The organism is Streptomyces sp. PA03-6a (genome assembly GCF_033792765.1).
GTDB lineage: Bacteria > Actinomycetota > Actinomycetes > Streptomycetales > Streptomycetaceae > Actinacidiphila.
The window spans coordinates 1-55,547 of sequence record NZ_JARAVK010000026.1 but is presented as its reverse complement, the minus strand read 5'-3'; the positions used below and the strand labels follow the sequence as shown (position 1 = coordinate 55,547).

General features: G+C 72.8%; 55 protein-coding genes and 1 pseudogene. 41 read left to right on the top strand and 15 right to left on the bottom strand.

Annotation, left to right across the window (positions count from 1 at the left end):
* The first annotated feature begins 108 nt into the window (after window positions 1-108).
* Window positions 109-924: an AIM24 family protein gene (locus tag PV350_RS09420; protein ID WP_499514744.1), complete on the top strand. Its 816-nt coding sequence runs from the start codon at window positions 109-111 to the stop codon at window positions 922-924.
* Window positions 925-1,030: 106 nt separating this feature from the next.
* Here PV350_RS09420 and PV350_RS09415 read toward each other — a convergent pair whose 3' ends face one another.
* Window positions 1,031-1,633, bottom strand: a complete 603-nt coding sequence (locus PV350_RS09415) for a TetR/AcrR family transcriptional regulator (RefSeq protein ID WP_499514745.1) — start codon at window positions 1,631-1,633, stop codon at window positions 1,031-1,033.
* A gap of 120 nt (window positions 1,634-1,753) precedes the next feature.
* Here PV350_RS09415 and PV350_RS09410 point away from each other — a divergent pair, with 120 nt between their 5' ends.
* The 5 genes from PV350_RS09410 to PV350_RS09390 all read left to right on the top strand — a co-directional run bounded on the left by PV350_RS09410 (window position 1,754) and on the right by PV350_RS09390 (window position 6,564).
* Window positions 1,754-2,239, top strand: a complete 486-nt coding sequence (locus PV350_RS09410) for a peroxiredoxin (protein ID WP_499514746.1) — start codon at window positions 1,754-1,756, stop codon at window positions 2,237-2,239.
* A gap of 246 nt (window positions 2,240-2,485) precedes the next feature.
* Window positions 2,486-3,514 carry an L-threonine 3-dehydrogenase gene (gene tdh / locus PV350_RS09405; protein ID WP_499514747.1) on the top strand — a complete coding sequence of 343 codons (1,029 nt, stop codon included), beginning with the start codon at window positions 2,486-2,488 and terminating at the stop codon, window positions 3,512-3,514.
* Between the two features lie 62 nt (window positions 3,515-3,576).
* Window positions 3,577-4,770: a PLP-dependent aspartate aminotransferase family protein gene (locus PV350_RS09400; RefSeq protein ID WP_499514748.1), complete on the top strand. Its 1,194-nt coding sequence runs from the start codon at window positions 3,577-3,579 to the stop codon at window positions 4,768-4,770.
* Window positions 4,771-4,774: 4 nt separating this feature from the next.
* Complete coding sequence (locus tag PV350_RS09395) at window positions 4,775-5,713, top strand: LysR family transcriptional regulator (RefSeq protein ID WP_499514749.1); 939 nt, start codon at window positions 4,775-4,777, stop codon at window positions 5,711-5,713.
* A gap of 425 nt (window positions 5,714-6,138) precedes the next feature.
* Window positions 6,139-6,564 (top strand): guanyl-specific ribonuclease, encoded by a 426-nt coding sequence (locus PV350_RS09390; protein WP_499514750.1) that lies wholly within the window; start codon window positions 6,139-6,141, stop codon window positions 6,562-6,564.
* A gap of 78 nt (window positions 6,565-6,642) precedes the next feature.
* On the opposite strand, the gene PV350_RS09385 is transcribed toward PV350_RS09390, so the two are convergent.
* Window positions 6,643-7,464 (bottom strand): HAD family hydrolase, encoded by an 822-nt coding sequence (locus PV350_RS09385; protein WP_500333359.1) that lies wholly within the window; start codon window positions 7,462-7,464, stop codon window positions 6,643-6,645.
* 452 nt (window positions 7,465-7,916) lie between these two features.
* Between PV350_RS09385 and PV350_RS09380 the strand changes: the two genes are divergently transcribed.
* The 14 genes from PV350_RS09380 to PV350_RS09315 all read left to right on the top strand — a co-directional run bounded on the left by PV350_RS09380 (window position 7,917) and on the right by PV350_RS09315 (window position 22,802).
* Window positions 7,917-9,209: an ABC transporter substrate-binding protein gene (locus tag PV350_RS09380; RefSeq protein WP_500333358.1), complete on the top strand. Its 1,293-nt coding sequence runs from the start codon at window positions 7,917-7,919 to the stop codon at window positions 9,207-9,209.
* A gap of 2 nt (window positions 9,210-9,211) precedes the next feature.
* Window positions 9,212-10,108 carry a carbohydrate ABC transporter permease gene (locus PV350_RS09375; protein ID WP_499516976.1) on the top strand — a complete coding sequence of 299 codons (897 nt, stop codon included), beginning with the start codon at window positions 9,212-9,214 and terminating at the stop codon, window positions 10,106-10,108.
* Complete coding sequence (locus tag PV350_RS09370; RefSeq protein WP_499514753.1) at window positions 10,108-11,031, top strand: carbohydrate ABC transporter permease; 924 nt, start codon at window positions 10,108-10,110, stop codon at window positions 11,029-11,031. Before PV350_RS09375 ends, PV350_RS09370 begins: the two co-directional genes overlap by 1 nt.
* Window positions 11,028-13,139: an alpha-galactosidase gene (locus PV350_RS09365; protein WP_500333357.1), complete on the top strand. Its 2,112-nt coding sequence runs from the start codon at window positions 11,028-11,030 to the stop codon at window positions 13,137-13,139. The genes PV350_RS09370 and PV350_RS09365 overlap by 4 nt, the downstream gene beginning before the upstream one ends.
* Before the next feature lie 52 nt (window positions 13,140-13,191).
* Window positions 13,192-13,950: an SDR family NAD(P)-dependent oxidoreductase gene (locus PV350_RS09360; RefSeq protein WP_499516977.1), complete on the top strand. Its 759-nt coding sequence runs from the start codon at window positions 13,192-13,194 to the stop codon at window positions 13,948-13,950.
* Between the two features lie 69 nt (window positions 13,951-14,019).
* Window positions 14,020-14,781 (top strand): FadR/GntR family transcriptional regulator, encoded by a 762-nt coding sequence (locus tag PV350_RS09355; RefSeq protein WP_499514755.1) that lies wholly within the window; start codon window positions 14,020-14,022, stop codon window positions 14,779-14,781.
* A complete protein-coding gene (gene dgoD / locus PV350_RS09350) occupies window positions 14,778-15,923 on the top strand; it encodes a galactonate dehydratase (protein WP_500333356.1) in 1,146 nt (381 codons plus the stop codon). The genes PV350_RS09355 and dgoD overlap by 4 nt, the downstream gene beginning before the upstream one ends.
* Window positions 15,917-16,714 carry a hypothetical protein gene (locus tag PV350_RS09345; RefSeq protein WP_500333355.1) on the top strand — a complete coding sequence of 266 codons (798 nt, stop codon included), beginning with the start codon at window positions 15,917-15,919 and terminating at the stop codon, window positions 16,712-16,714. Before dgoD ends, PV350_RS09345 begins: the two co-directional genes overlap by 7 nt.
* Before the next feature lie 26 nt (window positions 16,715-16,740).
* Entirely contained in the window at window positions 16,741-17,376 is a 636-nt protein-coding gene (locus PV350_RS09340; RefSeq protein WP_500333354.1) for a bifunctional 4-hydroxy-2-oxoglutarate aldolase/2-dehydro-3-deoxy-phosphogluconate aldolase, read from the top strand.
* Window positions 17,373-18,263, top strand: a complete 891-nt coding sequence (locus PV350_RS09335; protein WP_500333353.1) for an SMP-30/gluconolactonase/LRE family protein — start codon at window positions 17,373-17,375, stop codon at window positions 18,261-18,263. Before PV350_RS09340 ends, PV350_RS09335 begins: the two co-directional genes overlap by 4 nt.
* A gap of 9 nt (window positions 18,264-18,272) precedes the next feature.
* Window positions 18,273-19,250, top strand: a complete 978-nt coding sequence (locus PV350_RS09330; RefSeq protein WP_499514760.1) for a sugar kinase — start codon at window positions 18,273-18,275, stop codon at window positions 19,248-19,250.
* Window positions 19,251-19,331: 81 nt separating this feature from the next.
* Complete coding sequence (locus PV350_RS09325; RefSeq protein WP_499514761.1) at window positions 19,332-20,543, top strand: cytochrome P450 family protein; 1,212 nt, start codon at window positions 19,332-19,334, stop codon at window positions 20,541-20,543.
* A 57-nt stretch (window positions 20,544-20,600) separates the two neighbouring features.
* Complete coding sequence (aroA, locus tag PV350_RS09320) at window positions 20,601-21,836, top strand: 3-phosphoshikimate 1-carboxyvinyltransferase (RefSeq protein WP_499514762.1); 1,236 nt, start codon at window positions 20,601-20,603, stop codon at window positions 21,834-21,836.
* A 228-nt stretch (window positions 21,837-22,064) separates the two neighbouring features.
* Entirely contained in the window at window positions 22,065-22,802 is a 738-nt protein-coding gene (locus PV350_RS09315) for an SAM-dependent methyltransferase (RefSeq protein WP_500333352.1), read from the top strand.
* 10 nt (window positions 22,803-22,812) lie between these two features.
* Here the strand turns inward: PV350_RS09315 and PV350_RS09310 are convergent, their stop codons facing one another.
* The 7 genes from PV350_RS09310 to PV350_RS09280 form a co-directional block, all read right to left on the bottom strand.
* Window positions 22,813-23,481: a hypothetical protein gene (locus tag PV350_RS09310; protein WP_499514764.1), complete on the bottom strand. Its 669-nt coding sequence runs from the start codon at window positions 23,479-23,481 to the stop codon at window positions 22,813-22,815.
* A gap of 117 nt (window positions 23,482-23,598) precedes the next feature.
* Window positions 23,599-24,636 carry a Gfo/Idh/MocA family protein gene (locus tag PV350_RS09305; RefSeq protein WP_500333351.1) on the bottom strand — a complete coding sequence of 346 codons (1,038 nt, stop codon included), beginning with the start codon at window positions 24,634-24,636 and terminating at the stop codon, window positions 23,599-23,601.
* A 105-nt stretch (window positions 24,637-24,741) separates the two neighbouring features.
* Entirely contained in the window at window positions 24,742-25,761 is a 1,020-nt protein-coding gene (locus tag PV350_RS09300; RefSeq protein WP_500333350.1) for a Gfo/Idh/MocA family protein, read from the bottom strand.
* Window positions 25,762-25,792: 31 nt separating this feature from the next.
* The gene (locus PV350_RS09295) at window positions 25,793-26,704 is read right to left on the bottom strand and encodes a sugar phosphate isomerase/epimerase family protein (protein WP_499514767.1); all 912 of its coding nucleotides are present in this window, start codon (window positions 26,702-26,704) and stop codon (window positions 25,793-25,795) included.
* A 192-nt stretch (window positions 26,705-26,896) separates the two neighbouring features.
* A complete protein-coding gene (locus tag PV350_RS09290; protein WP_499514768.1) occupies window positions 26,897-27,778 on the bottom strand; it encodes an ATP-binding cassette domain-containing protein in 882 nt (293 codons plus the stop codon).
* A 5-nt stretch (window positions 27,779-27,783) separates the two neighbouring features.
* Window positions 27,784-28,866 carry an ABC transporter permease gene (locus PV350_RS09285; protein ID WP_499514769.1) on the bottom strand — a complete coding sequence of 361 codons (1,083 nt, stop codon included), beginning with the start codon at window positions 28,864-28,866 and terminating at the stop codon, window positions 27,784-27,786.
* Window positions 28,863-29,876: a sugar ABC transporter substrate-binding protein gene (locus PV350_RS09280; protein ID WP_499514770.1), complete on the bottom strand. Its 1,014-nt coding sequence runs from the start codon at window positions 29,874-29,876 to the stop codon at window positions 28,863-28,865. The genes PV350_RS09285 and PV350_RS09280 overlap by 4 nt, the downstream gene beginning before the upstream one ends.
* Before the next feature lie 274 nt (window positions 29,877-30,150).
* Between PV350_RS09280 and iolC the strand changes: the two genes are divergently transcribed.
* From iolC to PV350_RS09215, 13 genes are all read left to right on the top strand, one after another.
* Window positions 30,151-31,098 (top strand): 5-dehydro-2-deoxygluconokinase, encoded by a 948-nt coding sequence (gene iolC, locus PV350_RS09275; RefSeq protein ID WP_500333349.1) that lies wholly within the window; start codon window positions 30,151-30,153, stop codon window positions 31,096-31,098.
* 32 nt (window positions 31,099-31,130) lie between these two features.
* A complete protein-coding gene (locus PV350_RS09270; RefSeq protein WP_499514772.1) occupies window positions 31,131-32,009 on the top strand; it encodes a Cgl0159 family (beta/alpha)8-fold protein in 879 nt (292 codons plus the stop codon).
* 38 nt (window positions 32,010-32,047) lie between these two features.
* Window positions 32,048-32,953, top strand: a complete 906-nt coding sequence (gene iolB, locus PV350_RS09265; protein WP_500333348.1) for a 5-deoxy-glucuronate isomerase — start codon at window positions 32,048-32,050, stop codon at window positions 32,951-32,953.
* A complete protein-coding gene (gene iolD, locus PV350_RS09260) occupies window positions 32,953-34,824 on the top strand; it encodes a 3D-(3,5/4)-trihydroxycyclohexane-1,2-dione acylhydrolase (decyclizing) (protein WP_500333347.1) in 1,872 nt (623 codons plus the stop codon). Before iolB ends, iolD begins: the two co-directional genes overlap by 1 nt.
* Before the next feature lie 101 nt (window positions 34,825-34,925).
* Entirely contained in the window at window positions 34,926-35,726 is an 801-nt protein-coding gene (locus PV350_RS09255) for a GntR family transcriptional regulator (protein WP_499514775.1), read from the top strand.
* Between the two features lie 86 nt (window positions 35,727-35,812).
* Window positions 35,813-36,823 carry a sugar ABC transporter substrate-binding protein gene (locus PV350_RS09250; RefSeq protein ID WP_499514776.1) on the top strand — a complete coding sequence of 337 codons (1,011 nt, stop codon included), beginning with the start codon at window positions 35,813-35,815 and terminating at the stop codon, window positions 36,821-36,823.
* Window positions 36,820-37,842 (top strand): ABC transporter permease, encoded by a 1,023-nt coding sequence (locus PV350_RS09245; RefSeq protein WP_500333346.1) that lies wholly within the window; start codon window positions 36,820-36,822, stop codon window positions 37,840-37,842. The genes PV350_RS09250 and PV350_RS09245 overlap by 4 nt, the downstream gene beginning before the upstream one ends.
* Entirely contained in the window at window positions 37,839-38,618 is a 780-nt protein-coding gene (locus tag PV350_RS09240; RefSeq protein WP_500333345.1) for an ATP-binding cassette domain-containing protein, read from the top strand. Before PV350_RS09245 ends, PV350_RS09240 begins: the two co-directional genes overlap by 4 nt.
* A gap of 199 nt (window positions 38,619-38,817) precedes the next feature.
* Window positions 38,818-39,936: an ROK family glucokinase gene (locus PV350_RS09235; protein WP_499514778.1), complete on the top strand. Its 1,119-nt coding sequence runs from the start codon at window positions 38,818-38,820 to the stop codon at window positions 39,934-39,936.
* Between the two features lie 5 nt (window positions 39,937-39,941).
* Window positions 39,942-40,463 (top strand): hypothetical protein, encoded by a 522-nt coding sequence (locus tag PV350_RS09230; RefSeq protein ID WP_499514779.1) that lies wholly within the window; start codon window positions 39,942-39,944, stop codon window positions 40,461-40,463.
* 84 nt (window positions 40,464-40,547) lie between these two features.
* On the top strand, window positions 40,548-41,831 hold the full coding sequence (gene pcaDC / locus PV350_RS09225; RefSeq protein ID WP_500333344.1) for a bifunctional 3-oxoadipate enol-lactonase/4-carboxymuconolactone decarboxylase PcaDC: 1,284 nt from the start codon (window positions 40,548-40,550) through the stop codon (window positions 41,829-41,831).
* Window positions 41,832-41,958: 127 nt separating this feature from the next.
* Window positions 41,959-42,606, top strand: a complete 648-nt coding sequence (locus PV350_RS09220; RefSeq protein ID WP_500333343.1) for an MBL fold metallo-hydrolase — start codon at window positions 41,959-41,961, stop codon at window positions 42,604-42,606.
* A 71-nt stretch (window positions 42,607-42,677) separates the two neighbouring features.
* Window positions 42,678-43,457, top strand: coding sequence for an exodeoxyribonuclease III (locus PV350_RS09215; RefSeq protein WP_500333342.1), 780 nt, complete (start codon window positions 42,678-42,680; stop codon window positions 43,455-43,457).
* Here PV350_RS09215 and PV350_RS09210 read toward each other — a convergent pair.
* A complete protein-coding gene (locus PV350_RS09210) occupies window positions 43,382-44,239 on the bottom strand; it encodes a hypothetical protein (protein WP_500333341.1) in 858 nt (285 codons plus the stop codon). The two genes, PV350_RS09215 and PV350_RS09210, sit on opposite strands and share 76 nt — an antisense overlap.
* 109 nt (window positions 44,240-44,348) lie before the next feature.
* Between PV350_RS09210 and PV350_RS09205 the strand changes: the two genes are divergently transcribed.
* Together PV350_RS09205 and PV350_RS09200 are read left to right on the top strand one after the other, a co-directional pair.
* On the top strand, window positions 44,349-44,687 hold the full coding sequence (locus tag PV350_RS09205) for a cupin domain-containing protein (RefSeq protein ID WP_499514784.1): 339 nt from the start codon (window positions 44,349-44,351) through the stop codon (window positions 44,685-44,687).
* 5 nt (window positions 44,688-44,692) lie between these two features.
* Window positions 44,693-45,133 (top strand): DUF6278 family protein, encoded by a 441-nt coding sequence (locus tag PV350_RS09200; protein WP_499514785.1) that lies wholly within the window; start codon window positions 44,693-44,695, stop codon window positions 45,131-45,133.
* A 16-nt stretch (window positions 45,134-45,149) separates the two neighbouring features.
* Here PV350_RS09200 and PV350_RS09195 read toward each other — a convergent pair whose 3' ends face one another.
* Window positions 45,150-46,007, bottom strand: coding sequence for a helix-turn-helix domain-containing protein (locus PV350_RS09195; protein WP_499514786.1), 858 nt, complete (start codon window positions 46,005-46,007; stop codon window positions 45,150-45,152).
* Window positions 46,008-46,152: 145 nt separating this feature from the next.
* Here PV350_RS09195 and PV350_RS09190 point away from each other — a divergent pair, with 145 nt between their 5' ends.
* Together PV350_RS09190 and PV350_RS09185 are read left to right on the top strand one after the other, a co-directional pair.
* A complete protein-coding gene (locus PV350_RS09190) occupies window positions 46,153-46,674 on the top strand; it encodes an ATP-binding protein (RefSeq protein WP_499514787.1) in 522 nt (173 codons plus the stop codon).
* A gap of 29 nt (window positions 46,675-46,703) precedes the next feature.
* Window positions 46,704-46,988: a TfoX/Sxy family DNA transformation protein gene (locus PV350_RS09185; RefSeq protein ID WP_326571765.1), complete on the top strand. Its 285-nt coding sequence runs from the start codon at window positions 46,704-46,706 to the stop codon at window positions 46,986-46,988.
* Window positions 46,989-47,060: 72 nt separating this feature from the next.
* Here the strand turns inward: PV350_RS09185 and PV350_RS09180 are convergent, their stop codons facing one another.
* Window positions 47,061-47,807 carry a GntR family transcriptional regulator gene (locus PV350_RS09180; protein WP_499514788.1) on the bottom strand — a complete coding sequence of 249 codons (747 nt, stop codon included), beginning with the start codon at window positions 47,805-47,807 and terminating at the stop codon, window positions 47,061-47,063.
* Window positions 47,808-47,881: 74 nt separating this feature from the next.
* On the bottom strand, window positions 47,882-49,510 hold the full coding sequence (locus PV350_RS09175) for a CocE/NonD family hydrolase (protein ID WP_499514789.1): 1,629 nt from the start codon (window positions 49,508-49,510) through the stop codon (window positions 47,882-47,884).
* 209 nt (window positions 49,511-49,719) lie between these two features.
* Here PV350_RS09175 and PV350_RS09170 point away from each other — a divergent pair, with 209 nt between their 5' ends.
* A complete protein-coding gene (locus tag PV350_RS09170; protein ID WP_500333340.1) occupies window positions 49,720-50,616 on the top strand; it encodes an SGNH/GDSL hydrolase family protein in 897 nt (298 codons plus the stop codon).
* Window positions 50,617-50,667: 51 nt separating this feature from the next.
* Here PV350_RS09170 and PV350_RS09165 read toward each other — a convergent pair whose 3' ends face one another.
* The gene (locus PV350_RS09165; protein ID WP_499514791.1) at window positions 50,668-51,423 is read right to left on the bottom strand and encodes a hypothetical protein; all 756 of its coding nucleotides are present in this window, start codon (window positions 51,421-51,423) and stop codon (window positions 50,668-50,670) included.
* A gap of 88 nt (window positions 51,424-51,511) precedes the next feature.
* Between PV350_RS09165 and ggt the strand changes: the two genes are divergently transcribed.
* Window positions 51,512-53,326 carry a gamma-glutamyltransferase gene (gene ggt, locus PV350_RS09160; RefSeq protein ID WP_499514792.1) on the top strand — a complete coding sequence of 605 codons (1,815 nt, stop codon included), beginning with the start codon at window positions 51,512-51,514 and terminating at the stop codon, window positions 53,324-53,326.
* Here the strand turns inward: ggt and PV350_RS09155 are convergent.
* A complete protein-coding gene (locus PV350_RS09155) occupies window positions 53,308-54,057 on the bottom strand; it encodes a metallophosphoesterase (protein WP_500333339.1) in 750 nt (249 codons plus the stop codon). The genes ggt and PV350_RS09155 overlap by 19 nt on opposite strands.
* Window positions 54,058-54,148: 91 nt before the next feature.
* On the opposite strand from PV350_RS09155, the gene PV350_RS09150 reads away from it, so the two are divergent.
* Window positions 54,149-54,742, top strand: coding sequence for a CGNR zinc finger domain-containing protein (locus PV350_RS09150; RefSeq protein ID WP_500333338.1), 594 nt, complete (start codon window positions 54,149-54,151; stop codon window positions 54,740-54,742).
* A 191-nt stretch (window positions 54,743-54,933) separates the two neighbouring features.
* Window positions 54,934-55,547, top strand: a pseudogene (locus PV350_RS09145) (hypothetical protein); the annotation flags it as partial.

The following is a 55,547-nucleotide window of genomic DNA, read 5'->3' as shown; positions in this document are numbered from 1 at the left end:
CCCCCGCCGCACGCCCGGAGGAGCAAGCGGAACCGAATCGTCCGGGTCGTTCGTTGTCGGGTACATCCGTCTGAACGAGGACGTCCCGAGACCACCCGGAGCACCGCAGTGACCCTGAAGCAGCAGATCGTCGGCAACGCCATGCAGATGGCCGTGTGCACCCTCCAGCCCGGCCAGACCGTCTACTGCGAGGCGGGGAAGTTCCTGTTCAAGACCGCGAACGTGAGCATGGACACCCGCCTGGCGGGTCCCGGCGCCCAGCGCGAGGCCCAGGGCGGCGCGGCGGGCGGCGGCATGGGCGGCATGCTCCGCCAGGCGATGGGCACGGCCATGCAGGTCGGCCAGCGGATGCTCGCGGGCGAGAGCATCGCCTTCCAGTACTTCTCCGCGAGCGGCGGCGAGGGCACCGTCGGCTTCGCGGGCGTCCTGCCCGGGGAGATGCGCGCCCTGGAACTGGACGGGTCGCGCGCCTGGTACGCGGAGAAGGACGCCTTCGTGGCCGCCGAATCGACCGTCGACTTCGGCATCGCCTTCCAGGGCGGCCGCACCGGCACCAGCGGCGGCGAGGGCTTCGTCCTGGAGAAGTTCACCGGCCGCGGCACGGTGATCATCGCGGGCGCGGGCAACTTCATCGACCTCAACCCCGCCGACTTCGGCGGCCGCATCGAGGTCGACACCGGCTGCATCGTCGCCTTCGAGGACGGGGTCCGTTACGGCGTGCAGCGCATCGGCGGGCTCAACCGGCAGGGGATCATGAACGCCGTCTTCGGCGGCGAGGGGCTGTCGCTGGCGACCCTGGAGGGCAACGGGCGCGTCATCCTGCAGTCCATGACCATCGAGGGCCTGGCCAACGCGCTGAAGAAGGCCCAGGGCGGCGACAAGCAGGGTCCCACCGGCGGCCTCTTCTCCACCCACGCCGGCTGACGCCGTCCCGCGGGCTCACGTACGAGCCGTGCGCGCGGCAGCGGCGGGGCGCAGGCCGGGACGCAGGTCGAGCATCGGTTGCCGTGAGGGCGTGGCAGACCCGCCCTCACACCACCCCGGCAGCCTCCAGCACGCGCCGCACCGCCCGGTCCAGCGAGGCCCGCACCGCGTCCGGGTCGCCGAGCGCGGCGGTCATCACGGCGCCGTCGCGCAGCATCATCAGCGTCGCCGCGTCCTCGGCGGGCTCGGGGGCGCCCGCCTCCGCGAGCAGCCGGGCGACCAGCCCCCGCAGCCAGACCCGGTGGGCCACGATCGCGCGCGAGACGGGGTCGGCCGGGTCCGGGTACTCTGCGGCCGCGTTGAGGAACGGGCAGCCGCGGAAGCCCGGTGAGCAGAGCTGGTCGCCGAGCGCTCCGGCCACCCCCGCCAGCGCCTCCCGTGCGCCCAGGCCCTCCAGCGCGGCCTCGGTGAAGGCGCGGATCTGCTCGTCGGTGGCCTGGACGTAGCTCAGGACGAGCTGCTCCTTGCCCAGGAAGTGCCGGTAGAGCGTCGCCCTGGTGGTGGACGCCTCCGTGACGATCCGGTCCATGCCCACCGCGTGGATCCCCTCGGCGTAGAACAGCCGGGCCGCGGTGGCCAGGATGCGGTCACGCGGCGGCGCGTCCGCGGCGGCGTACGTGACGAGGGGAACGGCGGGAGGGGCACTCATGTCCTTGACGGTAGCGGACGGCACCGCGTAGCGTCCTGGCGAGAAAGAACGTTCTGTATCGTCACGTTCTGTATCGTCATCTCGACGACCTGAGCCCGCCCCCTGTGAGAGGACCCCGCCATGCCCGTGCCCGAGACCGGCGCCCCCGCCCCCGACTTCGCCCTCCCCGGAGTCCTGCTCACCGGATCGGGCGAGGCCGAGCGCGGTGAGTACTCCCTGTCCGCGCACCGCGGCGCCCCCGTCGTGCTCGCCTTCTACCCCGGGGACGACACGGCGGTGTGCACCAAGCAGCTCTGCTCCTACACCTCCGACCTGGACCGCTTCCGCGACCTCGGGGCGACGGTGTGGGGCGTCAACTTCAGCGACCTCGACAGCCACGAGCACTTCGCCCGCAAGCGCGACCTGCGCTTCCCGCTGCTCGCCGACACCGAGCGCACGGTGGCGAAGGCCTACGGCATCACCATGCCCGGCCTCGGCCTGAAGCGCTCGGTCTTCATCGTGGACGCGGAGGGCATCGTGCGCTGGAAGCACGTCGCCCGCATCGGGCTGACCTTCCAGGACACCGACACCATCACCGCGCAGCTGGCCGCGCTCGCCCCGCGCTGAGCCGCGGCGCGGCCGGGCCGGGGTGGCCCGCGCCACCCTTCCGGCCGAGCGTGAAGCTGCGCTGTTGCCGAGCTTAAGAAAAGATCGATGGACTGAACGCTCGAAGCCGGGCAGATTGCTGTGTGCCCGGCGCATCGCGCGAGCCGGCGCCGACGGGCGCCGCCGCTCCGCCCGGGCTCCCTCGTGCCCGGTCCGCGTCCCCCCGCGCGGGCCGGGCCACATCGTCTGCCGGCAGGAGTCGCAAGAGTGAAGGCACTGGTGAAGGAGAAGGCCGAGCCCGGCCTGTGGCTGCGGGACGTCCCGGAGCCGGAGATCGGTCCCGGGGACGTCCTCATCAAGGTGCTGCGGACCGGCATCTGCGGCACCGACCTGCACATCCGTGCCTGGGACGGCTGGGCCCAGCAGGCCGTGGGCACCCCCCTGGTGCTCGGCCACGAGTTCGTCGGCGAGGTCGCCGCCGTGGGCTCGGACGTCGAGGAGATCAAGCCCGGTGACCGCGTCAGCGGCGAGGGCCACCTCGTCTGCGGCAAGTGCCGCAACTGCCTGGCCGGCCGCCGCCACCTGTGCCGCAACACGATCGGCCTCGGAGTCGGCCGGGACGGCGCCTTCGCCGAGTACGTCGCGCTGCCCGCCTCCAACGTGTGGGTGCACCGGGTCCCCGTCGACCTCGACATCGCCGCGATCTTCGACCCCTTCGGCAACGCCGTCCACACCGCGCTGTCCTTCCCCCTGGTCGGCGAGGACGTGCTGATCACCGGCGCCGGCCCGATCGGCATCATGGCCGCCGCCGTCGCCAAGCACGCCGGCGCGCGCAACGTCGTCATCACCGACGTCAGCGAGTACCGCCTGGAGCTCGCCCGCAAGGTCGGCGTCAGCCTCGCCCTCAACGTCGCCGAGACCACCATCGCCGACGGCCAGCGCGAGCTCGGCCTGCGCGAGGGCTTCGACATCGGCCTGGAGATGTCCGGCCGCCCCGAGGCCATGCGCGACATGATCGCCAACATGACGAACGGCGGCCGCATCGCGATGCTGGGCCTGCCCGCGGAGGACTTCTCCGTCGACTTCGCCAAGATCGTCACGTCGATGCTCACCATCAAGGGCATCTACGGCCGCGAGATGTTCGAGACCTGGTACGCCATGTCCGTGCTGCTGGAGGGCGGCCTCGACATCGCCCCCGTGGTCACCGGCCGCTACTCCTACCGCGACTTCGACGCCGCCTTCGACGACGCCGCGAGCGGCCGCTGCGGCAAGGTCGTCCTCGACTGGACCGCCTGACCCCTCCCGGCCCCCGAGGCACGGCCCACCGCACCACCCGCAGCTTCCCAGGGAGAACCCCGATGTTCGACTCCGTCCGCGACGACCTGCGCGGCACCCTCGACGAGATCCGCGAGGCCGGGCTCTTCAAGCCCGAGCGCGTGATCGGCACACCGCAGAGCGCCTCCGTCTCCGTCACCGCCGGCGGCGTCCCCGGCGACGTCCTCAACTTCTGCGCCAACAACTACCTCGGCCTCGCCGACCACCCCGAGGTCACCGCCGCCGCCAAGGAGGCCCTGGACCGCTGGGGCTACGGCATGGCGTCCGTCCGCTTCATCTGCGGCACCCAGGAGGTCCACAAGGAGCTCGAGGCCCGGCTGTCCGCCTTCCTCGGCACCGAGGACACGATCCTCTACAGCTCCTGCTTCGACGCCAACGGCGGCGTCTTCGAGACCCTCCTCGACGAGAACGACGCCGTCATCTCCGACGCGCTCAACCACGCCAGCATCATCGACGGCATCCGGCTGTCCAAGGCCCGCCGCCTGCGCTACGCCAACCGCGACATGGCCGAGCTGGAGGCCCGCCTCAAGGAGGCGTCCGACGCCCGCCGCCGCCTCATCGTCACCGACGGGGTCTTTTCGATGGACGGCTACATCGCGCCGCTGGACGAGATCTGCGACCTCGCCGACCGCTACGACGCGATGGTCATGGTCGACGACTCCCACGCGGTCGGCTTCACCGGCCCCGGCGGCCGCGGCACCCACGCCCTGCACGGCGTGATGGACCGGGTCGACATCATCACCGGCACCCTCGGCAAGGCCCTTGGCGGCGCCTCCGGCGGCTACGTCGCGGCCCGCGCGGAGATCGTCGCGCTGCTGCGCCAGCGCTCGCGCCCGTACCTGTTCTCCAACTCCCTCGCGCCGGTCATCGCCGCGGCCTCCCTCAAGGTCCTGGACCTGATCGAGGACTCCGAGGACCTGCGCACCCGCCTCGCGGAGAACACCGCCCTCTTCCGCTCCCGCATGACCGAGGCCGGCTTCGAGATCCTGCCCGGCGAGCACCCCATCGCCCCGGTCATGATCGGCGACGCCTCGGAGGCGGGCCGCATGGCGGAGCTGCTGCTGGAGCGCGGCGTCTACGTGATCGGCTTCTCGTACCCCGTCGTGCCGCACGGCAAGGCCCGCATCCGGGTCCAGCTGTCGGCCGCCCACTCCACCGCGGACGTCGACAAGGCGGTGGACGCATTCATCGCCGCGCGCGCGGCCCTGGCAGGATGAATGGGTGATTGACGCACGACGGCTGCGGACCCTGCGGGCCGTGGCGGACCACCGTACGGTGACCGCCGCGGCCGCCGCGCTGTACCTGACCCCCTCCGCGGTCTCCCAGCAGCTCGCCGCCCTGGAGAACGAGACCGGCCACCGGCTGCTGGAACGCGGCGGCCGCGGCGTCCAGCTCACCCCCGTCGGCGAGATCCTGCTCGCCCACGCCAACACCGTCCTCGCCCAGCTCGAACGCGCCGAGGCCGAGCTGGCCGCCTACACCTCCGGCGCCGCCGGCCAGGTGACCGTGGCCTCCTTCGCGACCGGCATCGCGCTCGTGCTCGCCCCGGCCATCGCCGCGCTCGGCGGCACCGCCCCGGGCATCCACATCCGCGTCCGGGACGCCGAGGGCGACGAGTCGCTGCCCATGGTGCTCGACGGCCGCGCCGAGATCGCCGTCGCCGTCGAGTACCGCGGCGCCCCCCGCGCCGACGACCAGCGGCTCTCCCGTGTCCCCCTGTACGCCGAGCCCTTCGACGCGGTCCTCCCGGCCGGCCACGCCCTCGCCGACGCCGGGACCGGCACCGTGCGCGTCGCCGGCCTCGCCGACGAGACCTGGATCGGCCCCTACCCGGGCAACCCCTGCCACGACGTGGTCGTCCTCGCCTGCGAGTACGCCGGTTTCCAGCCCCGCCTCGAGCACTCCTCCGACGACTTCCGCGCCGTCGTCGCCCTCGCCGCCGCGGGCGTCGGCGTGGCCCTCGTCCCGCGCAGCGCCCTGCGCGACATGGACCTGTCCGGCGTCGCCGTCCGCGCGGTCGACGACGTCGTCGCCACCCGCCGCGTCTTCGCCGCCGTCCGCCGCGGCGCCGAGGACCACCCCCTGCTCCGCCCGGTCCTCGACGCCCTGCGCGACGCGGCCGAGGGCGCGGGCGACGCCGACGGCACCGCCGGGTCCTGATTCCCCGAATCCCCTGGAGAGCCGGTCCCTGAATTCGGCCCTTTGCGGGTTCTCCGCCATCACGGGTTCGGCCTCTTCGGCCATTTCCGGGGCTCGCCCCGCGGGGGAGTTGGATCGCAGCCCGGCGCAGGTCAGAGGCTCACCCGACCCTCTCGCGGAGTCACCCTCGAGGCCGATCGCAAGGACGGCGGAGGCAATTCCCCTCCGGCCGGGAAGTTCGGGGGACGGATGCGCCGGTACCCATTCATCCGCAGGCTGCCACCGGCTTTCCGGATGCGGCCTCGGACATCGCCCACGGCGCCCACGTCCAAGGTCGCGTCAGGGTGCTGCGCCGTCCGGTGGGGTGACCGGGAGGTGTGAACTCCCGGGGAACATCCCGTGATTGTCGTTGACATGACAGGCTCTACGCGCGTCATCCTGAAGCCATGAGAATCCCCCCACGGATCCTTCGCCTCGGCGCCCTGGGCGCCCTCGCCTCGGCCCTTCTCGCCGGCGGCCCGGCCGTCGCGACCGCCGCACCGGCGCCCGCCGGCGCCGCGGCCGCGGCTGTCGTCCAGGCCGCGTCGGTCGGCGACATCTGCTACTCCGACCTGCCGTCCCAGGCCTACACCACGCTCCGCCTGATCGACCAGGGCGGCCCGTTCCCGTACCCCCAGGACGGGACGGTCTTCCAGAACCGCGAGGGTGTGCTGCCCGCCCACGCGAACGGCTACTACCACGAGTACACGGTCAAGACGCCCGGCTCATCGACCCGGGGCGCCCGGCGGATCGTCACCGGCCAGGGAGCCGACGAGGACTACTACACCGCCGACCACTACGTGACCTTCGACCTGATCGACTACGGCTGCTGACGCGGCCCCGTCCACCGTCCTCGGGGCGGCGCCCGGTCGGTCCCACCGGGCGCCGCCCTTCGGTGCGTCAGCGGTCCGTCAGCGTTCCCGTGCCCGCGTCCCGTAGAGCCGCTCCAGGACGCGGGCGACCCCGTCGTCCTCGTTGGAGGCCGTGCGGTGGGCGACCGAGGCGAGCACGGCCGGGTGCGCGTTGGCGACGGCGCAGCCCGTGCCCGCCCAGGTCAGGACGGGCAGGTCGTTGGGCATGTCGCCGAAGGCGATGACCTCCTCGGCGGCGATGCCGCGGGAGGCGCACAGGGCCGCGAGGGCGGCCGCCTTGGTGACGCCCCGGGTGCTGACCTCCAGCAGCCCGTGGCCGCCGGAGTGGGTGAACTGGGCCCGGCCGCCCGCCGCGTGCTCCGCCACGGCGAGCAGGGCGTCCGCGTCGAGCGCGGGTGACCAGGCGAGCAGCTTCACGACCGGGCCCGGGCTCGCCCACAGCTGCGCGAGCGAGGCCACGGGGACCTCGGCGCCCGCGTCCTCGGGCAGGTGGTGCCCGTATCCCGGGGCCCAGTGCAGCCGGTGGCCCGTCTCGACGGCGAAGCCGACGCCGGGCGCCGCGTCCCGCAGGGCGGCGGCCACCCGACGTGCGACGGGGACGGGGAGCGGGGTGGACCCCGTGACGGTGCGGCTGCCGATGTCGTACACGATCGCGCCGTTGGCGCACACCGCGGTCCCGGTGAGGCCGGTGGCGGCGGCGAGCGCGTCGAGGTAGCGGGGCGGCCGGGCGGTCACGAGGACGACCTCCGCGCCCGCGCCGGCCGTGGCGCGCAGGGCGTCCAGCGTGCGGGCGGAAAGCGTGCCGTCGTTCCGCAGGAGCGTGCCGTCGAGATCGGTGGCGACCAGGCGCGGGCGGGGCATCGCCGCATCCTACGGAAAGCGGTGCCGCGACGCCGTCCAGGTCACCGAAAGATCGCGTTTTTAAGTTAATTAGCAATTAATATTGACAGGCTTCGGGGGCCCCGCCACAGTTTCCGCCGTGGCACCGGCGCCCGGCACGTCGCCCTCCGTGGGGTGGACGGCCGCGTCCGTCAGGCCGCGCTCCGAGCCCTGTGCGCGACCCGTCCGCTGCGTCTCGCAGCGCATCGCTCCACCCCGTTCCATCCCGTTCCACCTGCGTCAACCGATGCCATCCGGCGCCAACAGGGGTGCCCCCGGGCCTTGTTCGGCCGAGGTCACACCCCTCTCGAAAATAAATTACTAATTAATCTTGACGGGACGCTGACCCCTGCGACAGGCTGTGCCTGCCGCACCCAGAGCCGGGCCGTCAGGGGGCCTCAGCTCCGTTCCGTGGGCACTAAGGGAGTTCACAGATGACCGCCTTCAACGCCAGCCGCCGCCGGTTCCTCGCCGTGTCCGGCGCCGTCGGCGCCGGCGCGCTGCTCAGCAGCTGCGTCACCCAGAGCCCGTCCGCCTCCGGAGGAAAGTCCGGCGGCCCGGTGACCCTGCAGTCCAACCTCTCCTCCCCGCAGGCGAAGACCTCGATGCAGCAGCTCGTGGCCGCCTTCAACAAGCGCGGCGGCGCCGAGGCGGAGCTCAACACCGTCGCGTCGGAGACCTTCCGCACGCAGCTGCCGACGTACCTCACCTCGGCCACCCCGCCGGACATCTACACCTGGTACCCGGGCTCCGTCGCCGAGTCGTACGCCAAGAAGGACCTGCTCCTCGACCTGGACGACATCTGGGGCAAGCCCGAGCTGTCCGGCTACACCGACGCCCTGAAGAAGCTGTGCACCTCGGCCTCCAGCGGCAAGAAGGTCTTCGTGCCCACCAGCTACTACTGGTGGGGCATGTTCTACCGGAAGTCCAACTTCGCCAAGTGGGGCGTCCAGGAGCCGAAGAACTGGGACGAGTTCCTCGACCTGTGCGACAAGCTCAAGAGCAAGGGCGTCGCCCCGATCGGCCTCGGCGCCGGCGGCGACACCCCGTGGGTCGCCTCGGCCTGGTTCGACTACCTCAACATCCGCGTCAACGGTGCCACGTACCACCGCGAACTGCTCGCGGGCCAGCACCGCTTCGACGACCCCGAGGTCCGCAAGGTCTTCGACACGTGGGACCAGGCCCGGCCGTTCTTCGACCCCAACGGCACGGCGATACCGTTCCAGGACGCCACCACCGCCCTCCTCCAGGGCCGTACCGGCATGATGCTCATCGGCACCTTCTTCGCGGACGCCGCCCCGAAGGACGCCCTGGGCGACATCGACTTCTTCCAGTTCCCCATCATCGACCCCAAGGTGCCGGTCGCCGAGGAGGCGCCCACCGACGGCTACTTCGCCAGCGCCCGCAGCAAGCGCGCCGACGGTATCAAGGAGCTGCTGAGCTACCTGGCGACCGCCGAGGCGCAGGAGCTCTACCTCAAGAACTCCTCCGGCACCGCGCTGCCCACCCACCCGGACGCCAAGGACGCCGGCACCCCGCTGGTGGTCAAGGGCCGCAAGCTCATCGAGAGCGCCGCCGACGTGACGCAGTTCTTCAACCGGGACTCCAGCGACGCGCTCCAGCCGACCGCCGACACGGCGCTGGTGCACTACCTGGCCAAGCCCAAGGAGATCGGCTCCATCCTCACCACGTGGCAGCGCAGCGCACAGAAGATCTGGAGCCAGTGACGATGGCGCTGATCGGCTCCACACGACGGTCCAGGGCCACTCGGGTGCCCCCGGTGGTCCTGGCCTTCGTCCTCATCCCGCTGCTCGTCGAGGCCTTCTGGGTCTTCTGGCCGGCCCTCCAGGGCTTCTACCTCTCCCTGACGTCATGGGACGGCCTGGGGGCCCCGACGTTCGTGGGCCTCGGCAACTTCAGCGAGATGCTGCACGACGAGGTCTTCCGCACCGCGGCGATCAACACGGTGCTGTGGCTTCTGCTCTTCGGCGGGCTGTCCGCCGCCCTGGGCCTCGGTGCCGCGCTGCTGCTCCAGCAGGAGCGGCGCGGCATCGGGTTCTACCGGGCGGCGCTCTTCCTGCCGGTGGTCTTCTCGCTGGTCGCCACTGCCCTGGTGTGGCAGGCCATGTACCAGCCGGACGGCCTGATCAACAACGTGCTGGACGGTGTCGGCCTCGGCAGCTTGAAGCACGCCTGGCTGGCCGACCAGGACACCGCCTTTTATGCGGTCATCGTGCCCGCGCTGTGGCGCCAGGTGGGCTACGTGATGGTGCTGTACCTGGCCGGCCTCAAGGGCATCGACCCCGCCCTCTACGAGGCCGGCAAGGTCGACGGCGCCACCCGCTGGCAGCAGTTCCGGCACATCACGCTGCCGCAGCTGCGCAGCGTCAACGCGGTCGTCCTGTCGGTGATCGTCATCGACTCGCTGCGCTCGTTCGACGTGGTGTGGGCGCTCACCCGCGGCGGCCCGTACCACTCCTCCGAACTGCTGAGCACCTACATGTACTCCACCGCGTTCCAGTCCCTGCGCCTGGGATACGGCTCCGCGCTCGCCGTCGTCATCTTCGTGCTGGCGTTCGGCGTCATCGTGGGCTACCTCGTGCGCGCCTTCCGGGAGGCCGACTGATGACCGCCACCCAAGCCTCCGCGCGCGTCAAGGACCCGGCCGGCCGCGACGGCGGGACCGCCAAGGTCCCGTCCGCGGCGCCCCGTCGGCCCGCGCTGCGCGGCCGCGCCCTGCGCACCACCGGCTTCCACCTCACCGCGGGTCTGCTGTCCGCGCTGTGGCTGCTGCCGATCGCCCTCGTCCTGGTCACCAGCACCCGGACCTTCGACGACATCGCCGCGCACGGCGTCGGCAGCTGGCCGCACTCCTTCACCTTCGACAGCTTCCGTCAGGCGTGGGTGGACGGCGGCCAGCAGCGCGCGCTCATCAACAGCATGCTGGTCACCATCCCCACCGTGGCGCTCTCGCTCGGCCTCGCCTCCATGGCGGCCTTCGCGCTCAGCCGCTACGACCTGCCCTTCCGGCGCGTCCTGCTGCTGCTCATGCTCGGCGGCAACCTGCTGCCCCCGCAGATCCTGCTGATCCCCGTGTCCAAGCTGAGCGAAGTGCTCGGCATCTACGACCAGCTGTACGCCCTGATCGGGGTGCAGGTCGGCTTCGGCGTCGGCTTCTACGTCTTCGTGCTGCACGGCTTCATGCGGTCGATCCCCGGCGAGATCCAGCAGGCCGCCGTCATCGACGGCGCGGGCCCCTGGCAGATCTACTGGCGGATCATCCTGCCGCTGGCCCGGCCGGCCCTGGCCGCACTGACCGCCCTGTCGTTCACCTGGATCTTCAACGACCTGCTGTGGGCCATCACTGTGCTGCGCACCGACAGCCAGATGCCCATCACCGCGTCCCTCATCGGTCTGCAGGGCCAGTACGTGTCCATGTGGAACGTCATCGCGGCCGGCTCGGTGATCGCCGCCGCCCCGACGGTGGCCGTCTTCCTCCGCTTCCAGCGCCACTTCGTGGCGGGACTCAACCTCGGAGCCGTCAAGTGACCACGCACGACCGGTGGCTGCTGCGCACCGACGCCACCACCTACGCCGTCACCCTGGGCGGCGACGGCCGCTGGGCCGAACTCGCCGCCTGGGGGCCGCACGGCGCCGAGGACGGCCCGTCGCCCATGGACTGGTCGCGCCGCACCCACTTCATCACCCCCGCCGACGCCGCCCCGGCCGAGTACATCCCGTACGGGCTGCGGCCGTTCACCGGCGCGGACCTGGTCGCCTCCCGCCCCGGCGGCGACCGCGGGAGCTGGTGGCGGTTCGACGGTGCCACGCAGGACGGCGACCGGGCCCTGCGCCTGGACTTCGCCGACGACCTCCTGGGGCTGCGGACCACGCTGTGCTACGAGACGGTGCCCGGCACCGACGTCGTCCTGCGCTGGACGGAGCTGACCTGCACCGGCGAGGACGAGGTGCGGCTGGAGCGATTCGACTCCGCCGCCGTCAACGTGCCCGTCCAGGGCGGCGCACGGCTGACCTACCTGGCCGGCCAGTGGTCCCAGGAGTTCCAGCTCAAGGACGTCACGCTGGAGCGCGGCCGCTTCGAGATGGAGAGCACCCAGGGCTCGGCGGGCCACGCCTACCACCCCTGGCTCGCCGTCCAGGACGCCGCCGCCCCCGCCGAGGGCGCCACCCCCACTTACGGCATCGCCCTGGAGTGGTCCGGCAACTGGCGGATCACCGCCGACGCCGAGCCCGGCGGCGCGGTGCGCGTCCGGGCCGGCCGGGTGCCCCACGAGGGCGCGGTCCGCCTCGCCCCCGGCGCCACCCTCGTCACGCCGCGGCTGGCTTGCGCGTTCAGCCCGGACGGGCTCGACGGCCTGGCCCGCGTCTGGCACCGCTACGAGCGGCACCTGACCGGCGAGCGCATCGAGCGGCCCCGCAAGGTCCTCTACAACTCCTGGGAGGCCACCGGCTTCGACGTCGACGCCGGGAACCAGTTGGAGCTCGCCAAGGTCGCCGCAGAACTCGGCGCCGAACTCTTCGTCGTCGACGACGGCTGGTTCACCGGGCGGCCGGACGACACCGGCGGCCTCGGCGACTGGGACCCGGACCCGGCCGAATTCCCCGGCGGGTTCGACCGGTTCGTCGAGCACGTGCGCGCCCTCGGCCTGGACTTCGGCCTGTGGGTCGAACCCGAGGGCATCAGCCCCCGCTCCACGCTCTACGCCGAGCACCCCGAGTGGGTGTACCGGATCGACGGCCGGCCCGCGACGCTCGTGCGCAACCAGCTGCTGCTCGACCTCGGCCGCGAGGACGTCCAGGAATTCGTCATCGGCACCCTGGACCGGTTGCTCGGCTCCCACGCCATCAGCTATCTCAAGTGGGACATGAACCGTCCGCCCACCGAGCGCGGTCGCCCCGGCCACCCGGCGGGCGCCGACCCCGAGCGCCAGGACCTCGACGCCGCGCACGTCGCCGGCTACCTCCGCGTCCTGGACCACCTGCGCGCCGCGCACCCGCACGTCACCGTCGAGGGCTGCGCGGGCGGCGGCGGCCGCGTCGAGCACGCCACCATCGCCCGCACCGACGTGGTGTGGCCCAGCGACAACACCGCGCCCATGGACCGGCTGCGCATCCAGTACGGCTACCTCCACGCGCACGCCCCGCACACCATGAGCTCCTGGGTCACCGACGCCCCCGGCGTCTTCGACCCGCGGCCCCGCTCGCTGGCCTTCCGCTTCGTCAACTCCATGGCGGGCGTGCTCGGCATCGGCGCCGACATCCGCCACTGGACGCCGGAACAGCGGGCCGAGGCCGCGCGGTGGATCGCCCGCTACAAGGAGGTCCGCGACGTCGTCCACCACGGCGAGGTCCACCTGCTGGGCGGCCCCGCCGACCCGACGTGCGGGATCCAGTACGAGGAACCGGGCGGTGACCGCCTGGTGGTGACGGCCTGGAACACCGGCCTCCTCGACGGGGCGCCCCTGGTGCCCGGCCGAGCGGCCCGGCTCCGCCTGCGCGGTCTGCGAGGGGACGCCGTCTACACCGACACCGCCACCGGTACCCGCTACAGCGGCGCCCATCTGACCCACTCCGGGCTGCCGTTCGCGTGGACGGCGGAGTACGACGCGGAACTCGTCGTCCTGGCCCGGCAGTGACGACACGGCGAGAATCAGCACACCAGCGATGAAACAGGAGACGACCAGCACCATGAACCCAGCGGCCCGCTTCACCAACCGCGTCGCCGTCGTCACCGGCGCCGCCTCGGGCATCGGCGCCGCCACCGCGGCGCGCCTGGCCGCCGAGGGCGCGGCCGTCGTGCTCGTCGACATCGCCGCCGAGCGCGGCGAGGAGACCGCCGCGCGGCTGCGCAAGGACGGCGCGCGCGCCGTCTTCGTCGCCGCCGACGTCGCGAGCGAGGACGACTGGCAGCGGGTCAGCGACGCCGCGCACGCCTTCGGGCCCGTGGGTGTGCTGGTCAGCAACGCGTACACGGTGCAGGTGGCCCCCGCGCACGAGACGAGCCTCGCCTCCTGGGAACGGCAGTTGTCGGTCAACCTCACCGGCGCCTTCCTGGGCTTCAAGGCGCTGCTGCCCGACCTGCGCGAGCAGCGCGGCGCCGTGGTGCTGACCTCCTCCGTCCACGCCCACCGGGGCATCCCCGGCCACCCGGCCTACGCGGCCAGCAAGGGCGCGCTGCTGTCGCTGTGCGGCCAGCTCGCCGTCGAGTACGGACCGGAGGTCCGCGTCAACGCGGTGATCCCCGGGCCGATCCTGACCGCAGCCTGGGACCGGGTGCCGCAGGCCGAACGCGAGCAGAGCGTCGCGGAGACCGCGGCCGGCCGCTTCGGCACCCCCGAGGAGGTCGCCGCCGCCGTCGCCTTCCTCACCGCCGAAGAAGCCTCGTACATCACCGGATCGAGCCTGCTCGTCGACGGTGGCTGGAGCGTCGTCAAAGCCTCCGCCTGACGGGTACGCCCTGACGGAGACGGCCGAGACGACGGTCCAGCCCCACCGACCAGCAAGAAAGGCATACACATGACGCCATACGCGCGCCGCGGAGTGCACGGCCAGACCGTGGAGACCCTCGCCCGCCGAGTGCTCAGCGGCGAGATCCCCGAGGGAGCGACGCTCGACATGGCGGCCCTGCAGAGCGAGTTGGACGTCAGTCTGACGGCCCTGCGCGAATCGCTGAAGGTCCTCGCGGCCAAGGGCATGGTCGATGCCCGGCAGAAGCGCGGCACCTTCGTGCGGCCCCGCTCGGACTGGAACCTCCTCGACGCCGACGTGCTGCGCTGGCAGTTCTCCGAGGGCAGCGACACCGGCGCCGACCTGGCGCTGCTGCGCAACCTCGGCGAGGTCCGCGGCATCATCGAACCCGCCGCCGTACGGCTGGCCGCGGCCCGCCGCACCGACGCGGATCTGGAGCTGCTGGAGGCTGCGCTGACGGCCATGGGCGAGGAGGGCGGCGCGACGCACGCCGTCGAGGCCGACCTCGCCTTCCACCGGGCGCTGCTCGCGGCCACCCACAACGAACTGCTGGAACGCATGGAGATGGTCATCGAGTCGGGCCTGGCCCAGCGCGACCAGCTCGTGCACAGCGCCCCGCACAGCGAGGACCCGGTGCCCAGTCACCGTGCCGTCCTCGACGCCGTGCGCGACCGGGACCCGGACGCCGCGGAACACGCCATGCGCGCCCTGCTCGACCAGGCGACGCGCGACCTCGACAAGGTCAGCGGCCCGCAGGCGCCCGAGGGCGCGGACGGCTCCAACGAACAGAAGGACGGCCAGGCACAGTGAAGATCGCGCGCGTCGAGACCTTCCTCGTCCCGCCCCGCTGGCTGTTCTGCCGCATCGAGACCGACGACGGCGTCGTCGGCTGGGGCGAGCCGGTGGTGGAGGGCCGGGCCGAGGTGGTGCGGACCGCCGTGGAGGTGCTCGCCGAACACCTCGTGGGCCAGGACCCCCTGCGGATCCAGGACCACTGGCAGGTGCTCACCAAGGGCGGCTTCTACCGGGGCGGGCCTGTGCTCTCCAGTGCCGTGGCCGGCATCGACCAGGCCCTGTGGGACATCGCGGGCAAGGCCCTCGGGGTGCCGGTGCACACCCTGCTCGGCGGCCCCGTCCGCGACTCGGTCCGGGTGTACGCCTGGGTCGGCGGCGACGAGCCGGACCGGCTCAAGGAGGAGGTCACCGCCCAGGTGGAGGCGGGCTTCACGGCCGTCAAGATGAACGCCGCCGGGCGCACCCCGCCGCTCGGCAGCCCCGCCGAGACCGCCGCCGTCGTGGAGCGCGTCGCCGCCGCCCGGGAGGCCCTCGGCCCGCACCGGGACGTCGCGGTCGACTTCCACGGCCGTTTCACCGCCGCCAACGCGCGGCGCGTGCTGCACGAGATAGCCCCGCTGCACCCGCTGTTCGTCGAGGAGCCGGTCCTGCCCGAGCAGGCGCACCTGCTCCCGGGCCTGGTCGCGGCCTCGTCCGTGCCGCTCGCCACCGGTGAACGGCTCTACGGGCGGGCCGACTTCCTCCCGGCGCTGACGGCCGGCATCGCCGTGGCCCAGCCGGACCTGTCGCACGCCGGCGGGATATCGGAGGTCACCCGGATCGCCTCGCTCGCCGAGACGTTCGGCGCGCACCTGGCACCGCACTGCCCGCTCGGACCGATCGCCCTGGCCGCCAGCCTGCAGGTCGCCTTCGCCACCCCGAACTTCCTGATCCAGGAGCAGAGCCGGGGCATCCACTACAACAAGGACGCCGACCTGCTGTCCTACCTGGTCGACACCGAGCCCTTCCGGTTCGTCGACGGCCAGGCGCGCCGCACCGAACTGCCGGGACTCGGCGTCGCCGTGGACGAGGACGCGGTCCGCGCCGCGGACCGTTCCGGCCACGCCTGGCGCAACCCGGTCTGGCGGCACGCCGACGGCTCCTTCGCCGAATGGTGACCGGGAACCGGGTCCCGGTCTCCGTGGTCACCGACCCGGACCACGGCGGGCGCTGGACCTCGCTGACCGCGGGCGGCCGTGAATGGCTCTGGCACCGCGACGAGCCACGCCGCCCCGGGGTCCGGCCCGGAGACCCCTTCGCCGACGCCGGCGGCCTGGAGGAGTGCGTACCCACCGTGCGCGGGCTGCCCGACCACGGGGACGCCTGGTCACGGCCCTGGCGCCGGGAGGCGGAGGCGGAGGTCGTGGACTGCCCCGACTTCCGGCTGACCCGGCGCCTGAGCACGGAGGCGGGAGCCGCCGTCGTCGACTACACGCTCACCGCCGAGCCCGGCTACCGCTTCGTGTGGGCCGCCCACGCCCTGCTGGAACTCTCCCCGGACGCGTGGATCGGCATCGACGCGGCAGCGGAGACCCGGCTCTACCCGGACGAGGGCGCGGGGTGGATCACCGGCCGGTGGCCGCACGTCGAGGGCATCCCCCTCGACCGGCTCGGCCCGGACGACGGGACCGCCGTCGGGGCCGTCGTCCTCACCCCGCGGGTCACCGTGCACGACGGCCCCGACGCACTGCACCTGGCGGTCGAGGCCGGCGGCCGGCCCGTCGCGGTCGCGCTGTGGCGCAACCTCGGCGGCTTCCCGCAGGACGCGCCGTACCGCTCGATCGGCGTCGAGCCGATGCTCGGCCGCGTCTTCGACCGCACCGGGGCGGACGACGGCGACACGGTCGTCGTCCCGCCCTCCGGCGAGGTCGCCTGGCGGCTCACCGTCACCGCGGCCCGCCGCCCCTGAACACCCATCACCAGAAGGGATGTCGGATGGAACTGCTCGCCGCGCTGCGTGCCCACCGGCTGCTCGCCATCGTCCGCGGCAGCGACCCGGACGCCGCGCTGACCACCGTGCTCACCCTCGCCGAGGAGGGGATCACCCTCATCGAGGTGTCCCTCAGCGGACGTGACGCGCTCGACGTCATCGCCCGGGCACGCGCCGCGCTCGGCCCGGAGGCGACCCTCGGGGCCGGAACCGTGCTCAGCGCCGACGACGCACGGGACGCCCACAAGGCCGGCGCCGCCTTCCTCGTCACCCCCGCGGTCAGCGAGGGCATCGCCACCGGCCGGGAGCTCGGACTCCCGGTCCTCGCCGGGGTGATGACCCCCACCGACATCCTCCAGGCACTGCGGCTCGGCGCCGACGCCCTCAAGCTCTTCCCGGCCGGCAGCGCCGGCGGCCCCGGGTACCTGAAGGACCTGCGCGGCCCCTTCCCCGACCTGCCCTTCGTGCCCGTCGGGGGAGTGGACGCGCAGGCCGCCGCGGTGTACCTGCGGGGCGGCGCCGTCGCCGTCGGCGTCGGATCGCCCCTGATCGGTGACGCCGCCGAGGGCGGCAGCGTCACGGTGCTGCGCGAACGGGCCCGCACCTTCCTGGACGTCGTCCGCGCGGAGGACCGCCTGTGACCGCCACCGCGTCCCCGGCCGTCCTCGGGACCGACCGCCTCGAACTCGGCGAGGGCATCCGCTGGACGGACGGCCGCGCCGTGCTCACCGACATCCTCAGCGGCCGGCTGCTGGCCGCTTCCGACGGCCCCGCCGCTCCGCACACGTTGATCGCCCGACTGCCGTGCCCGCTGGGCGCGGTGGCGCCGGTCCAGGGCCGCCCCGGCCACTGGGTCGCGGCCGCGGGCACCGGCATCTGCCGCATCGACCCCGCGGGCCGGGCCGAGTGGATCGCCCGCCCCGAGGACGACGCCCCGGTGCCGATGCGGATGAACGACGGCGTCGCCGACCCGCACGGCCGCTTCTGGGCGGGCAGCATGGCCTACGACACCACCGAGGATGCCGGCTCGCTCTACCGCCTGGACCACGACGGCCGTGTCACGCGTGTGCTGCGGGACATCACGATCCCCAACGGGCCGGCCTTCACCGCCGACGGCACCGTCATGTACCTCGCCGACAGCGCCCGGGGCGTCATCCGTCGCTATCCGGTCGACCCCGCCAGTGGCGACCCCGGCACGCCGGACACCTTCGTCACCCTCGCCGACGGCAGCCCCGACGGCATGACGACCGACAGCGAGGGCGGGCTGTGGACCGCCGTCTGGGGCACCGGACAGGTCCACCGCTACCTCCCGGACGGCAGCCTCGACCGGATCGTCGACCTGCCCGCCGGACAGCCCGCCGGACTCTGCCTCGGCGGCCCCGACGGCCGGACCCTCCTCGTCACCAGCGCGCACATCGGCCTGGCCGCCCCGGGACCGCTCGACGGCGCCGTGTTCGCCGTCCGGGTGGACGTCCCCGGCGCACCGGCCGCCCCGTACCGCCCGGCGGACCGCGCCGACACCCCCTAGGGAGCCCCCATGAGCACCCCCCGGCCGCTGCGACCCGGACCCGTGGTCTGCGTCGGCGAGACCATGGCCGCCCTCGCCCCAGACCCCCTCGGGCCGCTCGACGACGCGGACCTGCTGCGCGTCGACATCGCGGGCGCCGAGTCCAACGTCGCGCTGTACCTCGCCGACCACGGCATCCCCGCCCGATGGGTCTCCGCGGTCGGCGACGACCCCTTCGGCCGGCGGGTCCGCGCGCGGATCGCCGCGGGCGGCGTCGACGTCACCGGGGTGCGCACCGACCCCGCACGGCCCACCGGGCTCCTGCTCAAGGACCCGGGAGCGCACGGCACCCGCGTCCACTACCACCGCGCGGGGTCCGCCGCCTCGGCGCTCACCCCCGACGTGCTCGACGACCCGGCCCTGGACGGAGCCGCGCTCGTCCACCTCAGCGGCATCACGCCCGCCCTCTCGCCCGGCTGCCACGCCCTCGTCGAACGGGCGCTGCGCCCCGACCGCCCGTGGCCCGTCAGCTTCGACGTCAACCACCGCCCCGCGCTGTGGACCGGCCGCTCCGCCGCGGACGTCCTGCGGCCGCTCGCCGACCGGGCCGACATCGTCCTCGTGGGTCTCGACGAGGCCCAGGCCCTGTGGGGCGGGGGGATCACCGACGCGCGCTCGGTCCGCGAGCTGCTGCCCGGGCCCGGTGTCCTCGTCGTCAAGGACGGGTCCCGCGCCGCCACGGCCTTCACCGGGACCGACGCGCACAGCGTGCCCGCCCTCACCGTCCGGGTGGCCGAGCCGGTCGGCGCCGGGGACGCCTTCGCCGCGGGCTTCCTCAGCGGTCTGCTGCGGGACCTGTCCGTGGAGCGGGCCCTGCGGCTCGGCCATCTGACCGCGGCCTCGGCCCTGCGTGTCCCGGCCGACCACGGGCCGCTGCCGGACCCCGCCGTCCTGGCCGCGCTGCTGGAGGCGGACGAGGAGACCTGGCGCACCGCCACGATCGGCTGAACCCTTCGGATGAGACCGTCCGGGGTGTCTCGTCCCGCAGGGTGACGTGTCGCGGCGGGCCCCCGGGTTACCGTGCGGCACATGGACACGGTCGATCTCACGGTCTACGGCGAGGAGTTCACCGCCGATCCCTATCCCGTCTACGCCAGGCTCCGCGAGAAGGGGCCGGTGCACCGCGTGCGCACCGCCGACGTCGGGGAGCTGTGGCTGATCGTCGGCCACGACCAGGCCCGGGCCGCGCTCGCCGACACCCGGTTCGCCAAGGACTCCCGCGCACTCGGGTGGACCTCCTACGACGAGGAACTCCTCGGCCGCCACATGCTCGTCTCCGACCCGCCGGAGCACACCCGGCTGCGCAAGCTGGTGGCCCGGGAGTTCACCGGGCGCCGGGTCGAGGAGCTGGCGCCGCGCGTGGAGGAGATCACGGCCGCGCTGCTGGACGCGATGCTGGCCCGTCCGGACGGCACCGCCGACCTCGTCGAGGCGCTCGCGTACCCGCTGCCCATCACGGTCATCTGCGAGCTGCTCGGGGTGCCCGACCTGGACCGGGCGGCCTTCCGCGCCTGGTCGAACGAGGTCGTCGCACCGACCGGGCCGGAGGCCGAGCGCAGGGCCTTCGAGGAACTCGCGGCCTACCTCCACGAGCTGATCGAGGACAAGCGCTGCGCGCCCGGCGACGACCTGATGAGCGCGCTCATCCGCACCACCTCCGAGGACGGCGACCGGCTCTCGCGCTCCGAACTCGGCGGCATGGCCTTCCTGCTGCTGATCGCCGGTCACGAGACGACGGTCAACCTGGTCTCCAACGGCGTCCGCGCGCTGCTCACCCATCCGGACCAACTGGCCCTCCTGCGGGCCGACATGAGCCTGATCGACGGCGCGGTGGAGGAGATGCTCCGCTACGACGGCCCGGTCGAGACCGCCACCTTCCGCTTCACGACCGAACCGGTCGACGTCGCCGGCACCGTCATCCCGGCCCGCGAACCCGTCCTCGTCGCCCTGGCCTCCGCCGACCGCGATCCGGACCGCTTCACCGAGGCCGACCGCTTCGACATCCGCCGGGACACCCGGGGCCACGTCGCCTTCGGGCACGGCCTGCACTACTGCCTCGGCGCCCCGCTCGCCCGCCTCGAAGGACGCATCGCCGTCCGTGCCCTCCTGGAACGCTGCCCCGACCTCGCGCTCGACGCCGATCCGGAGAAGCTGGACTGGCTGCCCGGCATGCTCATGCGCGGTGTGCGCCGGCTCCCCGTGCGCTTCACGCCCACGGTCCCCGGCTCGCCCGGCGCCTAGAATGTCGGTGCCCCTCACCAGGGCGTCCCCGCACGTCAGGCAGCACAGGAGAACACCGTGACCGTCGTCGCCGTCCCCGGTTCGAAGTCCGTCACCGCCCGGGCGTTGTTCCTGGCGGCGGCGGCCGAGGGGACGACCACACTGCGGCGGCCGCTGCTCTCCGACGACACCGACGGCTTCGCGGAGGGGTTGTTCCGGCTCGGCTACCGCGTGGACCGCGGCCCGGACGTATGGCGCGTCGAAGGACGCCCCGCCGGACCCGCGGTCCCCGAGGCGGACGTCTACTGCCGCGACGCCGCCACCGCGGCCCGGTTCCTGCCGGCGCTCGCCGCGGCCGGGCACGGCACCTACCGCTTCGACGCCTCCGCCCAGATGCGCCGCCGTCCCGTCGCCCCGCTCACCACCGCCCTGCGGACGCTCGGTGTCGACCTGCGCCACGAGGAGGCGGAGGGCCACCTGCCGCTGACCGTCGCCGCCGACGGCATCGAGGGCGGCGCGCTCGACCTCGACGCGAGCCTGTCCTCGCAGTTCCTCACCGCACTGCTCCTCGCCGGCCCGCTCATGCGCAAGGGGCTGCGCGTCAACGTCACCGGGCTGGTCTCCGTCCCCTACGTCGAGATCACCATCGCCATGATGCGATCCTTCGGCGTCGAGGTCGGCCGCGAGGGCAGCGTGCTCGTCGTCCCGCCCGGCGGCTACCGTGCCGCGGACTACGCCGTCGAGCCCGACGCCTCCACCTCGAGCTACTTCTTCGCCGCGGCCGCCCTGACCGGCCGTGAGGTCACCGTTCCCGGCCTGGGCACCGGAGCGCTCCAGGGCGACCTGGGCTTCGTCGACGTCCTGCGCCGCATGGGGGCCCGCGTCGAGACCGGTGCCGACGCCACCACCGTCTCCGGCACCGGCACCCTGCGCGGGATCACCACGACCATGCGGGACATCTCCGACACGATGCCGACGCTCGCCGCGATCGCGCCGTTCGCCGACGGCCCGGTCCGCATCGAGGACGTCTACAACACCCGGGTGAAGGAGTGCGACCGCCTGGAGGTCTGCGCGGCCAACCTGCGCCGTCAGGGCGTCCGGGTGGAGACCGGCCGCGACTGGATCGAGATCCACCCCGGCACCCCCGCCCCGGTCGAGATCGCCTGCCACGGCGACCACCGCATCGCGATGAGCTTCGCCGTCGCCGCGCTCCGCACGGAGGGGGTGACCTTCGACGAGCCCGGCTGCGTGAAGAAGACCTTCCCCGAGTTCCACGAGGTGTTCGGCGCGCTGCGCGAGGAGTGGGGCCTGTAGCCGTGGGCCGCACCGGCCCGCCGCCGTGAGGATCTTCCCGTCCGTCTTCGTGTCCGTCTTCCTGTCCATCTCGGTCGTCCTCTCCCCGTGACGGCCCTGACGGCCGCGATGGCCGTGCTCCCGTGACGGCCCTTCGAACCGGGAAACCGCCGCCGCCGCGGATCGCGTTGCACGGCCACGCGGAATTAACCGGATGCGGTGAATGGCATGCCCTGCGAAGCTGCGCCGATGGACCGACGCCGCATCTCGCGCATCGCGCACACCCACCACCCCATCGCCGCACCGTTGGACGACGCGACCGTGCGCCGTCTGCTCGGCAGGGCGCTGCGCCGCGGCGACGAGCGCGTCCTCGACCTCGGCTGCGGGGAGGGCGCCTGGCTGCTGCGGGCCCTCGACGGCCGCCCGGGCGTCACCGCGGAGGGCGTCGACCTGGACACCGGGGCACTGCGGAAGGCGGTCCGCGAGGCTGCCGCGCTCGACGTCGGCGACCGGCTGACCCTCCAAGAACAGGACGCGGGCGACTTCACCTCGCCGCACCCCTTCGACGTCGTGCTCAGCGTCGGCGCCGCACACGCCTTCGGCGGCCTCCTGCCGACCCTCGACGCGGCCCGCGCCCAGCTCGCCCCCGGGGGCACCGTGATCGTCGGCGACGCCTTCTGGGAGCGCGAACCCACCCCGGAACTCGTCGAGATGCTGGGGGAGTACGAGGACCTGGCGAGCACCGTGGACCGGATCGTCGCGGACGGCTGGACCCCGGTCCTCGCCCACGTCAGCACCGTCCGCGAGTGGGACGACTACGAGTGGTCCTGGACCGGCTCCCTCGCCGAGTGGGCCCTGGACCACCCTGCCGATCCCGACAGCGGCGCCGCCCTCGAAGCCGCCGCCGTCCACCGCGCCGAGTGGCTGCACGGCTACCGGGGCACGCTCGGCTTCGTCACGCTGCTGCTGCGCCGCACGACCTCCTGAGCGTCACCGCTCAGAAGGCCTGCGCTTCCGCCGGCCGGGAACGGAAGCTCGCCACCACGATGTGGAGGCTGACGACCAGCGCCCACAGGGGGAAGACCAGTTCGGCCAACGGCACGTTCGGCACCACGAACAGCAGGGTGACGCCGACGAGGTACCCCAGCAGCACCAGCCAGCGCGGGAACGTCCCCAGCCGCAGCGCGACGGTGGAGGCCGACAGCACGAACACCGCGGCCATCCGCATGGAGTACGTCGTCAGCAGGCTGTAGGTGAGGTGCTGCCCGAAGTACGACAACTCGGCCCGCGGGGGGCCGGGCGAGGCGACCTCCGTGGTGGCCAGCAGGCTGCCGGCCGCCGCGGCGGCGCCGAAGAGCGTCGCGACGAACACCAGGCCGCTGCCGAGGAACACCGTCGAGAGGAACTTGTCCTCGCCCGGGCCGACGTGCGCGCGCACCGCGCCCATGAACCAGAGGAAGAAGATGCCGGCGAAGGGTATGAGGGCCAGCGCCGTCTGGACCCCGCTGCGCGAGGAGAGGGTGAGGGGCGAGCTGGTCAGCACGCCCTCACCGCTGGGGATGGAGGCCCGGACCAGGACGATGGCGGCGCCGATCAGCACCGCGAAAGCGATCCCCACCAGCCCCGCCGCTCGAGGCGTGCGCAGCGCCTGGACCTTCATCGCCATGAAAGGTTCTTCCCTCGTGGACAGCCGGGACCGACTCATCCCAGGAAGCACCGGCGTACGTGATCACGCCACCCGGGGCGGACCGCGGGGGTGACGTGCCCACGGCGCCCCGTGCGGTCACCCCGCGCGCTTGCGGGCGCGCTCCGCGACCTCGGTCATCTCGGCGATCGTGACCGGCCGCCGCTCCTTGCGCGAGACCTCGCACGCCTCGGCCACAAGCAGCGCGTCGAGCGCCTCGCGCCCCTCGTAGGGGTTCTCCGACCGGCCCGCCACCACCTGCACGAAGGCGTCGATCTCCGCCCGGTACGCGTCCCCGAAGCGGTCCACGAACCCCGTCCACGGATCCGGCACGCCCGGCGCCGCGCCAGGTTCCACCGACGTGACCGGTGTACGGGGGCCTACGCCGACCGCGATCTGGTCCAGTGAACCGGCGAGTTCCATGCGGATGTCGTAGCCGGCGCCGTTGTAGCGGGTGGAGGTGGCGGTCGCGAGGGTGCCGTCGTCGAGGGTGAGGAGCGCCGCCGCGGTGTCCACGTCGCCCGCCTCACGGAAGAAGTCGGCCCCGCCGTTGGCGCCCATGGCGTACACCTCGACGACCTCACGGCCGGTCACCCACCGCACCGCGTCGAAGTCGTGGATCAGGCAGTCCCGGTAGAGCCCGCCGGACAGCGGCACGAACTCCGGCGGCGGGGGCGCCATGTCGGAGGTCAGGGCCCGTACGGTGTGCAGCCGTCCGAGGCGGCCGGCCCGGACCGCCTCGCGGGCGGCGCGGTAGCCGGGGTCGAAGCGGCGCTGGAATCCCATCTGGAGGACGGAGCCGGCCTCCTCGACCTCACGCAGGGCGGTGACCGTGGACTCCAGGTCGAGGGCGACCGGCTTCTCGCAGTACGCCGGGAGCCCGGCCCGCACGGCGCGGGAGATCAGCCCGGCGTGGGCGGAGGTCGCCGAGGCGATGACGACCGCGTCCGCGCCGCCCGCGAACGCCGCGTCGACCGAACTCGCCGCCCGCGCACCGGTACCGAGCCGTGCGGCGGCCTCGGCGGCCCGCGCGGCGTCGGCGTCCGCGAGGACCAGCTCGGAGACCTCGGGGTGTGCGTGGAGGGTGGCCGCGTGGAAGGAACCGAGGCGCCCGACACCGAAGAGGACGACGCGCATGTACGGGGTGCCTTTCTCACGGGTGCGGTGGAGGCGCGGGCAGGGCGGCCAGGGAGTAACCGCCCCACCCGCGCCGGATCCGGGGTGACCGGGGACGTGCGTCCCTCAGTGGTAGAACGCCGGCCGGTCGACCAGCTCGACCTCGACGCGTCCGCCGGTGCTCTGCGAGCGGACACCGGCCTCGCAGATCGCCGCCGCGGCGTAGCCGTCCCACGCGCTCGGGCCGGTGACCTCACCGCGCCGGGTGGCGTCGACCCACGCCTGGACCTCGCGGTCGTAGGCGTCGGCGAAGCGCTCCACGAAGTCCTGGGCGATCGTGCCGCCCCAGCGGCCCGCGGTGTTGACGAGCAGGTCGTGCGCGTCGCCGATGCGGGCGCTGCCGCACTCGCAGACCGCCTCGGCCTGCACCTGGTAGCCGAAACCGCAGTTGAGGAAGACCTCGACGTCGACGACGGCCCCGCCGTCGGTCTCGAAGACCACGAACTGGGGGTCGTCCAGGCCCTCGGGCGCGTTCGAGGACGGGCGCGGGCGCAGCACCGTCACGGCGGTGATCTCCTGGCCGAGCAACCAGCGGGTCACGTCCATCTCGTGCACGAGCGAGTCGTTGACGAGGTTGGCGTTGGTGAAGCCGGCAGGGATGCTCGCGTTGCGGTGCCGGTTGTGCAGCATCAGTGTCCGGCCCAGCTCACCGCTGTCCAGCAGGGCCTTGAGCTTCGTGTACTCCGCGTCGTAGCGCCGCATGAAGCCGACCTGCACCCGCCGGTGTCCCAGCCTCTGCTCGGCCTCCATCACGCGCAGCGCCGAGGCGGCGTCCGGCGTGAGCGGCTTCTCGCACAGCACGGGCAGGTCGTGCTCGAAGGTGGCGAGCAGCGCCGCCTCGTGGGCGGGGCCGGGGGAGGCGATGAGGACGGCGTCCACGTCGGGCGCGGCCATCGCCGCGGCGGGGTCGGTGTAGGCCGTGCAGCCCTCGATGCCGTCGGCGACCGCCTTCACCCGCTCGGCGTCGACGTCGACGACGGCGGTCACCCGGGCGCCGCTCACGACGTCGTTGATGCGGCGTACGTGGTCGGCACCCATCTTGCCGGTGCCGATGACGGCGACCCCGAGCGGTCCGTGCTGCGTCATGATCCGTGTCTTCCCTTTCGTGGGCGGTGCGTCAGGCACCGCAGGAGCGCAGGAACTTCCGGGTGCGCTGCGCGATGGGCAGCGGCCGCTCCGGCTCGCAGGGGTACATGTCCTGCTCGACGATGGCGAAGAGGTCCACGCCCAGGCCCTGCGCGGCGGCCAGCACGGGCTCCAGGGCGGGCACCCCGGCCGGCGGCTCGCACATGACCCCGCGCTGCACGGCCGGGCCGAAGGGGATCCCGTTCTTGACGACGTCGGCGAGGATCTCCGGGTCGACCTGCTTCAGGTGCAGGTAGCCGATCCGCTCCCCGTAGGTCTCGATGAGCTTGACGCTGTCGCCGCCGCAGTAGGCGTAGTGGCCGGTGTCCAGGCAGAGGCTGACCAGACCGGGGTCGGTGGCGTCGAGGAAGCGCTCGACGTGCTCCTCGGTGTCGATGTGCGTGTCGGCGTGCGGGTGGACCACGATGTCCAGGCCGTACGTGTCGCGGACCTGGCGGCCCAGGCGCTCCATGCCGGTCGCGAGGTGTCCCCACTGCTCGGCGGTGAGCTCGCGCGGCTCGATGACCTCGGCGGTCTTGTCGTCGCGCCAGAAGGACGGGATGACCACCAGGTGACCGGCGTCCATGGCCTGGGCGAGGGCGGCGACCTGGCCGACGTGCTCCCACGTGGCGTCCCACACCGAGGGCCCGCGGTGCAGGGAGGTGAAGACGGTGCCCGCGGAGACCTTCAGGCCGCGGCGCGCGGTCTCCTCGGTGAGCCGGGCGGGGTCGGTCGGCAGGTAGCCGTACGGGCCGAGCTCGATCCACTCGTAGCCCGACTCGGAGACCTCGTCCAGGAAGCGCCGCCAGGGCACCTGCTGCGGGTCGTCGGGGAACCAGACGCCCCACGAGTCGGGCGCGGAGCCGATCCGGATCCGGTCCAGAACGGGGGAGGGGGCAGTCATGAGGAGGGCTCCTCTCACCGGTCGCCGCGGACCGGTCGTGGTTCGGTAGGGCGGCCCGTCAGGGCGGTGGTACGGATGCCCGCGAAGCTCCGTGGTCCCGCTGGAAGCTTCGCCGTCCGGCCGGGCAGCCGTCAAGAGTTAGTCCTGACATACGGACGTCATGTCAGAGTGGAACGGGGGCTGGGCGGCCCCTCACGGGGAGGGGCGGCCCTCGCCCAGGTCCTCCGGTCCGGGCAGTTCCTCCACGTCGACGCCGCGGACCTGGGCGAGTTCGTGCTTGAGCGCGGCCAGCTCGGCGCCGCCGGCCATGTGGTGGGTCAGCTCCTCCAGGGAGACCTCGTCGCGGTCCGCGCTCAGCTCCAGGGTGCCCAGCCGCAGCACCGAGAAGTGGTCGCCCACCATGAAGGCGTGGTGCGGATTGTGGGTGATGAAGATGACGCCCAGACCCCGGTCGCGTGCGGCCGCGATGTACTTCAGGACGACACCCGACTGCTTGACGCCCAGCGCCGCGGTCGGCTCGTCCAGGATCAGCACCCGCGCGCCGAAGTGGACCGCGCGGGCGATGGCCACGGACTGCCGCTGGCCGCCGGAGAGGGTGCCGATGGGCTGTTCCAGGTCGTCCAGGACGATGCCCATCGCCCGCAGTTCCTCGTCCGCGGTCCGTTTCATCCGGGCGATGTCCAGGCGCCGTACGGGCCGGGGGCCGCGGGTCAGTTCGGAGCCGAGGAAGAAGTTCCGCCAGACCGGCATCAGCGGGACGGTCGCCAGGTCCTGGTAGACGGCGGCGATGCCGCGGTCCAGGGCCTCGCGCGGGGTGTTCAGCCGTACGGGTGCGCCGTCGATGCGGAACTCGCCCTCGGTGTGCTGGTGCAGCCCGGAGACGATCTTGATCAGGGTGGACTTGCCCGCGCCGTTGTCGCCGAGGACGCAGGTGACCTGTCCCGGCCGGACGGCCAGGTCGACCCCGTGCAGGGCGCGGACGTTGCCGTAGCTCTTGCCCACCCGGTCCAGTTCGACGACGGGCCCGGGGACGGCGGCGGTGCCGTCGGGGTCGGTGGTGGTGGCGGTGGTCATCGGGCTCACCTCCGGGTCGCCGTGCGGCGGACCCACAGATTGACGAGGGTCGCGATCAGGAGCATCACGCCGAGGAAGAACTTGAACCAGTCGGGGTTCCAGTTGGCGTACACGATGCCCTGGGAGACCATCCCGAAGATGAAGGCGCCGATCACCGAGCCGATCGCCGAACCGTAGCCGCCGGTGAGCAGGCAGCCGCCGATGACCGCCGCGATGATGTACAGGAACTCGTTGCCGACGCCTTCGCCCGACTGCACCGCGTTGAACGAGAACAGCAGGTGCATGCCGGTGAACCAGGCCCCGAAGCCCACGGCCATGAACAGCGCGATCTTGGTGAAGGCCACCGGTACGCCGACCGCCCGCGCGCTGTCCTTGTTGCCGCCGACCGCGAAGGTCCAGTTGCCGAACCTGGTGCGCAGCAGCACCCAGGTGGCCAGCGCCGCGAAGCCGAGCCACCACAGCACCGTCACCTTGAGCTGGACCCCGCCGATGCCGATCTCCGAGGCGAACAGTGCGCGCGCCTGGTCGAAGCCGTCCATGTCGCTGATGGAGTCGGTGGCGACGTTGCCGGTGAAGATCTTGGTGACCGCAAGGTTGAGGCCCTGCAGCATCAGGAAGGTGGCCAGGGTGATGAGGAAGCTGGGCAGCCCGGTCTTCACCAGCATGTAGCCGTTGAGCGCCCCGATGCCCAGGGACACCACCAGGGCGACGGCCACCCCGGTCCACACGTTCATGCTCAACTGGAAGCTGAACATGCTCGCGGTCAGCGCCGACGCGGTGACCGCGACGCCGGCCGAGAGGTCGAACTCGCCGCCGATCATCAGCAGGGCCACGGGCAGCGCCATGATGCCCATCACCGACGCCTGGTAGAGCACGGTCGCCAGCGAGCCCGCCTCGCGGAAGGACGGCGCCACCGCGAAGAAGAAGAGGTAGACCGCGACGGCGGCGATCAGCGCGCCGATCTCCGGGCGGGCCAGCGTCCTGCGCAGCAGCGAGCGTTCGGAGGTGCGGCCGTCCGTCTTGGAGGCGGGCGCCGCGGGTGGTGAGGGGGACGCCGCTGGGGCGGCTGCCTGGGACACAGGGATCACCGGGTGCCCTTCGCGGCGAACGAGGCCACGGACTCGACGTTGTCCTTGTCGACGAAGGCCGGGCCGGTCAGCACCGGGGCGACGCCTCCGCCGCTGACGTTGCCGTTGGTCTTGTACAGCCACAGGGAGTCGACGGAGAGGTAGCCCTGCAGGTAGGGCTGCTGGTCGACGGCGAACTGCACACCACCGTCCTGGACGGCCTTGACCAGGTCCTTGTTGAGGTCGAACGTGCCGACCTTGGCCTTGCTCCCGGCGTCCGCGACCGACTGGACGGCCGTGAGGGCGAAGGGCGCGCCCAGGGTGACGACGTAGTCGATGCCGGAGTCCTGCTTGAGCTTCGCCGTGATCGTGGACTTCACCGACGGCATGTCCGTGCCGTTGACGTAGAGGTTCTCGGTCTTCCCCTTGAAGGTCTTCTTCACGCCGGCGCAGCGGGCCTCCAGGGCGACGTGGCCCTGTTCGTGGATCACGCAGATGTTGTGCTGGGCGCCGAGGTCGTTGAGCTTGTTGCCCAGCGCCTCGCCGGCGACGCTCTCGTCCTGCCCGAAGTACTCCAGCAGTCCCTGGTCCTTCCAGTCGTCCAGACCCGCGTTGAAGCCGACCACCGGGATGCCCGCGGCCTCGGCCTTGGCGACGACGTCCTTCATCGCGTCGGGCTTGGCCAGGGTGACGGCTATCCCGTCGACCTTCTGGTCGATCGCGTTCTGGATCAGGTTGGCCTGGGTCGCCGCGTTGGGGTCGTTGGAGTAGATGAGCTCCACGTTGTCCTTGGCGGCGGCGGCCTGGGCGCCCTTGCGGATCAGGTCCCAGAAGGTGTCACCGGGGGCGGCGTGGGTGACCATCGCGATCTTCATCCGCGGGGTGCCGGCCTTGCCCGCGGCGGGGGCGTCCGCCGACTCCTCGGCCTTCTTCCCGCCCGAGCTGCTGGAACAGCCCGCTGCGAGGAGGACCGCCGCGGCGGAGAGGGCCGCGACGGCGGAGATCCGACGGTTTCTGCGAGAGCGTTCCATGTTCCTGCACCTCACTGCGGTGGGAGGGAGAAGGGGACGGACGTGTTCACATGGCCGGGTGCTGCACGGGAGCAAACCCCTCCCCGGGGCCCCTGTCAAGACTTTGTCAAGACATCAATTCATCTCGACGTAACGACAAGGTAACGACCCGGACTTCCGGCGGGCGGTACGTTCGTATGTAAGGACATAGTGTTGACATCGCGCGACCGGGCGGGCTAGACCTGACAGGGCCGCAGAGCGACCCCCCGGTGACGCACGACGAGGAGTCACGCCCATGACCGAGCCGTACGACCTGATCACGATGGGCCGGATCGGGGTGGACCTCTACCCCCTGCAGACCGGTGTGCCGCTGCCCCAGGTCGAGACGTTCGGCAAGTTCCTCGGCGGCTCCGCCACCAACGTCGCGGTCGCCGCGGCCCGCCTCGGCCGCAGCACCGCCGTCATCACCCGCACCGGCGACGACCCCTTCGGCGCCTACTGCCACCAGGCCCTCAAGGAGTTCGGGGTCGACGACCGCTACGTCACCCCCGTCGCCGCGTACCCGACGCCGGTCACCTTCTGCGAGATCTTCCCGCCGGACGACTTCCCGCTCTACTTCTACCGGCTCCCCAAGGCCCCCGACCTCGAGATCCACGCCGCCGAACTGGACCTCGACGCCGTCCGGACCGCCCGCATCTTCTGGATGACCGGGACCGGCCTGTGCGCGGAGCCCAGCCGCACCGCCACCCTCGCCGCCCTCGAGGCCAGGGCGCGGCGCGGCACCACCGTCTTCGACCTCGACTGGCGCCCCATGTTCTGGAAGGACCCGGACGAGGCCCGTCCCCACTACGCACGGGCGCTGGCCTCGGCCACCGTCGCCGTCGGCAACCTCGACGAGTGCGAGATCGCCACGGGGGTGCGCGAACCACGCGCCGCGGCCGAGGCGCTGCTCGCCGCCGGTGTCGAACTGGCCGTCGTCAAGCAGGGCCCCAAGGGCGTCCTGGCCGTCCACCGCGACGGCAGTACCGCAGAGGTCCCGCCGGTGCCCGTCGAAGTGGTCAACGGGCTCGGCGCGGGCGACGCCTTCGGCGGCTCCCTCTGCCACGGGCTGCTCGCCGGCTGGGACCTGGAGCGGATCATGCGCCACGCCAACGCCGCCGGCGCGATCGTGGCGTCGCGCCTGGCCTGCTCCTCCGCGATGCCCACCGCGTCGGAGGTCCAGGACCTCCTCGACCGCGGCTGACGGTCCGTTCTCTGCCCGAAAGTGAGCTCCTCTTGAGCATCAGCATCTCCGACCTGGTGAAGGTGCGGACCCACCACCCCGAGGCGATCGCCGAGGCCGCCGCCCGCCGCGTCCGCCGCCCGCTCGTCGGCGACAGCGGCCGGCTGATGATCGTGGCCGCGGACCACCCAGCGCGGGGCGCGTTCGCCGTGGGCGACCGGGAGTTCGCCATGGCCAACCGCGTCGACCTGCTGGAGCGGCTGTGCACCGCGCTCTCCCGCCCCGGCGTGGACGGGGTCCTCGGCACCGCGGACATCCTGGAGGACCTGCTGCTGCTCGGCGCGCTCGAGGGCAAGGTCGTCATGGGGTCGATGAACCGCGGGGGCCTCGCCGGCGCATCCTTCGAGCTCGACGACCGCTTCACCGGCCACCGCGCCCAGGACATAGCCCGGCTCGGCTTCGACGCGGGCAAGCTGCTGCTGCGCATCAGCTACGAGGACAGCGGCTCGCTGAGCACCATGGTCGCCACCGCCCGCGCCATCGACGACATGGCCGAGCACCGGCTCCCGGTCTTCGTCGAGCCCTTCATATCCCGCCGCGTCGACGGCAGGGTGCGCAACGACCTGAGCGCGGAGGCCGTCACCAAGTCCATCGCCATCGCCTCCGGGCTCGCCGGGACCTCCGCCTACACCTGGCTCAAGGTGCCCGTCACCGATGACGTCGACGACATGGCCACCGTCATGGAGACCTCCACCCTCCCCGCCGTCCTGCTCGGGGGGGAGGTGGGCAGGGAACAGGACGCGGTCTACGAGAAGTGGCGCAAGGCGCTGCGCCTGCCCACCGTCCAGGGCCTGGTCGTCGGCCGCACCCTCCTCTACCCGGCGGAGGGCGGTGTGGAGACCGCCGTCGACACCGCCGTCGGCCTGCTGTGACGTCCCGGTCGAACCGCGAGAAGTGCGAGGCTCACGCCATGACCAGCACCGAGAACCACCTGGCCGCAGGGAAGGCCGCCGCCGGCCCGTACGCCGTCGACGTCGACCCCGGACGGGCCGGCTGGGACCACTCCTCGCTGCGGATCCTGGAACTCGGGCCCGGCGGGCGGCACGAGTTCGCCACGGGTGACAGCGAGTGGATCGTGCTGCCGCTCTCCGGTGGCTGCGAGGTCTCCACCGCAGAAGGGACGTTCCGGCTCGCCGGGCGCGAGAGCGTCTTCGCCGGCGTCAGCGACTTCGCGTACGTGCCGCGCGACGAGACGGTCATCGTCACCACCGCCTCCGGCGGCCGCTTCGCCCTGACCGGTGCCCGCTGCGACCGGCGGCTGCCCGCCCGCTACGGACCGGCCTCCGCCGTCCCCGTCGAGCTGCGGGGCAGCGGCAGCTGCAGCCGCCAGGTCAACAACTTCGGCGCCGCCGGGGTCTTCGAGTGCGACCGGCTGATCGCGGTCGAGGTGCTCACCCCGGCGGGCAACTGGTCGTCCTTCCCGCCGCACAAGCACGACGAGGACCGCGAGGGCGAATCGCGCCTGGAGGAGATCTACTACTTCGAGATCGCCCCGGCGCACGGCAAGGAGGGCATCGGCTACCAGCGGGTGTCACCCTCCGGCAACGGCCGCAACACCGACGTCCTCGCCGAGGTCCGGCACGGCGACGTCGTCCTCATCCCCGACGGCTGGCACGGCCCCTCGATGGCCGTCCCCGGCCACGACATGTACTACCTCAACGTCATGGCGGGCCCGGGGGAGGAGCGCGCCTGGCTGATCTGCGACCACCCCGACCACGCCTGGGTCCGCGCCACCTGGCCGGACCAGCCCGTCGACCCGCGCCTGCCCCTGTACACCGCCCCCGCCGCCACCGGCGAAGCCCCCGAGAGGTCCTGATGAGCAGCCAGTCCGTACGACGCCTCACGGTCGCCCAGGCGCTGGTGCGGTTCCTGTCCGCGCAGTACACCGAGCGCGACGGGGTCCGCCGCCGGCTCGTCGCCGGCACGTGGGGCATCTTCGGCCACGGCAACGTCGCCGGCATCGGCCAGGCCCTGGTGGAGTACCGCCAGGAGATGCCCTACCACCAGGGCCGCAACGAGCAGGCCATGGTGCACGCCGCCGTCGGCTACGCCCGCCAGCTCAACCGGCTGTCCGCACAGGCCGTCACCACCTCCATCGGCCCCGGCGCCACCAACCTTGTCACCGGCGCCGCGCTCGCCACCGTCAACCGGCTGCCGGTGCTCCTGCTCCCCGGCGACTCCTTCGCCAACCGCCTCCCCGACCCGGTGCTGCAGCAGCTGGAGCACACCCAGTACGGCGACGTCTCCGTCAACGACGCGCTGCGCCCGGTCTCCCGCTGGTTCGACCGGGTCACCCGGCCCGAGGCCCTGATCCCGTCCGCGCTCCAGGCGATGCGGGTGCTCGCCGACCCCGCCGAGACCGGCGCCGTCACGCTCGCCCTCCCGCAGGATGTCCAGGCCGAGGCGTACGACTGGCCGGAGGAGTTCTTCGCCGAGCGCGTCTGGCACGTACGCCGCCCGGCCCCCGAGGCCGCCGAACTCGCGGCGGCCGCCGAGGCGGTGCGCGCCGCGCGGCGCCCGCTGATCATCGCGGGCGGCGGCGTCCACCACAGCGAGGCCGAGCCGGCCCTTCAGGCGCTGGCCGAGGCCACCGGCATCCCGGTGGCGTCCACCCAGGCCGGCAAGGGCTCGCTGCGCCACGACCACCCGGCCGACCTCGGCGGCGTCGGGCACACCGGCACCGCCGTGGCCGACGACATCGCGCGCACCGCCGACCTGGTCATCGGCGTGGGCACCCGCTACACCGACTTCACCACCGCCTCCTCCACGCTCTTCGCCGCCCCCGGGGTGCGCTTCCTCAACCTCAACGTCACCGGCTTCGACGCCCACAAGCTCGGTGCCCGCACCCTGGTCGGCGACGCCCGCGCGAGCCTCGAAGCCCTCGCCGGGGCCGTGGCGGGACACCGCGTCGACCCGGCGTACGAGGCCGAGTACCGCGCGGGCAAGGAGAGCTGGGAGCGTGTGGTCGACGCCGCGTACGCCGCGGACGACACGGACCGCCCCACCCAGACGCAGGTGCTCGGCGCGCTCGACTCGGTGGTCGGCGACGACGACGTGGTCATCAACGCCGCCGGCTCCCTCCCCGGTGACCTGCACAAGCTGTGGCGCGTCCGCTCACCGCGGCAGTACCACCTGGAGTACGGCTACTCCTGCATGGGCTACGAGATCCCCGCCTCCATCGGCGTGCGCATGGCGGCGCCCGACCGGCCGGTGTGGGCGCTCGTCGGGGACGGCACCTACCTGATGATGCCGACGGAGATCGTGACCGCGGTCCAGGAGGGCGTGAACGTCAACCTCCTCCTCATCCAGAACCACGGCTACGCCTCCATCGGCGGACTGTCCTCCGAGGTCGGCGGCGAGCGCTTCGGTACCGCCTACCGCTACCGGGCCGCCGACGGCTCCTTCACCGGCGACCCGCTCCCGGTGGACCTCGCCGCCAACGCCGCCAGCCTCGGGATGGACGTGCTGCGCGCCCGGACGGTGCGCGAGCTGCGCGAGGCGCTGGCCGCCGCCCGTGCCTCCGACCGCCCGACCTGCGTGTACGTCGAGACCGACCCCACGCCGACGGCCCCCGCCGCCCAGGCCTGGTGGGACGTGCCGGTCGCCGAGACCGCCTCGCGGGAGGCGGCCGTCGAGGCCCGCAAGTCCTACGAACGGCACCTGGGCGACCGCCGCCGCCACCTGTGAGACGGCTCCCGGAACCCGGCACCACCGACCGCGCCACCGACCGCACCGGCCCGCCCGCGGGCCCTTCGAGAAGGGGTGGACCCAAATGTTCGGACAATGTGATGTCAGAGTTTCCTGAGATCGAGACCGGCGGATACGCTCCCCCTGTGTCCAAAGCAGAGTCCGCGCCGCTCGAGTTCGAGGTGGACCGCTCCAGCCCGGTGCCGCTGTACTACCAGCTCGCCCAGCAGCTGGAGGGCGCCATCGAGCACGGCAGGCTCGCCCCGGGCAGCCTCCTGGGCAACGAGATCGAACTCGCCGGACGGCTCGGCCTCTCCCGGCCGACCGTCCGGCAGGCCATCCAGTCCCTCGTGGACAAGGGACTGCTGGTGCGCCGTCGCGGCGTGGGCACCCAGGTCGTGCACAGCCAGGTCAAGCGGCCCCTGGAGCTGAGCAGCCTCTTCGACGACCTCCAGGCGGCCGGGCAGAGCCCCGCGACCCAGGTGCTGCGCAACGAGACCGAGCCGGCCTCCGCCCAGGTCGCCGCCGCGCTCGGCCTCGCCGAGGGCAGCGACGTCGTCGTCCTGCAACGGCTGCGCTTCACCCACGGTGAGCCGATGGCCCACATGTGCAACTACCTGCCGCCGGGACTGCTGTCCCTGGACAACGCCAGGCTGGAGTCCACCGGCCTGTACCGCATGATGCGCGCCGCCGGGATCACCCTGCACAGCGCCCGTCAGTCGGTCGGCGCCCGGTGCGCCACCGAGGCGGAGGGCGAGCTGCTCGCCGAGGACCCCGGGGCCGCGCTGCTCACCATGAGCCGGACGACGTACGACGACACGGGACGGGCCGTCGAGTACGGCACGCACATCTACCGCGCCTCCCGCTACGCCTTCGAGTTCCAGCTCCTCGTACGGGCCTGAACGACCGCGGAACCCCCCCTTCCGCAAGCATCGCACCCTGTGACGGATACTTGGTCGGTTCCAAGACCTGCAGGGAAAGGCACGACGTGGAGAGCGCGAACAGGGGAAAGCGTGCGCTCGGTGCGCTACTGACAGTGGTCATCGGTGTGGCGCTGGCGGGTTGCAGCAGCACCGGGGGCCTGCGCGCGGAGCAGCGGGCCAAGGAGGCCCAGGCCAACGGATCGGCCGTCGACACACCGAAGTGGACGGTCGCCATGGTCACCCACGCCGGTGCCGGGGACAGCTTCTGGGACATCGTCCAGAAGGGCGCCCGGCAGGCCGCGGCCAAGGACAACATCAAATTCCTGTACTCCAACAGCGACCAGGGCAAGGACCAGGCGCAGCTGGTGCAGACCGCCATCGACCAGAAGGTCGACGGCCTCGTCGTCACGCTCGCCAAGCCCGAGGCCATGAAGGACGTCGTCCTGAAGGCGGAGAAGGCCGGCATCCCGGTCGTCACCATCAACTCCGGGTCCGCCCAGTCCAAGGAGTACGGCGCCCTGGCGCACATCGGCCAGGACGAGACCGTCGCCGGCGAGGCCGTCGGCGACGAGCTCACGGCGCGCGGCAGGAAGCACGTCCTGTGCGTGCTCCACGAGCAGGGCAACGTCGGCCACGAGCAGCGCTGCGCGGGCGTGAAGAACACCTTCGCGGGCACGACGGAGAACCTCTACGTCAACGGCACCAACATGCCGGACGTCCAGTCCGCCCTCCAGGCCAAGCTGGCGGCCGACCGTTCCATCGACGCCGTCGTGACCCTGGGCGCGCCCTACGCCGCCACCGCCGCCAAGGCGAAGGACCAGGCGGGCAGCCAGGCCGAGGTCGACACCTTCGACCTCAACGGCCAGGTCGCGGGCGCGCTGGAGGACGGCACCATCGGCTTCGCCGTCGACCAGCAGCCATACCTGCAGGGCTACGAGGCCGTCGACCTGCTGTGGCTCTACCGGTACAACGCCGACGTGCTCGGCGGTGGCAGGCCCGTGCTCACCGGCCCGCAGATCGTCACCAAGGACGACGCGGCCGCGCTGAAGGACTACGCGAAGCGGGGCACCCGATGACCGCGGACAGCCTCGCGCCCCCGAGACGGCTCGGGCACCGCCTGCTCAGCCGCCCCGAGCTCGGGGCGGTCGTCGGCGCCGTGGCCGTCTTCGTCTTCTTCTCCGTGGCGGCCGACTCCTTCCTGCGGCCGGCGAGCCTGGGGACCGTCCTCTACGCGGCGTCCACCATCGGGATCATGGCGGTGCCGGTGGCACTGCTGATGATCGGCGGCGAGTTCGACCTGTCGGCGGGCGTGCTGGTCACGTCCTCCGCCCTGGTGTCGTCGATGTTCAGCTACCAGATGACGGCGAACGTCTGGGTGGGCGTCGGCGTCTCGCTGCTCGTCACCCTCGCCATCGGCTTCTTCAACGGCATCATGCTGGCCCGCACGAAGCTGCCGAGCTTCATCATCACGCTGGGCACCTTCCTGATGCTCACCGGCCTCAACCTGGGCTTCACCAAGCTCATCGACGGCACGGTCAGCACCAAGTCCATCTCCGACATGGAGGGCTTCGCGTCGGCGCGGGCGCTGTTCGCCTCGCACCTGACGATCGGCGACGTCGACCTTCAGGTGACCATCCTGTGGTGGATCGCGCTGGTCGCCGTCGCCACGTGGGTCCTGCTGCGCACCCGCGCCGGCAACTGGATCTTCGCCTCCGGCGGCGGCCCCGACGCGGCCCGCGCGGTCGGCGTCCCCGTCACCCGTACGAAGACGGGCCTGTACATGGCCGTCGCCTTCTGCGCGTGGATCTCCGGGCAGCACCTGCTCTTCTCCTTCGACGTCGTGCAGTCGGGAGAGGGCATCGGCAACGAGTTCCTGTACATCATCGCCGCCGTGATCGGCGGCTGTCTGATGACCGGCGGCTACGGCTCCGCCATCGGCTCGGCGGTCGGCGCGTTCATCTTCGGCATGACCAGCAAGGGCATCGTCTACGCCGAGTGGAACCCGGACTGGTTCAAGTTCTTCCTGGGCGCCATGCTGCTGCTGGCGACGCTGCTCAACGCCTGGGTGCGCATGCGGGCGGAGGCGGCGAAGTGACGGTCCTGGTGAAGCTGACCGACGTCAGCAAGGCGTACGGGCACGTACGCGCCCTGGAGGGCGTCTCCCTGGAGGTGCACGCGGGGGAGATCACCTGCGTCCTCGGCGACAACGGTGCCGGCAAGTCCACCCTGATCAAGATCATCGCCGGGCTGCACCAGCACGACGGGGGCGCTTACGAGATCGAGGGCGTGCCCGTACGCCACGCCTCCCCCCGCGAGGCCCTCGACCGCGGCATCGCCACGGTCTACCAGGACCTGGCCGTCGTCCCGCTGATGCCGGTGTGGCGGAACTTCTTCCTCGGCTCCGAGCCGAGGAAGGGCCGCGGCCCCTTCAAGCGCCTCGACGTCGCCATGATGCGGGAGACCACGCGCACGGCACTGCGCGACATGGGGATCGACCTGCGCGACGTGGACCAGCCCATCGGCACCTTGTCGGGCGGGCAGCGGCAAAGCGTCGCCATCGCCCGGGCCGTGCACTTCGGGGCCAAGGTGCTCATCCTCGACGAGCCCACGGCGGCACTCGGCGTCCGGCAGTCCGGCGTCGTCCTGAAGTACGTCGCCGCGGCCCGGGACGCCGGGCTGGGTGTGGTCCTCATCACGCACAACCCCCACCACGCCCACCTCGTCGGCGACCGCTTCGTCCTGCTGCGCCGCGGCACGATGACCGGCTCCTACACCAGGGACGGGATCACGGTGGACGAGCTCACCCGGGAGATGGCGGGCGGCTCGGACCTCGAGGCCCTCGCGCACGAACTGCGCCGCCCGGCGCCGTGAGGGCGGGTGGGCGGCCAACGGCCGTCCACCCGCGCCCCCGCTCCGCCGACGCCCGGGGCAGCGGGCCACGCCCCCGCGGGCCCCGGCACTTAGAATCACTCGGAGAAACGCCCCCGACCCCGGAGAGACGAGCCTTGCGAGCGACGACCGAGCAGCAGTTCGGGACCGAGTCCGGGATCGGATCCACGGGGGTGAACCGATGAGCATGTACCGAGGAGCCGCCCGCTCCTCCAGCAGTTCCACACTCCTGAGCACGGTGGGCCGCCGCGAGCGACGCTCGCACCTCACCGCGCCCCGGGTCCCCACCGTCGGCATCGACATCGGCGGCACCAAGGTGATGGCCGGCGTCGTCGACGCGGACGGCACCATCCTGGAGAAGCTGCGCACCGAGACCCCGGACAAGAGCAAGAGCCCGAAGGTGGTCGAGGACACCATCACCGAGCTCGTCCTCGACCTGTCCGAGCGGCACGACGTGCACGCCGTGGGCATCGGCGCGGCCGGGTGGGTCGACGCGGACCGCTCCCGGGTGCTCTTCGCCCCTCACCTGTCCTGGCGCGACGAGCCGCTGAAGGCCCGTCTCACCGAGCGCCTGCGGGTCCCCGTCATGGTGGACAACGACGCGAACACCGCCGCGTGGGCGGAGTGGCGCTTCGGCGCCGGCCGCGGTGAGAACGACCTCGTCATGATCACGCTGGGCACCGGGATCGGCGGCGCCATCCTGGAGGACGGCCAGGTCAAGCGGGGCCGCTACGGCGTCGCGGGCGAGTTCGGCCACATGCAGGTCGTGCCCGGCGGCCACCGCTGCGCCTGCGGCAACCGCGGCTGCTGGGAGCAGTACAGCTCGGGCAACGCCCTGGTGCGTGAGGCCCGCGAACTCGCGGCGGCGGAGTCCCCGGTGGCGTACGGGATCATCGACCGGGTCGACGGCCAGGTCCGGGAGATCACCGGACCGCTCATCACGGAGCTCGCCCGTGAGGGTGATCCGATGTGCGTCGAGCTCTTCCAGGACATCGGCCAGTGGCTGGGCGTCGGCATCGCCAACCTTGCCGCCGCCCTGGATCCTTCCTGCTTCGTCATCGGCGGCGGTGTCAGCGCGGCCGACGACCTGCTGATCGCCCCGGCCCGCGACGCCTTCCGGCGCCATCTGACCGGCCGCGGCTACCGGCCGGAGGCGCGTATCGTCAAGGCGCAACTCGGCCCCGAGGCCGGGATGGTCGGCGCCGCGGACCTGGCGCGGCTGGTCGCGCGCCGCTTCCGGCGGGCCAACCGGCGGCGGGTCGAGCGGTACGAGCGCTACGCGAAGGTCGTCGGCAAGTGAGTGCCATGCCCCCGAGGAAGCCGCCGCGCTGGGTGCAGTGGACGGTCGTCCCGCTGCTGATCCTGGTGCCGATCGGCTACGTGATCATCTCCGCCGAGCAGAGCCGGGACAGCGGCGAGGAGAAGCAGCAGCAGGCGGCCGCCACCACGCTCACCTACCTGTGGCCCACCAAGGTGCAGCGGCGCATCTACGAGGTGCCGATCCCGTCCGGGTCGACGCCGGTGGCGTACCTGGAGACCAACAACTGGGCCTCCAGCTCCTTCTACGTGCAGTTCCGCACCAACCAGGGCGGCCTGGACACCTTCCTCGCCCAGGTCGGCACGAGCCGCTCCGCCCTCGAGGACGGCGACGTGACCGTGAGCCCGAAGCAGGCCCGCATGGTGCGCTGGACCTTCGGCACGGACCGCCGGTGGGCCGGTCTCAAGCTCAAGCAGCACGGCGACAAGCCGGACCACAACATCACGGTCGACCTCTCCAACACGGACCACCCCGTGGTCTATGTCGTGTCCACGATAAACTTCCGCTGACCGGCGCCCAGGCGCCGCAAGGGTCCCGCGCCGTCACGGGGCCCGGACGTCCGTGCCCGCGAACGCCTCGATAGCGTGGAGCGAGTGACCGACGAGCAGACCCCCAAGACCCTCCAGCACCGCATCGACGGCCCGCAGGACGCCCCGGTCCTGGTCCTCGGCCCCTCACTGGGCACGACGTGGCACATGTGGGACCGGCAGATACCCGAGCTGACCCGGCAGTGGAGGGTGCTTCGGTACGACCTCCCGGGGCACGGCGGTGCCCCCGCCGACCCCTCGGCCTCCACCGCAGACCTCGCCGAACGCCTGCTGCGCACCCTGGACGAGGCCGGCGTCGAGCGCTTCGGCTACGCGGGCTGCGCCTTCGGCGGCGCCATCGGCACCCAGCTCGCGCTGCGCGCCCCGCAGCGCGTCGCCTCGCTCGCGCTGGTCTCCTCGGCCGCCCGCTTCGGGACACCTGACGCATGGCGGCAGCTCGGCGTCGTCGTCCGTGCGAACGGCCTGGAGCAGATCGCCCTGAGCACCCCCGAGCGCTGGTTCGCCCCCGCCTTCCGTGCCGCCCAGGCCGCCATCGTGGACTGGTCCGTGCAGATGGCCCGCGCCGTCGACCCCGAGTGCTACATCGCCGCCTGCGAGGCGCTGGCCGCCCATGACGTGCGCGCCGAGCTGGGCCTGATCACCGTGCCGACGCTGGTCCTGGGCGGCGCCGAGGACCAGGTGACGCCGCCCGCCGACGCCCGGGCCCTGGTCGCCGGGATACCGGACGCGCGGCTCGCGGTCGTCCCCGGGGCCTCGCACCTGGTGCCGGTCGAGCAGCCCGCCGCCGTGGGCGAACTCCTCGCGCGCCACTTCGAGGCCACCTGGACCGAGCAGCCCGTCGCCGTGGCCCTCCCGGCGCAGCCCGCACCCGCGGCCCCCGAGCCCGTTCCGGCGGCGGCCCCCGTACGGCCCGCGCCGCAGCACCGGGGCGGCACCGCGGGCGAACGCCCGGACGCGTACGCGGAGGGCGACCGCACCCGGCGCGAGCTCCTGGGCGACGCCCACGTCGACCGGGCGGCGGAGGAGGCCGAGGAGTCCGCCGGGGACTTCGAGGAGTTCGTCACCCGCTACGCCTGGGGCGAGGTCTGGAACCGGCCCGGGCTGGACCGGCGCACCCGCAGCGTCGTCACCCTGACCGCACTCGTCGCCGGCGGCCACCACACGGAACTGGCCGCGCACACCCGGGCCGCGCTGCGCGGCGGCCTCACCCCGGCCGAGATCGAGGAGGTGCTGCTGCACACCGCCGTCTACTGCGGGGTGCCCGCCGCCACCTCCGCCTTCGCGGTGGCGCGGCGTGTCATCCGGGAGGAGACTCGGCCACGGGAGTGAGCCCGCGCGCACGGCGGCCCGGTCGCCCCGTCAGCCCATTGCCATCCCCACCTGGATGCGGCGTGTGCGGTGCGCACGGGCCCGGCCATGATGGCCATGCAAAGGATCACCGCTCCGGAGGAGAGTCATGAAGCTGACGAAGAGGGGCCATGCCTGCGTCCGCCTGGAGAAGGACGGGCGCGTGCTCGTCATCGACCCCGGAGCCTTCACCGAGCCGGGGGCCGCGACGGGGGCGGAGGCGGTGCTCATCACGCACGAGCACGCGGACCACTTCAGCGAGCAGCAGCTGCGCGCCGCCCTGGAGGCCGACCTCGCCGCCGAGATCTGGACGTTGAAGAGCGTCGCCGACCAGGTGTCGGCCGCTTTCCCGGGCCGGGTCCACACCGTCGGCGAGGGCGACACCTTCAGCGCGGCCGGCTTCGACATCGAGGTGCACGGCCAGATGCACGCCGTGATCCACCCCGACATCCCGCGCATCACCAATGTGGGCTTCCTCCTCGACGGCTCCGTCTTCCACCCCGGCGACGCGCTCACCGTGCCCGGCCGGTCCGTCGAGACGCTGCTGCTGCCGGTGCACGCCCCCTGGAGCAAGGTCTCCGAGGTCATCGACTACCTCCGCGAGGTGAAGCCGGCCCGTGCCATCGACGTGCACGACGGGCTGCTCAGCGACATCGCGCGTACCGTCTACGACCGGCTGCTCGGCCCCGACGGGCCCGGTGTCGGCGGCGCGGAGCACGGCAGGCTGGCCCCCGGCGACAGCGCCGACCTGGGCTGACGACCCGCCGCGGACGGCCCCGGGGAACGCCGCGGGGCCGGTTGTCGGAGGCGGGCGGTAGATTCGGGTCCATGCGCATCGCCACCTGGAACGTCAACTCGATCACCGCCCGCCTGCCGCGGCTGCTGCCCTGGCTGGAGAAGAACAGCCCGGACGTGCTGTGCATCCAGGAGACCAAGTGCGCCGAGGCGCAGTTCCCGTTCGACGAGCTGCGCGCCCTCGGCTACGAGACCGCCGTCAACGCCACCGGCCGGTGGAACGGCGTCGCCCTGCTGTCCAAGGTGGGTCTCGAGGACGTCGTCGTCGGCCTGCCCGGCGGCCCGTTGTACGAGGAGGTCGACGAGCCCCGCGCGGTCTCGGCGACCTGCGGCCCGGTCCGGGTCTGGTCGGTGTACGTGCCCAACGGCCGTGAGGTCGGCCACGAGCACTACGCCTACAAGCTGCGCTGGTTCGAGGCGCTGCGCGCGGCGGTCGCGCAGGACGCAGCGGGCGGGCGCCCCTTCGCTGTCCTCGGCGACTACAACGTGGCGCCCACCGACGAGGACGTGTGGGACCCCTCGGTCTTCGAGGGGCTGACCCACGTCACCCCCGCGGAGCGGGAGGCGCTGGCGCACCTGCGCGAGGCCGGGCTCAGCGACGTGGTGCCCCGCCCGCTGAAGTACGACCGTCCGTACACCTACTGGGACTACCGCCAGCTGGCCTTCCCCAAGAACCGCGGCATGCGGATCGACCTGGTCTACGCGAACCAGGCCTTCGGCAAGGCGGTCTCCGACGCCTACGTCGACCGTGAGGAGCGCAAGGGCAAGGGCGCCTCCGACCACGCCCCCGTCGTGGTCGACCTCGACGTCTGACCGCTCCGGGGCAGGCCCACCGCGAAGCGCCCGCCGGCCCTGCGCTGGAACTCGACGTAGCCGCGCAGGCCGGGCGGGCAGGGCAGGTGCAAGGTGGCCGGGTGCGCCACCTCGCGCAGGTCCACCACCAGGGCGTCGTCCGGCAGCCCGGCCAGCGCGCCGGCCAGCTCCGGGTCGGCGTCCGGCCGGGCCTGTCCCACGGGCGTGCCCCGCAGGTCGGGCCGGTAGGAGAAGACGTGTGAGGTCTCGGCGAGCCGCTCCAGCACGGCCGTGTGGTCCGGAGCCGTGCCGTCCGCCCGTTCGGGATCCGGATCCGGCTCCGGCGCCGTGCGCTCCAGGGCCGTGAGCCCGGCCCGGGCCAGCAGGGTGACCCAGTCGACCAGTGACGGCGCGACGTACGCCCAGGTGTCGAGGAAGACCCCGGTCGCTGCGAACACCCGGCCCCAGGCGCCGGTGCCCTCGTCCACGTCGACGAAGAGCGTGTCCCCGCCCGACTCGTGCAGCAGGTGCGCGGAGCCGGGCGGCCCCACCGCCCAGCCACCGGGGTGCAGCCCGCGCTCCGGGGCCAGCCGGTACTCGTCCAGGCCCCCGATGCGGATCGACCGCACCCTGGCGACCAGGTGCCGCACCTCGTCGGGCAGCGGCACGTCCCACGCCGCGATCTCGGCGTCGTCCGCGCCCGGTGCCAGCCGTACCGTCCCCGGTGCCCGTGCCGCCAGTTCCTCCAGCAGCCGCCAGGCGCGGTCCGCCGCCCGTGCCGCGGCTTCCCGTTCATCCCGCATTGCATGGCCCTTCTCGCGCGGGGCAGCCTTACGTTACGTATTGTGCGGCAACGGAACGTATACAACGTGTCGTTACCGTTGGCATACGCCCGCGCGTACGCTCCCGGCCATGAAGAGCTTCTCCGTCGACATCGCCGCCGCCGTGCTCGAACCCGACCCCCTGGACCCGGAGCAGATCGTCTCCGGCTCCCCGGAGGTCACCGGAACGGTGCTGTGGCAGTCGCCCGACGGCACCCGTTCGAGGGGGATCTGGCAGATCACCCCCGGCGTGGTGACCGACACCGAGGCGGACGAGATGTTCGTGGTCGTCAGCGGCCGGGCCACCGTCGAGGTGGAGGGCGGACCGACCCTGGAGCTCGGCCCGGGCGACGTCTGCGTCCTCCGCGAAGGAGACCGCACGACATGGACCGTCCACGAGACACTCCGCAAGGCCTACGCCATAGGCTGATGCCCATGGACATCTCCTTCTTGGACAGGTGGCGCAAACGGTACGGCGAGGTCCGCGGCGCGGCCGTACCGGAGTCCCTCGCCGAGGACCCGGAAGGAGTCGCGGAACTGCTCTCCGAGTGCGAACTGCTGCGCGCCAGGGCCGAGGCCGAGGGCGTGGAACTCGACGACACGGCCGTCTCTTTGGAGCGCCTGGACCAACTGGTGCCGCGCTGGCGCGACGACCCGGACGAGTTGTCCTGGCTCGGCAACGACGCCGGGCTCTACCTCGGCACGGTCATCGTGCGCACCGTGCCGGGCGCGAGCTGGCAGATCTGGCCCAACGGCCGGCCCGTCATCCTGCTGGCCTCCGGCCGTGAACTCGACGTCGTCGAGGCCGGCCACGAGTGGGCGGAGAGCGGCACACCGGAGCTGTCCCAGGTCCACGCCGAGGCGTCCGAGGCCTGAGCGCCGCCCGGCGTTCCTAGATGACGCGCTCGGCCTCGCCGAGCATGGCCTCGAACCAGCGGTCGAAGCCGTAGAGCACCGAGCCGGGCGGTGTGGCGGAGAGCCGGTAGACCAGCGAGCCCCGCGGGTCCGCCGGCGGTCCGATGACGGAGACGAAGGCGGCACCGTCGAGGCGCACCAACCGCCACACCGGCGCGGTGCGGTAGCGGTAGACCTCCAGCTGAATCGTTCCTTCATCGGCGAGGGCGGCGAGCATGTCCTCCGCGAAGCGCAGGCTCGACGCGAAGAAGCGCGGTGTCTCGCCGACCTCCTCCGCGATCCGGGCGACCGCGGGGCTCTCCGGGTGCAGCAACAGCAGCCGCATGCGGGGGGCCCCGGTCCGGCCGTCGCGGGTCAGCGGCCCGCGCAGCAGCGAGTCGCCGAGCGCCACCAGGCCCAGGGCGCGCACGCCCACCACGTCGACCGCGTCGGCGCTCGCGGCCACCTCGCGGATCTCCGCGGCCGCCTCGGGCTTGGTCAGCGCGACCGCCGCGACCTGCGGATGGTCCATCAGGTCGCGGACGCCGTACGAGCGCAGGCGGCGCGGCGCGAGCCCCATGAGCATCCGTGCGTGGTCCGGCATGCGCAGGCCCTGCGCGATGCGCTCGAACACGTCGAACCGCACCACCGAGCGGCGCCCCCGCACGATCTCGTTGACCCGGCCCTGCAGCAGCCCCGTCGCGGCGGCGATGCGTGACTGGCTCGCGCCGCCGTACTGCTGCGCGAACCGCAGGATCGCCCCGGCGTCGCGGGCCCGCAGGGCCTCCCGTATCTCCTCGCGCTCCCAGGCCCACGCGGGGATCTCGACGGCATCGCCAGAAACCGGTCCCGACATCCACGACTCCCGTCCGTACCGGCGCCGGTTCCTTCCACCGGCGTTACCAGCGGGTATGTCGTGGTGAGAATAGCGCGGGGGTATCGCGTGCACGTGTGCTTCACGGAATGCTCGGCGCCACCTACGACACCTGTGAGGTGGTCACATGGGGGACAACCTGGCCGCACAGCCCCCGTTCCGGCGCGTCGCCCCCGGCGCCGACCGAGGTGCCGGAGACGAGTCCCCTCCGGATACCCTCCATACCCAGGGTCCGGCGGCCGAACCCGTCCCGGCCCCACCCGCCACCGTCCTGCTGGGCGAGGTCTTCCTGCCCGCCGACGACCTGGCGCCCGCCCAGGCGCGCCGCATCCTGGCGGCGACCCTGGACGCGTGGGACCTCGGGTACCTGATGGACCCCGCGAGCATCGTCCTCGCCGAGCTCGTCTCCAACGCCGTGCGGCACGCCGGGGGCCGGCGTGTGGGCGTCACGCTGTCGCGGCGGCTGACGCTGGTGCACATGTCGGTCCGCGACGGCTCCCGCACTCCGCCCTGCCTGGTGCTGACCGGGCGGGTCCCCGACACGACGGGGAGCGCCCGCGGTCTTCAGGTGGTTTCCGCCCTCACCTACCGCTGGGGGACAGACCTCCTGCCGGGCGGCAAGCGTGTCTGGGCCGAGATCGCCGTCTGACGGGGCGTCGGGAGGTGCATGATGGGGTCATGGACTCCCTGCAGCAGATGCCCAACATCGGCGCGGTCCTGGCCGAGCGCCTCCGCAGCGCCGGTGTGCCGGACGCCGACGAGCTGCGCCGCCTCGGATCCGGAGGGGCCTTCGCGATGATCCGCGAAGGGCTTCCCGAGGACGCCTGCACCCACACCCTGCTCGCCCTCGAGGGCGCGATCCGCGGTACCCGCTGGACCGCCATCCCCAAGGCCGACCGCGACGCGCTGGTCGGCCGGGTACTCGGCGAGGGCCACGCGGGCGCCGCAGCCGGAGGCCGTTAGCGATCGCGCGCCACCACCGGGCCGAGGGGCGCGGCCCCGCCGGACCCGGCCGTGCGCCCGCCCGGCAGCCGGTCAGGACGAGAAGTCGATGCTGTACGCCACCCGCCAGCGGTCGGCGCGGATCACCGTGTCCGAGGTCTCCACGGCGCGGTCGTCGGCGTCGAAGTACGTCCGCTGGACCGCCGTCACGCACTGGCCGTGCGCACAGCCGAGGGTCTGCGCCTCCCAGCCGGTGGCGGGCCGCGACTCCAGGACCTCGCGGGCCCGCACCACGCGGACCCCGATCGCGGCCAGCCGTCCCCGCACACCGCGGCGGGCGTAGGGGCCGCGTTCGGGGTGCGCGACGTCCGTGCCGTCGGTGATGGCCAGCGGTTCCCAACTGGTCGCGAGCTGCACGGGCCGGCGGTTCGCCAGGTACTCGTAACGGGTCATCACCACCGGGTCGCCGGTGGCGATGCGGAGCCGCTCGGCGATGGCCGGCGGGGCGGTCGTGGTGACCGTCGAGGACTCCCAGTCCACCGCTGCCGCGTCACCGGCGACCCGTGTGGCGAAGGGCGAGTCGACGGCGCCGGTGCCGCGGTCGAGCGTCCCGCGGGCCGAACGGTCGATCACGAACACCCCGCGCCCGAACTGCCCTTCGACGTAGCCTGCGGCCTTCAGCACGCGCACCGCCCGGTCGACGGTCTGGTCGCTCGCCCGGTAGGCCTCCTTGAGCCGGGAACGGGAGGGGATGCGGGACTCGGGCTTGAGGAGTCCCTCGTCGATCCGCCGCATGAGGTCGTCGGCGATCCACTGGTACACCGGCGCCGGCTCGGCCATCCCCGCTGTCCTCTCTCCCGTTCCTGGCACGACGTTAGGTACGCAGGCCACAGCTGCGTACCGAGGTACGCACGCTACGGGAGTGACGGCCGGCGAAGCGGCAGGGAGAGCCGTGACGGGTCCGCCGCCGGGGAGGAGAGGGCCAGCGCGGAGAAGGCCGGGTTGTGCTCGATGTAGAGGGGGTCGACGGTGTCCACGACCACGGCCAGGCGGTGGCCGGCCGGGACGTCGTAGGCGGTGGAGTACAGCTCCAGGTCCACCGCGAAGGGGGTCCCCGGGGTGCGGTCGGTGAAGGTGTAGGGGGCGTGCGTGATCAGCTTGCCGATGCCGAGGGGGTTCACGTCGTACAGGTAGGCCACGAAGGTGCCCCGGGAGGCCGAGGGCGTCACCGTCGTGTGCAGCACGGGGGTGCCGCGGACCTGCTGCACGGTCTGGTCGCGGGGACTCTGCCAGACCGCCGCGAAGGCGCGCGGCAACAGCGGTACGGAGACGACGGGCGGCGCCTGCGCGAGCTGGTCGGCGAGCGAGGAGAGGAAGATGATGCCGCCGTCCGCGCCCGAGTCGACGTTCGCGGCGATGCGGCGGGTGCCGTCCAGCGGCAGCTCACGGGTGGCCGAGGGCACGGCCGCCCAGCTGCCGTACCCCTCGTAGCCGCCACCGCTGCGGGAGGCCAGGCGGACCGGCTGCTCCTTGTCGATGCCGTTGTCGACGCCCTTGAGGTGGTGGTCCAGCCAGCGCCGCGTGTCGGACCAGACGTCGTTGGGCAGCCCGAACAGCCCCGTGATCTCCGGTGTCGCGTGGTCGCCGGGGCGGAACTCCAGGCGCTTGGGGACGGTCAGCCGGTCGTAGAACGAGGCGAGCTGGTTGGGCGAGAAGATCGTGTCGCCCCAGGCGTTGGCGAGCATCACGGCGGTGCCGTTGGCGTTGATCCGGTCGAGGTAGGTGCCGGGGGAGCGCAGGCGGCTCCAGGCGATCAGCTCGTCCTCCTGGTCGTAGTCGGAGGCCAGGAAGTCGGTGAGCACCCGCTGGAACTCGGCGCTGGGCCGGCCCGTGAGGTATCCGGCGGCGCCGAGCAGCAGGGAGGACTGCAGGTGCTGGGTGCGGCCGCCGTAGATGGACTCGGTCAGGTCCGCCCAGCCGCTGAGTGCCGCCACCGCCTTGACGCGCGGGTCGTGCGCGGCGCCCATGAGGGTCAGCCCGGCACCGTAGGAGACGCCGGCCATGCCGATCCGGCCGGGGTCTGCGCGGGTGTTGGCGAGCGTCCAGTCGATGACCTTCGATATGTCCGCGACGTCCAGCGGCCCGGCGACGTCGATCGTCCCGCCGGAGAGGTAGAAGCCGCGCGCGGTGTAACTCACCACGACGTAGCCGGAGTCGGCGAGCTTCTGTGCCTGGGCCAGGTACTGCAGGTCGTTCAGGCCCCAGCTGCTGGGGAGGACGACGGCGGGATAGCGCGCACTTGCGTCGCGACCGCCGTTACCCGAAGGGGTGAAGACGTTCCCCTTGAGGGTGATCCCGCCGGCTCCGGGGATGTCGACGAAGCGGACGGAAGGGGCGGCGGTGCCCGCCGCGTGGACTGTGCCGGCCGTGAGGCCTGGACCTGCGACCGGGGTCGCGTGCGCGGCGGGGGTCGCGATGCCCAGTGCCGCGGTGGCGAGCAGGACGGCGGAAAACGTTCCCGCGGTGGTACGAGGCGCTCTCATGGCGGCTCCAGATGTCCCCGTGACAAAGTGACTGGAGAGTAACCAGAGCCGCTTACCGTTGGTAATACCTCTGCATGTTACGCGCCAGTAACGATTGCCTTGAGCTGAGGGAACGTCAGTCCATCGAGCGAACTTGCGACGCATCCATTGACTTCGGCCACGCGGGACGCCGAATCTGAACCCGTCAGCGTCGACAGGGGGAGGGCCCGATGGGTGTCGGACGTGCATCGATCCTGGGAGCGGCGGCGGCCGCGCTCGTGCTCACCGCGGTGAGCGCGGTTCCGGCCACCGCGCACTCGCGGGACGGCCACCATCAAGGCAACGGCCACCGGGACGCGTACGTCGCGCTCGGGGACTCGTACACGTCGGGACCGCTCATCCCCGACCAGGTGGACGCCAATTGCGCCCGGTCGAACCGGAACTACCCCTCGCTGGTGGCCGGGCGGCTGAGAGGCACCACCCTGACCGACGTGAGCTGCGGCGGGGCCACCACCGCCGAGATGTGGAAGGCGCAGGGCGGCAACCCGCCGCAGCTGGACGCCCTGAACCGGCGGACCTCCCTGATCACGCTGCAGATCGGCGGCAACGACGTCGGCTTCGGCAGCATCATCCGCACCTGCGCCGGCGCCGCGGTCTCCGACCCGACCGGCAATCCCTGCGAGAAGTACTACACGGCCGGCGGAACGGACCAGTTGCGGACCGCCGTGGAGCAGACGGCACCGAAGATCGACGCCGTGCTGGACGCCATCCACCACCGCGCGCCGCGGGCGCGCGTCGTGGTCGTCGGCTACCCGGCGCTGCTCCCCGACAGCGGGGTCGGCTGCCGCCCGGCCGTGCCCTTCGCCGACAAGGACTTCGCCTACCTCCGGGACACCGAGAAGCGGCTCAACGCCATGCTGGCCCGTCGTGCCAAGGCCGCCCACGCGACCTACGTCGACACCTACACCCCGACCGTCGGCCACGACATGTGCACGGCCCCCGGCGTCCGCTGGATCGAGCCGCTCACGCCCGCCGCTCCGGCCGCGCCCGCCCACCCCAACGCGCTGGGCGAGAAGGCCATGGCCGCTGCCGTTCTGGACCGGCTCTGCGTGCGCGGCCGCATATGACGGGGCCGCGGGGGCCCGTGCCCCCGCGGCCGTCCGCCCGGTCCCAGGCCGTCACTCCGCGGTGACGGCCACCGGCGGGCTGGCGGGGGTCTTGGCCTCGCGGGTGACGTCGGCGACGACCTCCACCACGTCGGGTCCATAGGCGTCCGAGTTGACGACCTTCAGGAGCAGGCAGAAGGTGCCGTCCACCCCGTACTTACGGGACAGCCGCTGGTAGTGGCGGGCGAGGTAGCGCACGGCGGCCTGGTTGGTCACTCCGCGCTGGCCGGAGGCGAGGAAGACCGGGCGGTTGTTCCCGGTGTTCTCGTTGGCGGCCAGCCGGGCCAGGAAGACGTACTCCACCTTGCCCTTCTCCATGCGGTAGGTCTCGCCGCCCACGGTCAGCGCGCCCTGGTCCTCGACGGGCCCGGTGAAGTCGTTGACCTGGAAACCGGGCAGCATCGAGCGCAGGTGCGCCGCCATGCGGTGGTTGGATATCGGACCGCCGACGCAGAACTCGGTGCGCGCGCCGAAGCCCTGCCAGGCGGTGTCGTGGGGCAGGATCTCGGCGTGCGCCCCGCACTCCTTGATCAGCGCGGACAGTTCGATCAGCGCGAAGACGTCATGGCGCGCCACGCTCCATCCCCGTGTCGAGCCCGGATCGCGGTTGATCACCAGCAGGCACTCCGAGCCGGTGGGCAGCCCGAAGAAGCGCTGTTTGCGCCGCAGCTTGCGCCGCCACAGGTACGTGCGGACGAACCAGCCCAGCGCGGCGCTGATACCGCTCGCGGCCAGTCCCAGGACGAAGTTGCGCACGTCGTCGCTCATGGGCCGGGATCGTAGTTGAGGCGTTCCTGACGAGGAAGGCAGGGTGGGGTTAGGCTGCCCGGACGGTCGCCCCAGTGGAGGTCCACGTATGCGTCGTCACGCTGTACGGAGTCTGTCGCTGCTCGCCGTAACCGCCACCGCCGCGCTGTCGGTGGCCGCGGCCCCGCCGGGGGCGGACGCCCGGGCCCGGGACGCCACACCCGCCAAGGTCCCGCTCGCCGTCGGCTACGGGGGCGCGGTCTCCAGCGTCGACGCCGACGCCTCCGCCGCCGGCATCGAGGTGCTGCGCCGCGGAGGGAACGCCGTGGACGCCGCGGTCGCCACCGCTGCCGCCCTGGGCGTCACCGAGCCGTACTCCTCGGGCATCGGCGGCGGCGGTTACTTCGTCTACTACGACGCGAGGCAGCGCAAGGTCCACACCATCGACGGCCGCGAGACGGCCCCCAAGAGCGCCACCGACAAGCTCTTCGTCGAGAACGGCCAGCCGCTGCCCTTCAACGACGCCGTCACCAGCGGTCTGAGCGTCGGCGTCCCCGGGACCCCCGCGACCTGGGACACCGCCCTGCGATCCTGGGGCAGCCGCAGCCTGGGTGACGTGCTGCGACCCGCCGAGCGCCTCGCGCACGACGGGTTCACCGTGGACGCCACCTTCCGCAGCCAGACGGAAGCCAACCAGGCGCGCTTCAAGGACTTCCCGGCCACCGCCGCGCTCTTCCTGCCCGGCGGGCAGCTGCCCGTGGTGGGTTCCACGCTCAAGAACCCCGACCTCGCCCGTACCTATGACGAGCTGGGCCGCAAGGGCGTCTCCGCCGTCTACGGCGGCGGCATAGGCGCCGACATCGTGAACACCGTGCGCAAGCCGCCGGTGGACCCGGCCGCGACGCGGGTCGTCCGCCCCGGCGACCTCACGACGGCGGACCTGAAGGCCTACAAGGCCAAGCCGCAGGACCCGACCCGGGTCTCCTACCGCGGCCTGGACGTCTACGGCATGGCGCCCTCCTCCTCCGGCGGCACCACCGTCGGCGAGGCGCTGAACATCCTGGAGCGGACCGGCAGGCTCTCCCGGCTCTCCGACGCCCAGTACCTGCACCGCTTCCTCGAGGCGAGCCGGATCTCCTTCGCCGACCGCGGCCGCTGGGTCGGCGACCCGGCCTTCGAGAAGGTCCCGACCGCGGGGCTGCTGTCGCAGTCGTTCGCGGACTCCCGGGCCTGCCTGATCAAGGACGACGCGGTGCTGACCAGTCCGGTCGCCCCGGGCGACCCGTACCACCCGGCGCGCTGCGGCAGTGGCGGCAAGGCCGCACCGACGACGTACGAGGGCGACAGCACCACGCACCTCACGGTCGCCGACAAGTGGGGCAACGTGGTCGCGTACACGCTGACCATCGAGCAGACCGGTGGCAGCGCCATCACCGTCCCCGGGCGCGGTTTCCTGCTCAACAACGAGCTGACCGACTTCTCGTTCGTCCCGGCGAGCGCCTCGGTGCACGACCCCAACCTGCCGGGCCCCGGGAAGCGGCCGCGCTCCTCGATGTCGCCGACGATCGTGCTGAAGGACGGCCGCGTCGACTTCGCGCTCGGCTCGCCCGGCGGCGCCACGATCATCACCACCGTGCTGCAGGTGCTGACCGAGCACGTCGACCGCGGGATGCCGCTGGTGGACGCGATCGCCGCGCCGCGCGCCAGCCAGCGCAACGCCGCGACCACGCAGGTCGAGCCGGCCTTCCTCGCGAGCGACGTGGCCGCGGAGCTGAAGGACATCGGGCACAGCTTCGCCGACGCGGGTGAGATCGGTGCGACGACGGGCGTCCAGCGGCTGCCGGACGGCCGCTGGCTCGCCGCCGCCGAGACGGTGCGCCGCGGCGGCGGTTCGGCGATGGTGGTTCAGAGCACCACGCGGTAGTGGGTCGTCAGGCGCCGCTCGTCGTCCAGCACGTGGAAGGCGACGCCGGGCGGCGCCGAGCGGTCGGCGACCGAGCCGTCCCGTTCGCCCTCCCACGGCATGCGCAGCGTCCACGTCACCCCGGGCGCGGCGATCAGCGGCCGCCCGGCGAAGATGGTGGCGGCGGGCGTGTGCGCGTGCCCGGTCAGGACGGCGATCACTTCGGGGTGCGCGGCCAGCAGTTCCTCCAGGGCCCCGGGCCCGCCCAGCCGGTAGCCGTCGGGCAGCGGATGGTGGAGCGCGACGGGCGGGTGGTGGAAGGCCACCAGCGCGGGCGTGCCGGGGACCAGCCCGTCCAGCGTCGAGGACAGCCACCGCAGGGTCTCCTCGTCCAGGAGGCCGTCGTCCTCCTCCGGGATCGTCGAGTCGCACATCAGCACCGCGGTCCCGGCGACGAGGTGCGCCCGGTTCACCGGTCCCGCCGCCTCGGCCTCGCCCAGCAGCGCCTTGCGGTAGGCGGCCCGCCGGTCGTGGTTGCCCGGGCAGGGGAGCACAGGGAAGGGAGCTTCCAGGATCCGGGCCGCCTCCTCGTACTCGCCGGAGGCGCCGTGGTCGGCGATGTCCCCGGTGACCAGCAGCGCGTCCGGCGGCCGGGGAAGCCCGCGCAGGTACGCCATGACGCGGGTGGCGCGCTCCGTCGAGCGTTCGGTGCCGTCGAGATGCAGGTCGCTGATGTGAGCCAGCAGCAGCATGGGCCGCTCCCCTCCAGGCTTAATGCTTAATCTGAGTCCTAACATTAGAACGGTAGGGTACGGCGGGCGGACGATCAAGAGGAGAGGCGCAGTGGAGCGCTACCTGGCCCTGGAACTGGTGAGCACCATCCGGCACGACGGCGACGGAGGGGTCGCCGACGACCTCGGCGACCCGTCCGCGCTGACGGCGTGGGTCCGGGAACACCTTCCCGGGCCCGGCGGCTTCACCGCGGACGACACCGCCCTCGCCGACGTCCTCGCACTCCGCCGTGCCGTCCGGGCCCTGTTCGCCCGCGCCGTGGCGCCCGGGCCGTCCAGCTCCGCCGACGCCCGGCGTCCGATGCCCGCGGAGGAGGCCCTCGCGCACCTCAACGCCGCCGCGGCGCGGGTCCCCGTCGTCCCCCGGCTCGTGTGGGAGGCGGAGCAGGCTCCCGTGGCCCGCCTCGTGCCCGGGGCGGAGCGCGACGACCCCGCCGCCCGGATCGTCGCCGAACTGGCCCGCGCGGCCGTCGACTTCCTGGCCGGACCCGAGCGGGAACGGCTGCGTGCCTGCACCGCGCCCCGGTGCGTCCGGTACTTCGTCAAGTCCCACGGCCGTCAGGAGTGGTGCAAGCCGTCCTGCGGCAACCGGGCCCGCGTCGCCCGGCATTACCGCCGTCACCACCCGGAGGCGGCCGGGTCCTGAGGGCCGGGGACGCCTTGGCGGCGGCCCCGGCCGGGGGCGCGCCGCCGTGCCTCCGCGCGGGGCGCGGGCGCCCGTGCAGCCTCTGCCCCTTCCGTGAAAACTCTCCGTAGCACCCCCGTAACACAGCGGGTGTCGAATGCCGTGCGGACCACACGCTTCCGCCGCCGGGCGGCGGACAGGGAGGAGCGACAGTGGAGCGCGGGGCGCACAGCCAGGTCATCGAGCAGGTCGGCGAGTTCGCCGGGTACCTCCGGGGGCTCGTCGGCGCGGCGGGCGACACGCCCGGCTGGTACGCGGTCTTCGCCGAACGTGATCCCGACGGCGTACGGGCCTGGCTCGACGGCACCGACGTCCCGCCGTGGGACGTCGTCCTCGCCCTCCTCCAGGACGTCGCCACCGCCCGTGGCACCCACCCGGCGCAGGAGGCGGCCCAGCGCGCCCGCAGGCTGCATGCCGCCGCCGTCGCCGCCCACGACGCCGTACCGGGCGGCGAGGCGGCGCTGAGTGCACGGCTGGACGTCTTACTCCGGGAACGCCAGTACGCGGTGCTGCACGAGCGTGACGTCGCCGCCGCGCTGCGCGGCGCCCCCACCCCCGCCGAGGCGGAACGCCTGGGCAACGAGCTCGCCTGGGCCCGCGACGACCGCGAACGGGCCGTCGCGCGCTGCGCGGAGGTGCAGGCGCGTCTCGACGCGCTCCGCTCCCGCCCCGCCGCGCCCGACGGGTGGTTCCGCCCGGAGGCGGACCGGACGCCCCGGGTACCGACGCCCCGCACCCCGGCCGGGCCGGTGTCAACAACTGAACC

What these genes read in the sequence shown, in the direction of transcription:
- PV350_RS09415 (WP_499514745.1), bottom strand. Translation starts at nt 1,633, where the DNA reads ATGAGTGCCCCTCCCGCCGTTCCCCTCGTCACGTACGCCGCCGCGGAC.
- PV350_RS09410 (WP_499514746.1), top strand. Translation starts at nt 1,754, where the DNA reads ATGCCCGTGCCCGAGACCGGCGCCCCCGCCCCCGACTTCGCCCTCCCC.
- PV350_RS09400 (WP_499514748.1), top strand. Translation starts at nt 3,577, where the DNA reads ATGTTCGACTCCGTCCGCGACGACCTGCGCGGCACCCTCGACGAGATC.
- PV350_RS09390 (WP_499514750.1), top strand. Translation starts at nt 6,139, where the DNA reads ATGAGAATCCCCCCACGGATCCTTCGCCTCGGCGCCCTGGGCGCCCTC.
- PV350_RS09385 (WP_500333359.1), bottom strand. Translation starts at nt 7,464, where the DNA reads ATGCCCCGCCCGCGCCTGGTCGCCACCGATCTCGACGGCACGCTCCTG.
- PV350_RS09380 (WP_500333358.1), top strand. Translation starts at nt 7,917, where the DNA reads ATGACCGCCTTCAACGCCAGCCGCCGCCGGTTCCTCGCCGTGTCCGGC.
- PV350_RS09375 (WP_499516976.1), top strand. Translation starts at nt 9,212, where the DNA reads ATGGCGCTGATCGGCTCCACACGACGGTCCAGGGCCACTCGGGTGCCC.
- PV350_RS09370 (WP_499514753.1), top strand. Translation starts at nt 10,108, where the DNA reads ATGACCGCCACCCAAGCCTCCGCGCGCGTCAAGGACCCGGCCGGCCGC.
- PV350_RS09360 (WP_499516977.1), top strand. Translation starts at nt 13,192, where the DNA reads ATGAACCCAGCGGCCCGCTTCACCAACCGCGTCGCCGTCGTCACCGGC.
- PV350_RS09355 (WP_499514755.1), top strand. Translation starts at nt 14,020, where the DNA reads ATGACGCCATACGCGCGCCGCGGAGTGCACGGCCAGACCGTGGAGACC.
- PV350_RS09345 (WP_500333355.1), top strand. Translation starts at nt 15,917, where the DNA reads ATGGTGACCGGGAACCGGGTCCCGGTCTCCGTGGTCACCGACCCGGAC.
- PV350_RS09340 (WP_500333354.1), top strand. Translation starts at nt 16,741, where the DNA reads ATGGAACTGCTCGCCGCGCTGCGTGCCCACCGGCTGCTCGCCATCGTC.
- PV350_RS09330 (WP_499514760.1), top strand. Translation starts at nt 18,273, where the DNA reads ATGAGCACCCCCCGGCCGCTGCGACCCGGACCCGTGGTCTGCGTCGGC.
- PV350_RS09325 (WP_499514761.1), top strand. Translation starts at nt 19,332, where the DNA reads ATGGACACGGTCGATCTCACGGTCTACGGCGAGGAGTTCACCGCCGAT.
- PV350_RS09315 (WP_500333352.1), top strand. Translation starts at nt 22,065, where the DNA reads ATGGACCGACGCCGCATCTCGCGCATCGCGCACACCCACCACCCCATC.
- PV350_RS09310 (WP_499514764.1), bottom strand. Translation starts at nt 23,481, where the DNA reads ATGGCGATGAAGGTCCAGGCGCTGCGCACGCCTCGAGCGGCGGGGCTG.
- PV350_RS09305 (WP_500333351.1), bottom strand. Translation starts at nt 24,636, where the DNA reads ATGCGCGTCGTCCTCTTCGGTGTCGGGCGCCTCGGTTCCTTCCACGCG.
- PV350_RS09300 (WP_500333350.1), bottom strand. Translation starts at nt 25,761, where the DNA reads ATGACGCAGCACGGACCGCTCGGGGTCGCCGTCATCGGCACCGGCAAG.
- PV350_RS09295 (WP_499514767.1), bottom strand. Translation starts at nt 26,704, where the DNA reads ATGACTGCCCCCTCCCCCGTTCTGGACCGGATCCGGATCGGCTCCGCG.
- PV350_RS09290 (WP_499514768.1), bottom strand. Translation starts at nt 27,778, where the DNA reads ATGACCACCGCCACCACCACCGACCCCGACGGCACCGCCGCCGTCCCC.
- PV350_RS09280 (WP_499514770.1), bottom strand. Translation starts at nt 29,876, where the DNA reads ATGGAACGCTCTCGCAGAAACCGTCGGATCTCCGCCGTCGCGGCCCTC.
- iolC (WP_500333349.1), top strand. Translation starts at nt 30,151, where the DNA reads ATGACCGAGCCGTACGACCTGATCACGATGGGCCGGATCGGGGTGGAC.
- iolB (WP_500333348.1), top strand. Translation starts at nt 32,048, where the DNA reads ATGACCAGCACCGAGAACCACCTGGCCGCAGGGAAGGCCGCCGCCGGC.
- iolD (WP_500333347.1), top strand. Translation starts at nt 32,953, where the DNA reads ATGAGCAGCCAGTCCGTACGACGCCTCACGGTCGCCCAGGCGCTGGTG.
- PV350_RS09255 (WP_499514775.1), top strand. Translation starts at nt 34,926, where the DNA reads ATGTCAGAGTTTCCTGAGATCGAGACCGGCGGATACGCTCCCCCTGTG.
- PV350_RS09245 (WP_500333346.1), top strand. Translation starts at nt 36,820, where the DNA reads ATGACCGCGGACAGCCTCGCGCCCCCGAGACGGCTCGGGCACCGCCTG.
- PV350_RS09235 (WP_499514778.1), top strand. Translation starts at nt 38,818, where the DNA reads ATGAGCATGTACCGAGGAGCCGCCCGCTCCTCCAGCAGTTCCACACTC.
- PV350_RS09230 (WP_499514779.1), top strand. Translation starts at nt 39,942, where the DNA reads ATGCCCCCGAGGAAGCCGCCGCGCTGGGTGCAGTGGACGGTCGTCCCG.
- PV350_RS09220 (WP_500333343.1), top strand. Translation starts at nt 41,959, where the DNA reads ATGAAGCTGACGAAGAGGGGCCATGCCTGCGTCCGCCTGGAGAAGGAC.
- PV350_RS09215 (WP_500333342.1), top strand. Translation starts at nt 42,678, where the DNA reads ATGCGCATCGCCACCTGGAACGTCAACTCGATCACCGCCCGCCTGCCG.
- PV350_RS09210 (WP_500333341.1), bottom strand. Translation starts at nt 44,239, where the DNA reads ATGCGGGATGAACGGGAAGCCGCGGCACGGGCGGCGGACCGCGCCTGG.
- PV350_RS09205 (WP_499514784.1), top strand. Translation starts at nt 44,349, where the DNA reads ATGAAGAGCTTCTCCGTCGACATCGCCGCCGCCGTGCTCGAACCCGAC.
- PV350_RS09200 (WP_499514785.1), top strand. Translation starts at nt 44,693, where the DNA reads ATGGACATCTCCTTCTTGGACAGGTGGCGCAAACGGTACGGCGAGGTC.
- PV350_RS09195 (WP_499514786.1), bottom strand. Translation starts at nt 46,007, where the DNA reads ATGTCGGGACCGGTTTCTGGCGATGCCGTCGAGATCCCCGCGTGGGCC.
- PV350_RS09190 (WP_499514787.1), top strand. Translation starts at nt 46,153, where the DNA reads ATGGGGGACAACCTGGCCGCACAGCCCCCGTTCCGGCGCGTCGCCCCC.
- PV350_RS09185 (WP_326571765.1), top strand. Translation starts at nt 46,704, where the DNA reads ATGGACTCCCTGCAGCAGATGCCCAACATCGGCGCGGTCCTGGCCGAG.
- PV350_RS09180 (WP_499514788.1), bottom strand. Translation starts at nt 47,807, where the DNA reads ATGGCCGAGCCGGCGCCGGTGTACCAGTGGATCGCCGACGACCTCATG.
- PV350_RS09175 (WP_499514789.1), bottom strand. Translation starts at nt 49,510, where the DNA reads ATGAGAGCGCCTCGTACCACCGCGGGAACGTTTTCCGCCGTCCTGCTC.
- PV350_RS09170 (WP_500333340.1), top strand. Translation starts at nt 49,720, where the DNA reads ATGGGTGTCGGACGTGCATCGATCCTGGGAGCGGCGGCGGCCGCGCTC.
- PV350_RS09165 (WP_499514791.1), bottom strand. Translation starts at nt 51,423, where the DNA reads ATGAGCGACGACGTGCGCAACTTCGTCCTGGGACTGGCCGCGAGCGGT.
- ggt (WP_499514792.1), top strand. Translation starts at nt 51,512, where the DNA reads ATGCGTCGTCACGCTGTACGGAGTCTGTCGCTGCTCGCCGTAACCGCC.
- PV350_RS09155 (WP_500333339.1), bottom strand. Translation starts at nt 54,057, where the DNA reads ATGCTGCTGCTGGCTCACATCAGCGACCTGCATCTCGACGGCACCGAA.